Source organism: Acrocarpospora macrocephala, assembly GCF_009687865.1.
In the GTDB taxonomy this organism is placed as follows: Bacteria; Actinomycetota; Actinomycetes; order Streptosporangiales; family Streptosporangiaceae; genus Acrocarpospora; species Acrocarpospora macrocephala.
The window spans coordinates 1-55,361 of record NZ_BLAE01000078.1; the positions used below are offsets into that span (position 1 = coordinate 1).

The 55,361-nt window shown below is 68.9% G+C and carries 50 protein-coding genes and 1 tRNA gene; 38 read left to right on the forward strand and 13 right to left on the reverse strand.

The genetic code is table 11. The features are described from left to right. Positions 1-1,077, reverse strand: a 1,077-nt coding sequence (locus tag Amac_RS45280; RefSeq protein WP_155360633.1) for a DUF222 domain-containing protein, incomplete at its 3' end; no start/stop codon positions are given. A 485-nt stretch (positions 1,078-1,562) separates the two neighbouring features. On the opposite strand from Amac_RS45280, the gene Amac_RS45285 reads away from it, so the two are divergent. Both Amac_RS45285 and Amac_RS45290 read left to right on the forward strand, forming a co-directional pair. Further along, a complete protein-coding gene (locus tag Amac_RS45285) occupies positions 1,563-3,887 on the forward strand; it encodes an AAA family ATPase (protein ID WP_155360634.1) in 2,325 nt (774 codons plus the stop codon). Further along, positions 3,884-4,231, forward strand: a complete 348-nt coding sequence (locus Amac_RS45290) for a hypothetical protein (RefSeq protein WP_155360635.1) — start codon at positions 3,884-3,886, stop codon at positions 4,229-4,231. The genes Amac_RS45285 and Amac_RS45290 overlap by 4 nt, the downstream gene beginning before the upstream one ends. 43 nt (positions 4,232-4,274) lie before the next feature. Here Amac_RS45290 and Amac_RS45295 read toward each other — a convergent pair whose 3' ends face one another. The 4 genes from Amac_RS45295 to Amac_RS45310 are packed head-to-tail and all read right to left on the reverse strand — an operon-like array spanning position 4,275 to position 8,144. Continuing rightward, positions 4,275-5,072, reverse strand: a complete 798-nt coding sequence (locus Amac_RS45295) for an ABC transporter permease (protein WP_155360636.1) — start codon at positions 5,070-5,072, stop codon at positions 4,275-4,277. After that, positions 5,069-5,902, reverse strand: a complete 834-nt coding sequence (locus Amac_RS45300) for an ABC transporter permease (RefSeq protein WP_218041676.1) — start codon at positions 5,900-5,902, stop codon at positions 5,069-5,071. Before Amac_RS45300 ends, Amac_RS45295 begins: the two co-directional genes overlap by 4 nt. A gap of 1 nt (position 5,903) precedes the next feature. Then, positions 5,904-7,109, reverse strand: coding sequence for an ABC transporter substrate-binding protein (locus tag Amac_RS45305; protein ID WP_155360637.1), 1,206 nt, complete (start codon positions 7,107-7,109; stop codon positions 5,904-5,906). 15 nt (positions 7,110-7,124) lie between these two features. After that, on the reverse strand, positions 7,125-8,144 hold the full coding sequence (locus Amac_RS45310; protein WP_155360638.1) for an ABC transporter ATP-binding protein: 1,020 nt from the start codon (positions 8,142-8,144) through the stop codon (positions 7,125-7,127). An 82-nt stretch (positions 8,145-8,226) separates the two neighbouring features. On the opposite strand from Amac_RS45310, the gene Amac_RS45315 reads away from it, so the two are divergent. The 15 genes from Amac_RS45315 to Amac_RS45385 all read left to right on the forward strand — a co-directional run bounded on the left by Amac_RS45315 (position 8,227) and on the right by Amac_RS45385 (position 19,646). Beyond that, on the forward strand, positions 8,227-8,952 hold the full coding sequence (locus Amac_RS45315) for a FadR/GntR family transcriptional regulator (protein WP_155360639.1): 726 nt from the start codon (positions 8,227-8,229) through the stop codon (positions 8,950-8,952). A gap of 4 nt (positions 8,953-8,956) precedes the next feature. Further along, positions 8,957-9,679, forward strand: coding sequence for a cache domain-containing protein (locus Amac_RS45320; protein WP_155360640.1), 723 nt, complete (start codon positions 8,957-8,959; stop codon positions 9,677-9,679). A gap of 57 nt (positions 9,680-9,736) precedes the next feature. Further along, positions 9,737-10,084, forward strand: a complete 348-nt coding sequence (hisI, locus tag Amac_RS45325) for a phosphoribosyl-AMP cyclohydrolase (protein WP_174889783.1) — start codon at positions 9,737-9,739, stop codon at positions 10,082-10,084. Further along, the gene (locus tag Amac_RS45330) at positions 10,081-10,620 is read left to right on the forward strand and encodes a Trp biosynthesis-associated membrane protein (RefSeq protein WP_155360641.1); all 540 of its coding nucleotides are present in this window, start codon (positions 10,081-10,083) and stop codon (positions 10,618-10,620) included. The genes hisI and Amac_RS45330 overlap by 4 nt, the downstream gene beginning before the upstream one ends. 118 nt (positions 10,621-10,738) lie before the next feature. Continuing rightward, complete coding sequence (locus tag Amac_RS45335; RefSeq protein ID WP_155360642.1) at positions 10,739-11,305, forward strand: DUF4190 domain-containing protein; 567 nt, start codon at positions 10,739-10,741, stop codon at positions 11,303-11,305. Positions 11,306-11,349: 44 nt separating this feature from the next. Then, positions 11,350-11,754, forward strand: coding sequence for a DUF2752 domain-containing protein (locus Amac_RS45340; protein WP_155360643.1), 405 nt, complete (start codon positions 11,350-11,352; stop codon positions 11,752-11,754). A gap of 108 nt (positions 11,755-11,862) precedes the next feature. Then, a complete protein-coding gene (gene trpC, locus Amac_RS45345) occupies positions 11,863-12,684 on the forward strand; it encodes an indole-3-glycerol phosphate synthase TrpC (RefSeq protein WP_155360644.1) in 822 nt (273 codons plus the stop codon). After that, positions 12,681-13,910 (forward strand): tryptophan synthase subunit beta, encoded by a 1,230-nt coding sequence (gene trpB / locus Amac_RS45350; protein WP_155360645.1) that lies wholly within the window; start codon positions 12,681-12,683, stop codon positions 13,908-13,910. The genes trpC and trpB overlap by 4 nt, the downstream gene beginning before the upstream one ends. 9 nt (positions 13,911-13,919) lie before the next feature. Then, on the forward strand, positions 13,920-14,717 hold the full coding sequence (gene trpA, locus Amac_RS45355) for a tryptophan synthase subunit alpha (RefSeq protein ID WP_155360646.1): 798 nt from the start codon (positions 13,920-13,922) through the stop codon (positions 14,715-14,717). Positions 14,718-14,952: 235 nt separating this feature from the next. Then, the gene (locus Amac_RS45360; protein ID WP_155360647.1) at positions 14,953-15,438 is read left to right on the forward strand and encodes a MauE/DoxX family redox-associated membrane protein; all 486 of its coding nucleotides are present in this window, start codon (positions 14,953-14,955) and stop codon (positions 15,436-15,438) included. Then, positions 15,435-16,187, forward strand: coding sequence for a DsbA family protein (locus Amac_RS45365; protein WP_155360648.1), 753 nt, complete (start codon positions 15,435-15,437; stop codon positions 16,185-16,187). The genes Amac_RS45360 and Amac_RS45365 overlap by 4 nt, the downstream gene beginning before the upstream one ends. Before the next feature lie 403 nt (positions 16,188-16,590). Beyond that, positions 16,591-17,631 carry a prolipoprotein diacylglyceryl transferase gene (gene lgt / locus Amac_RS45370; protein ID WP_155360649.1) on the forward strand — a complete coding sequence of 347 codons (1,041 nt, stop codon included), beginning with the start codon at positions 16,591-16,593 and terminating at the stop codon, positions 17,629-17,631. Then, the gene (locus Amac_RS45375) at positions 17,628-18,101 is read left to right on the forward strand and encodes a VIT1/CCC1 transporter family protein (protein ID WP_155360650.1); all 474 of its coding nucleotides are present in this window, start codon (positions 17,628-17,630) and stop codon (positions 18,099-18,101) included. Before lgt ends, Amac_RS45375 begins: the two co-directional genes overlap by 4 nt. Continuing rightward, on the forward strand, positions 18,098-18,994 hold the full coding sequence (locus tag Amac_RS45380) for a hypothetical protein (RefSeq protein WP_155360651.1): 897 nt from the start codon (positions 18,098-18,100) through the stop codon (positions 18,992-18,994). Before Amac_RS45375 ends, Amac_RS45380 begins: the two co-directional genes overlap by 4 nt. A gap of 265 nt (positions 18,995-19,259) precedes the next feature. Beyond that, the gene (locus tag Amac_RS45385) at positions 19,260-19,646 is read left to right on the forward strand and encodes a hypothetical protein (protein WP_155360652.1); all 387 of its coding nucleotides are present in this window, start codon (positions 19,260-19,262) and stop codon (positions 19,644-19,646) included. A gap of 72 nt (positions 19,647-19,718) precedes the next feature. Here the strand turns inward: Amac_RS45385 and Amac_RS45390 are convergent, their stop codons facing one another. Continuing rightward, a complete protein-coding gene (locus Amac_RS45390) occupies positions 19,719-21,281 on the reverse strand; it encodes a bis-aminopropyl spermidine synthase family protein (RefSeq protein WP_170322990.1) in 1,563 nt (520 codons plus the stop codon). 159 nt (positions 21,282-21,440) lie between these two features. Here Amac_RS45390 and gltB point away from each other — a divergent pair, with 159 nt between their 5' ends. The 4 genes from gltB (at position 21,441) to Amac_RS45410 (ending at position 29,637) form a co-directional block, all read left to right on the forward strand. Beyond that, positions 21,441-25,949, forward strand: coding sequence for a glutamate synthase large subunit (gene gltB / locus Amac_RS45395; protein ID WP_155360654.1), 4,509 nt, complete (start codon positions 21,441-21,443; stop codon positions 25,947-25,949). A gap of 13 nt (positions 25,950-25,962) precedes the next feature. Next, positions 25,963-27,429, forward strand: coding sequence for a glutamate synthase subunit beta (locus Amac_RS45400; RefSeq protein WP_155360655.1), 1,467 nt, complete (start codon positions 25,963-25,965; stop codon positions 27,427-27,429). Between the two features lie 133 nt (positions 27,430-27,562). Then, a complete protein-coding gene (locus Amac_RS45405; RefSeq protein WP_246269121.1) occupies positions 27,563-29,203 on the forward strand; it encodes a S8 family peptidase in 1,641 nt (546 codons plus the stop codon). A gap of 47 nt (positions 29,204-29,250) precedes the next feature. After that, complete coding sequence (locus Amac_RS45410) at positions 29,251-29,637, forward strand: DUF2784 domain-containing protein (RefSeq protein WP_155360657.1); 387 nt, start codon at positions 29,251-29,253, stop codon at positions 29,635-29,637. On the opposite strand, the gene Amac_RS45415 is transcribed toward Amac_RS45410, so the two are convergent. Beyond that, positions 29,604-30,317, reverse strand: coding sequence for a hypothetical protein (locus tag Amac_RS45415; RefSeq protein WP_155360658.1), 714 nt, complete (start codon positions 30,315-30,317; stop codon positions 29,604-29,606). The genes Amac_RS45410 and Amac_RS45415 overlap by 34 nt on opposite strands. 244 nt (positions 30,318-30,561) lie before the next feature. Here Amac_RS45415 and pyk point away from each other — a divergent pair, with 244 nt between their 5' ends. Then, the gene (pyk, locus tag Amac_RS45420; protein ID WP_155360659.1) at positions 30,562-31,995 is read left to right on the forward strand and encodes a pyruvate kinase; all 1,434 of its coding nucleotides are present in this window, start codon (positions 30,562-30,564) and stop codon (positions 31,993-31,995) included. Between the two features lie 50 nt (positions 31,996-32,045). Here pyk and Amac_RS45425 read toward each other — a convergent pair. Then, positions 32,046-32,118 (reverse strand) — tRNA-Leu (locus Amac_RS45425). Positions 32,119-32,184: 66 nt separating this feature from the next. Between Amac_RS45425 and Amac_RS45430 the strand changes: the two genes are divergently transcribed. The 8 genes from Amac_RS45430 to Amac_RS45465 all read left to right on the forward strand — a co-directional run bounded on the left by Amac_RS45430 (position 32,185) and on the right by Amac_RS45465 (position 39,339). Next, the gene (locus Amac_RS45430; RefSeq protein ID WP_155360660.1) at positions 32,185-32,778 is read left to right on the forward strand and encodes an ANTAR domain-containing response regulator; all 594 of its coding nucleotides are present in this window, start codon (positions 32,185-32,187) and stop codon (positions 32,776-32,778) included. 235 nt (positions 32,779-33,013) lie between these two features. Beyond that, positions 33,014-34,303 carry an ABC transporter substrate-binding protein gene (locus Amac_RS45435; protein ID WP_155360661.1) on the forward strand — a complete coding sequence of 430 codons (1,290 nt, stop codon included), beginning with the start codon at positions 33,014-33,016 and terminating at the stop codon, positions 34,301-34,303. A 228-nt stretch (positions 34,304-34,531) separates the two neighbouring features. Then, positions 34,532-35,821 carry a branched-chain amino acid ABC transporter permease gene (locus Amac_RS45440; RefSeq protein ID WP_246269122.1) on the forward strand — a complete coding sequence of 430 codons (1,290 nt, stop codon included), beginning with the start codon at positions 34,532-34,534 and terminating at the stop codon, positions 35,819-35,821. A 10-nt stretch (positions 35,822-35,831) separates the two neighbouring features. Beyond that, on the forward strand, positions 35,832-36,818 hold the full coding sequence (locus Amac_RS45445) for a branched-chain amino acid ABC transporter permease (protein ID WP_155360663.1): 987 nt from the start codon (positions 35,832-35,834) through the stop codon (positions 36,816-36,818). Continuing rightward, the gene (locus tag Amac_RS45450; RefSeq protein ID WP_155360664.1) at positions 36,808-37,734 is read left to right on the forward strand and encodes an ABC transporter ATP-binding protein; all 927 of its coding nucleotides are present in this window, start codon (positions 36,808-36,810) and stop codon (positions 37,732-37,734) included. Before Amac_RS45445 ends, Amac_RS45450 begins: the two co-directional genes overlap by 11 nt. Then, positions 37,731-38,534 (forward strand): ABC transporter ATP-binding protein, encoded by an 804-nt coding sequence (locus tag Amac_RS45455; RefSeq protein WP_155360665.1) that lies wholly within the window; start codon positions 37,731-37,733, stop codon positions 38,532-38,534. Before Amac_RS45450 ends, Amac_RS45455 begins: the two co-directional genes overlap by 4 nt. A gap of 479 nt (positions 38,535-39,013) precedes the next feature. Beyond that, positions 39,014-39,178 (forward strand): hypothetical protein, encoded by a 165-nt coding sequence (locus Amac_RS45460; protein WP_155360666.1) that lies wholly within the window; start codon positions 39,014-39,016, stop codon positions 39,176-39,178. After that, on the forward strand, positions 39,172-39,339 hold the full coding sequence (locus Amac_RS45465) for a hypothetical protein (protein WP_155360667.1): 168 nt from the start codon (positions 39,172-39,174) through the stop codon (positions 39,337-39,339). Before Amac_RS45460 ends, Amac_RS45465 begins: the two co-directional genes overlap by 7 nt. Positions 39,340-39,488: 149 nt before the next feature. Here Amac_RS45465 and Amac_RS45470 read toward each other — a convergent pair whose 3' ends face one another. After that, positions 39,489-39,869, reverse strand: coding sequence for a hotdog fold thioesterase (locus Amac_RS45470; protein ID WP_155360680.1), 381 nt, complete (start codon positions 39,867-39,869; stop codon positions 39,489-39,491). A 75-nt stretch (positions 39,870-39,944) separates the two neighbouring features. Here Amac_RS45470 and polA point away from each other — a divergent pair, with 75 nt between their 5' ends. The 7 genes from polA to Amac_RS45505 all read left to right on the forward strand — a co-directional run bounded on the left by polA (position 39,945) and on the right by Amac_RS45505 (position 48,836). Further along, positions 39,945-42,626: a DNA polymerase I gene (gene polA / locus Amac_RS45475; RefSeq protein ID WP_155360668.1), complete on the forward strand. Its 2,682-nt coding sequence runs from the start codon at positions 39,945-39,947 to the stop codon at positions 42,624-42,626. A gap of 112 nt (positions 42,627-42,738) precedes the next feature. After that, on the forward strand, positions 42,739-43,806 hold the full coding sequence (locus Amac_RS45480; RefSeq protein ID WP_155360669.1) for a polysaccharide deacetylase family protein: 1,068 nt from the start codon (positions 42,739-42,741) through the stop codon (positions 43,804-43,806). Between the two features lie 187 nt (positions 43,807-43,993). Next, positions 43,994-45,460 carry a 30S ribosomal protein S1 gene (gene rpsA, locus Amac_RS45485; RefSeq protein ID WP_155343006.1) on the forward strand — a complete coding sequence of 489 codons (1,467 nt, stop codon included), beginning with the start codon at positions 43,994-43,996 and terminating at the stop codon, positions 45,458-45,460. A 152-nt stretch (positions 45,461-45,612) separates the two neighbouring features. Beyond that, positions 45,613-46,107 (forward strand): GNAT family N-acetyltransferase, encoded by a 495-nt coding sequence (locus tag Amac_RS45490; protein WP_155343007.1) that lies wholly within the window; start codon positions 45,613-45,615, stop codon positions 46,105-46,107. A 2-nt stretch (positions 46,108-46,109) separates the two neighbouring features. After that, positions 46,110-46,697: a dephospho-CoA kinase gene (gene coaE, locus Amac_RS45495; RefSeq protein WP_218041679.1), complete on the forward strand. Its 588-nt coding sequence runs from the start codon at positions 46,110-46,112 to the stop codon at positions 46,695-46,697. 86 nt (positions 46,698-46,783) lie between these two features. After that, positions 46,784-48,544 carry a hypothetical protein gene (locus tag Amac_RS45500; protein ID WP_155360671.1) on the forward strand — a complete coding sequence of 587 codons (1,761 nt, stop codon included), beginning with the start codon at positions 46,784-46,786 and terminating at the stop codon, positions 48,542-48,544. Between the two features lie 4 nt (positions 48,545-48,548). Beyond that, the gene (locus Amac_RS45505) at positions 48,549-48,836 is read left to right on the forward strand and encodes a hypothetical protein (protein WP_155360672.1); all 288 of its coding nucleotides are present in this window, start codon (positions 48,549-48,551) and stop codon (positions 48,834-48,836) included. 11 nt (positions 48,837-48,847) lie between these two features. Here Amac_RS45505 and Amac_RS45510 read toward each other — a convergent pair whose 3' ends face one another. The 4 genes from Amac_RS45510 to Amac_RS45525 form a co-directional block, all read right to left on the reverse strand. Beyond that, on the reverse strand, positions 48,848-49,174 hold the full coding sequence (locus Amac_RS45510; RefSeq protein WP_155360673.1) for a hypothetical protein: 327 nt from the start codon (positions 49,172-49,174) through the stop codon (positions 48,848-48,850). A 253-nt stretch (positions 49,175-49,427) separates the two neighbouring features. Continuing rightward, positions 49,428-50,201 carry a sporulation protein gene (locus Amac_RS45515; RefSeq protein ID WP_155343012.1) on the reverse strand — a complete coding sequence of 258 codons (774 nt, stop codon included), beginning with the start codon at positions 50,199-50,201 and terminating at the stop codon, positions 49,428-49,430. A 46-nt stretch (positions 50,202-50,247) separates the two neighbouring features. Next, positions 50,248-51,465, reverse strand: coding sequence for an SPFH domain-containing protein (locus Amac_RS45520; RefSeq protein WP_155360674.1), 1,218 nt, complete (start codon positions 51,463-51,465; stop codon positions 50,248-50,250). Continuing rightward, entirely contained in the window at positions 51,462-52,970 is a 1,509-nt protein-coding gene (locus Amac_RS45525) for an SPFH domain-containing protein (protein ID WP_155360675.1), read from the reverse strand. Before Amac_RS45525 ends, Amac_RS45520 begins: the two co-directional genes overlap by 4 nt. A 123-nt stretch (positions 52,971-53,093) precedes the next feature. Between Amac_RS45525 and uvrB the strand changes: the two genes are divergently transcribed. Beyond that, the gene (gene uvrB, locus Amac_RS45530; protein ID WP_155360676.1) at positions 53,094-55,205 is read left to right on the forward strand and encodes an excinuclease ABC subunit UvrB; all 2,112 of its coding nucleotides are present in this window, start codon (positions 53,094-53,096) and stop codon (positions 55,203-55,205) included. Positions 55,206-55,361 lie beyond the last annotated feature (156 nt).

Below are 55,361 nucleotides of genomic sequence, written 5' to 3' on the forward strand. Positions count from 1 at the left end.
GGTGGGGAGGGATTCGGCGCGGACCAGGACCAGCAGTTCGGTGGTGACCTTTTTGCTCAGCAGCGCTGACAGGGCGTCGGCTTGGCGGACCCGGAGTGGGCGGTCGTCGTCTTTGCCTTTCGGCCGGGCGTAGGCGGCCAGGAACTCGCGCAGCCGGGCGCCGGCCTCCCGGGGCAGCCGGAACTCCCCCTCCACGCCGCCGGTGCTGGACGGGCGGACCAGCAGGGAACGGGTGGCGTAGTCGGTTTCGGCGTCATCGTCCAGGGTGCCCGGGTCCAGCAGTTCACGCAGGTATCGCCCGGCCTTGAGGATCTCGGCCGGGGAGGCGCTGTCGGCCAGGTCCAGCAGGATCGGCTCGGCCAGCGCCGCCTGCGCGTCGGTCAGGTGGGTGGTGACCTGGCTGATCGCCTCGGCCGACCCCTCGGCGAGAGTACCGCGCGCCAGCCGGTCCCGGACGACAGGCAGGCGGGCCAGCTGGGTGGCCAGCCGGATCAGACGGGACGCGCCTCCTGCGGTCATGCCCGCCGAGGCACGCAGCCAGGTACCGGTGGAGGCGTGCCCGCCGCTGCCGGCACTCTTGGCCTCCCCGGTGGCGTGGACGCGTCCCACCCGGGCGGCGATCGCCGAGCTCAACCGGTCCTGGGCGAACAGCAGATCTTCCGTCTCGCCCACGCACAACCCGGCATCCTCGGGCAGGTCGGTCGTCGCAATCCGGGAGGCGAGCTGCCGGAACGCGGCCACCAGCACCCCCGAACCCACCGGCTCGCCCGAGGGCTCCGACCCCGCCGAGCGGCCAGGATCGGTGGAGCGACCGGCGTCGGCCGAGCGGCCAGGGTCGGTGGAGGGGCCGGTGTCGGTGGAGCGGCTGTGGAGGAACTGATGCCGTGTGTTCTGCTGCCCTGCGTCGCCGTATGTGTCGCTATGGGCGTCGTCGTGGGCGGAACGCTGGGGCGGGACGTAGTCAGGCGGGACGTAGTCAGGGTCCAGCACGGTGCCCTTCAGGAACGCGGGCAGCTCGCGTCCGCGGACGCCCTTCGCACGGGAGGGATCCCGCACGTCGATCGCAGACCCGAGCATGAAGGCTCCCCCCTTTCTCTCCGGCGGATCCGAACAACCACCCTCACGCTATCGGGCGGCTATGACAAAACCTGGCCTTGATCCGCGACAAAACCGCAGGTCACGCTGCCGGTGAAAAGATCTACCTACCCGCCACGATCCGAAGATCCATTCGCCACGCCCGATCAGGAGCAGCACACCAACCCACAGACCCTCAACCCGCGAAGAACAGGCCTAGCGGGTGGCCTCGCCCGTGATCCGCTGGCAGCCAGATCGGCAGCACTGACGACAGGATCAGTGCTGCCGCGTCCACGTTCACCACCGGTGCCTAGTTGGGTCTGAACAGGTTCTCGAAAATTCAGATCGCCTTGGACAGGCCATCGACGATGGGCAGGACTATCGGCTACGTCATGGACGAATGGGACGAATAACTGTGCAGGTCGGGGCCGGGTAACGCCAAGGGCGGCCTCATTGATATCCCCCTGAAGCTAACTTCGAGGAGCGTCGTGTCCGAGACCTTGCGTGACCTGGTGACGGCCCGGCTCGCCGGCTCCTCGCTCGACCCCGCCGCGCAACGGATCATGTTGGAGGCGCTGGGGGAGGACGAGACGGGCCCAAGCCGTCCCATCCGGCGGGCGTACCTGCAGTCGGTGACGGTCAGTGGGTTTCGCGGCATCGGCCGTACGGCACGCCTCCCGCTCACGCCCCGTCCGGGGTTGACCCTGGTGGTGGGCCGGAACGGCAGCGGCAAATCCAGCTTCGCCGAAGCCGTGGAGATCGCGCTCACTGGTGACAATGCCCGCTGGAGCTCGAGGTCGGATATCTGGCGGCGGAGCTGGCGCAACCTGCACGAGTCTGCGCCTCCGCAGGTTGCGGTGGAGCTGCTGCTGGAGGGCGACACTGAGCCGAGCACGGTATTGCGCGAGTGGACAGGCGAGGACGTGGGCGATTCCCGCGCTGAGGTGGAGCGGCCGGGCAGCGACCCGGTGCCGCTGGCTGAGCTGGGATGGGCGCCGGATCTGGCGCTGTACCGGCCGTTCCTGTCCTACTCTGAGCTCGGCCAGATGATCAGCGGCAAGCCGAGCGAAATGTACGACGCGGTCGCGACGATCCTGGGGCTGGAGCTGCTGGCCACCGCCGACAAGAACCTGCGCGACCGGGCCTCAGACCTGGAGAAGGTGATCAAGCAGGCCGACGCCGAACTGCCCGAGGTGGCGGACCTCGACGACCCGCGGGCCCAGGCGGCACAAGCCGTACTTCAAGCTAAGAAGAGGGACCTGGACCGTTTGGCCGAGCTGGTCGTGGGTGAGCACACCGTCGATGACGGCGAGCTGGCCCGGCTGCGGCGGCTGGCGGACCTGTCCGGACCGGACGTGGCTGTGGTCGAGCAGCGGGTGGCACGACTGCGTGCCGCTCTTGCCGCCGCGGAGCAGGTGCGGGGAACGTCGGCGGAGGACGCGCGGCGGCGGGCCGAGCTGCTGGAGCGAGCGCTGGCGCACTTCTGCGGACAGGCGTGCCCGGTCTGCGGTGGTGAGCAGCTGGATGAGGTGTGGGCTGGGCATGCTCATGACGAGGTGGCCAGACTGCGCGGAGAGGCTGCGGCTGCCGATGACGCGCGCCGGGAGCTGCGGTCCGCGGCACAAGCTGTACAGGACCTGGTGGAGAATCCGCCCGCCGGCGTGTCCTCCGAGGTGGGGGCGGCATGGGCGGCCTGCCGCACGCTCGACGATCCGGTCGCGCTGGCGCGGCAGGCGCCCATGGCAGCCATGGCAATGGCGGCCGCCTGCCGGGACGCGCGGGAGCAGGCGGTCAAGCGCTTGGCGGATCTGGACGGGCGGTGGAAGGAAACCGCGACGGCGCTGGCGGCGTGGCTGACGGTGGCCCGGCGAGCGGAGGCTGGCAGGCCGGAGCTGAAGCAGGTCAAGGCGGCGCGGAAGTGGCTTCGTGATGTCCACGATGAGCTGCGGGCCGAGCGGATGGCGCCGCTGGGAGAGACGTCCCAGCTGATCTGGAACTTGCTGCGGCAGCAGAGCAACGTGACGCTCGGGCCGGTCCAGCTCGCCGGTGCGGCCACCCAGCGGCGGGTGGTGATGGACGTGTCGGTGGACGATATCGAGGCGCCCGCGCTGGGGGTGATGAGCCAGGGTGAGTTGCACGCGCTCGCGCTGACGTTGTTCCTGCCGCGTGCGACGTCACGGCAGAGTCCGTTCAAGTTTTTGGTGATCGACGATCCGGTGCAGTCCATGGATCCGGCCAAGGTGGATGGGCTGGCCCGAGTGCTGACGATGATCGCTGAGACCCGGCAGGTGGTCGTGTTCACCCATGACACACGGCTACCTCAGGCGTTGAAGTATCTGCGGCTGCCGGCGACCGTCGTCGAGGTGGTCCGCAAGGAACGGTCGGTGGTGGAGTTGAAGGAGTCCGACGATCCGGTGGCGCGGGCGCTGCGGGATGCGCGGGCGCTGGCCAAGCCGGGCAAGGTGCCCGCTGACGTGGTGCGGCACGTGTTGCCGGGACTCTGCCGTACCGCGCTGGAAGCGGCGTTCCTGGAGGTGGTGTGGCATCGGTTGCTGACCGCTGGGCGGGACCACGGGCTGGTGGAGCGGCAGATCGGCGACGCGCACAAGCTGACCGAGCTGGCCGCGCTGGCGTTGTTCGGGGACGCCTCGAAGTGGAGTCAGGTGCTGGGGGAGCTGAACCAGCGCTACGGCGGATGGGCGGCGGATCTGGTGGTGTTGTGCAACAAGGCCACTCACCAGGCGGTCCGGTTCGACGATGTCGAGGAGTTGGTGCGTCAGACGGGTCGGCTGGCCAAGCTGGTGAGGGCGTGATGACCGCGCTGGCGCTGCTGAGCTCGGCCGATCAGCTGCTGGGTCAGACGGTGGGCGTGTGGCCGCGGCCTGCGGCTTTGCTGTTGCGGTTGTCGCTCGAGCATGGCTTGCGGGAGTACTTTCAGCGCGTCCGGCCCGAGCTGAACAAGTGCACGATGCTGGAGCAGATGCTCTGCCTGGAGGCGTATGCCGGGTCCGGGGTGGCCCGGCAGTGTGCCATCTTGTGGTCGGGACTGAGCCAGGCGTGTCACTATCACGCCTACGAGTTGTCGCCGACGCCGGGTGAGTTGGGGCGCTGGCGGGAGGAGGTCGCTGCGGTGCTCAGGCTTCTGGGTACATCGTGAACTTCTCCTTTTGCGCTGCTCTCGAGAACCGTCCCGCGGGCGGCTAATAGCGGGTGGCCTCTCCGCTGATCCGCTGGGCCAGCCAGATCGGCAGCACCGACAGCAGGATGAGCGCCGCCGCGACCACGTTCACCACCGGCGCCTGGTTGGGCCGGAACAGGTTCTCGAAGATCCAGATCGGGAGGGTGCGCACCCCCGCCCCGGCCGTGAACGTGGTCACGATGATCTCGTCGAAGGACAGCGCGAACGCCAGCAGCCCGCCCGCCAGCAGCGCCGACCGCATCATCGGGAACGTCACCAGGCGGAACGTGGTGAACGTGTCCGCCCCCAGGTCCGCCGACGCCTCCTCAATGGACACCCCGAGCCGCCGCAGCCGGGCCAGCACGTTGTTGTAGACCGTCACCACGCAGAACGTGGCATGCCCGACGATCACCGTGAACAGCCCGAGCGGCACCCCCAGCACCGAGTGGAAGGTGTTGCTGAGCGCGATCCCAGTCACGATGCCCGGCAGCGCGATCGGCAGCACGATCAGCAGCGACACCGTCTCCCGGCCGAAGAACGTGTGCCGCTGCACCGCGAACGCCGCCAGCGTGCCCAGCAGCAGCGCGATCAGCGTCGCCCCCGAGGCGGCCTGCACCGATGTCCACAGCGCCTCGCGCATGCCGGTGGAACGCCAGGCCGCCGCCCACCAGTCGAAGGTGAAGCCGGGCGGCGGCCAGCCGAACGTGCGGTCGGCGTTGAACGAGTTGAGCACCACCACGGCCAGCGGCACGTAGATCACGGCCAGCCCGGCCGCGAGGGCCGCCCACAGCGCGGCGCGAGCCGTACGAGACAGGTTCACAGGTTCTCCAGCGCTCCGGTCCGGCGCACCGCCGCCAGGTAGACCAGCATGATGACCACCGGCACGGTCGCCACCGCCGCCGCGAACGGCAGGTTGTTGGCCGCGCCGATGTTGTCGTAGACCACGTTGCCGATCAGCTGCGACCGGCCGCCGACGATCTTCACGGTGATGTAGTCGCCCAGCGACAGCGAGAACGTGAAGATCGATCCGGCGGCGACGGCCGGGAAGGTGAGCGGCCACACGACCGTGCGGAAGGTCCGCCAGCCGCGCGCGCCCAGATCCCCGGCCGCGTCCAGCAGCGAGTTCGGCAGCCGCTCCAGGCCCGCGTAGATCGGCAGGATCATGTACGGCAACCACAGGTACGACAACGTGAGCACGGTCGCCCCCAGCCCGTACCCCCAGCCCAGAATGCCGCCGGTGGACAGCAGCACCCGCCACGCGTACGCCTTGACCAGATACGACGCCCACAGCGGCGTGAGCACCGCGATGACCAGCCAGCGCTGGGCCCTGGGCGAGGCCAGCTTGGCCATCGCGAACGCCATCGGGAACGCGACCACCAGATCGATCAGTGTCACCGCCGCCGCGACCCCGAGCGAGCGCAACGCGATCGTCCGATACACCTCACCGGTGACCAGATCCTCGAAGTTCGCCCAGGTGAACGTCCTGACCAGGTTCCCGGTGAAGGTGTCGGTGGACCAGAACGCGGTCACCAGCAGCGCGGCCAGGGCGCCCAGATAGGCCAGCCCCAGCCACGCCATCGGCGCCGACAGCAGCAGCGACAGCCGGACCCCGGCGTGCCGGTGCAGGAAGGTCGCCAGTCGCCGCCTCACATCAGCCCTTGATCTCGGTCCAGGCCCGCGTCCACTCCGCGTAGTCCTTGCAGGTCACGTCGGTGCGCCCGTCCAGGCACTGCGGGATCGGGGTGGTCCAGTAGTAGACCTTCGAGAAGTACTCCTCGTCGGTGGCGTGGAAGGTGTCGCAGTGCTTCGGGTCGGCCGTCTCCGCGCACGACTTGGCGTTCGACGGCGCCTCCCCGAACCACTCGGCCACCTGCGCGTTCGCCTTCGGGGAGATGATCCAGTCCAGCCACTTGTAGGCGCAGTTGGGGTTCTTGGCGGCGGCCGCCACCATCCAGGTGTCCGACCAGCCGGTCGCGCCCTCCTTGGGCAGCGTCACCTCCACCGGGGCCTTGTCGGCCAGCGCCAGGTTGGCGATGACCTGCCAGGTGGTGCCCACCACGGTGTCGCCCGCCTTGAAGGCCTGGATCTCCTTGGTGTAGTCCGACCAGTACTCGCCGATGATGCCGCGCTGCTGCTTCAGCAGGTCCACCGCCGCGGTGAACTGCTTGTCGTCCAGCGCGTACGGATTCTTGATGCCGAGTTCGGGCTTGGTGGCCATCAGGTAGACGGCCGCGTCCGCGATGTAGATCGGCGAGTCGTAGGCGGTCACCGACCCCTTGTACGGCGAGGCGGGGTCGAACACCACCCCCCAGGAGTCGGGCGCCGGGCTGACCTTGTCGGTGCGCCACATCAGCAGGTTCGCGCCCCGGCCGTGCGGCACGCCGTACGAGACGCCGCCGACCGAGTTCCACGGCTTGTCCTTCAGACCGGAGAACACGTCCGCGTAGTTGGGGATCAGCGAGGTGTTCACCGGGGCCACCGTGCCGGCCGCGATCAGGCGGAGCGAGGCGTCGCCGGAGGCGGAGACGGCGTCGTACTCGCCGGTCTTCATCAGGTTGACCATCTCGTCGGAGGTGCCCGCGGTCTTGGTGTTGACCTGGCAGCCGGTGCTGCTCTCGAACTCGCTCACCCAGTCGACCTTGGGGTCGGTGGAGCCGTCCTCCACGTAACCGGCCCAGGCGACCAGGTTGACCTGGCCCTCGCCGGCGCCGAGGGAGGCCAGCGCCTCGATCTTCGGCGGGGTGAAGCCGCTGACGCCGGGGGCGGGGGCGGCGGTGCCGGTGGGTTCGGTGGAACCGCAGGCGGCGGCTAATGCCAGTGCTGCGACGGCTGCGGCGATACGGGGGGTTGATCGCATATGAGCTCCTGATATCTAGACGATCGCGAACTCGTGGCGGCGGTGCCACACGAGCCGGACCCTGGTGCCGCGCAGGCCCATCACGTCCATGGACGAGACCTGCAGGTTCTGCTGGAGGGCGATGAGCCGCCCGCCCGCGTCCAGATCCACCACGAACCGGGTGGCGGGCCCGGCGTAGACGACCTCGGTGACCAGGCCGGTGGCGCTGTGCTCGCCGTCCCCGACGGTTTCGTCCGGCGGCGCGACGCGCAGCTTCTCGGGGCGGACGCTGAACGTGCCGTCCTTGCCGAGCACGGCCTGCGCCGCCTCGCCCGAGATCAGGTTGGAGGTGCCCACGAAACCGGCCACGAACGCGCTGGCCGGTCGCTCGTACACCTCGGCCGGGGTGCCGACCTGTTCGACCCGGCCGTGGTTGAACACCGCGACCCGGTCGCTCATGGTCAGCGCCTCCTCCTGGTCGTGGGTGACGAACAGGAACGTGATGCCTACCTCGCGCTGGATCGCCTTCAGCTCGACCTGCATCTCCTCGCGTAACTTCAGGTCGAGCGCGCCGAGCGGCTCGTCAAGCAGCAGCACCCGGGGGCGGTTGACCAGGGCGCGGGCCAGCGCCACGCGCTGCCGCTGGCCGCCGGAGAGCTCGCCGGGCCGCCGTTTGCCGAAGCCCTCCAGGCGGACCGTGGCGAGAGCTTCGAGGGCTTTCTCGCGGCGGTTGGGGACCTTCTTGACGCGCAGGCCGTACTCGACGTTCTGCAGCACGCTCATGTGCGGGAACAGGGCGTAGTCCTGGAAGACGGTGTTCACGTCCCGCTCGAAGGGCGCCAGCCGGGTGACGTCCCGGCCGCCGAGCTCGACGGTTCCGGCGGTGGGGGTCTCGAAACCGGCGATCATCCGCAGCACGGTGGTCTTGCCGCTGCCCGACGGGCCGAGCATCGCGAAGAACTCGCCGTCCGCGACGCCCAGGTCCACACCCGCGACCGCCTCGACGCTCCCGAAGCTCTTGCGCAGCCCGCGCAGGGCCACCGCTTGGTCTGCCATGAAATTAAACATATGGTGTTAAATGTTTCGCAACAAGACACGATCCGGTATCACAGGTGTTAACCGCGATGGAGGGAGCCAGATGGAATCGGCGCGTCTGGCCGTCTTCGCGCCGGTGGACAGCACCGCCCGGGTCGAGGCGGTGATCCGCCGCCTCACCGACGCGATCGCCCTCGGCCTGCTCGCCGACGGCGAGCAACTCCCCAGCGAGGCCGAGCTCGCCGGACAGCTCGGCGTCTCCACCGTCACCCTGCGGGAGGCCCTGATGGCCCTGCGCCAGCAGGGCATGGTCGAGACCCGCCGGGGCCGCGGCGGCGGCAGCTTCGTCCGCCTCCCCTCCGACCTCGACCTCGGCTCCCTCCTGCGGGGGTACGCGGTGGAGGAGTTGCGCGATCTCGGCGACCACTACGCGGCCATCGCCGGAGCCGCCGCCCGCCTGGCCGCCCAGCGCGCCCTCCCCTCCGACCTCGCCCCGCTGCTGCGCTCCCTGGACGAGATGGCCGGAGCCGACTGGGACGGCCGCCTGCGCCGCCTGGACGGCCGCTTCCACGTGGAGATCGCCGCCGCCTCCCAGTCCGCGCGACTCACTCAGGAGGAGATCCGGTTACAGGCTGACATCGGACCCTTGCTGTGGCTTTCCCGGGACGAGCACCATGAGATGGCCAAACGCAATCTGTTCGACCAGCATCGGGCCATCGTCGAGGCCATCAGGGCGGGAGAGGGAGACCAGGCCAGGGAGCTCGCCGAACGCCACGTGCTGGACGCGGTTGACCACCTCATCGAGCTTCGGCTGCGGCTCCAGGAGTAGCGAAATGACCCAACTTCAGGCTGGTCGCCCCGCCGACGTCGTCAACGCGGCCGTCACCCGCGTCACCGAGGTCGCCGACGAGGTCTTCACCACCCTTCGCGAAGTCCGCACCGCCACCGCCGCCTCCGTGCGCTCGGTCCGGGGCCGTACGCCTGTCGCCGCTGACCTGGCCACGCTCCGCCCCCTGCTGTGGAGCCGCCTAGACCCGGGCCGCCTGGGCGCGCTGATCGCCGGAATCGGCTTCATCGCCGCCCCCGGCCTGCTCGCGGACGCCCCCTGGTATCTGGAGTGGTGGCAGGAGAACCCGTCAGGCCGCCCGGTCCAGCTGTTACGCGACCTCGACCCGTCCAGCAGCGCCTTCTACGACTACACGCACTGGGACTGGTACACCGGCCCGCTCGCCGGCGCAGAACACACCATCTGCGGACCCTACGTCGACTACCTGTGCACCGACGAGTACAGCCTCACCCTGTCGGTCCCCGTGACCGTGGCAGGCGCCTTCATCGGCGTCGCCGCCGCCGACGTGTTCGTCCGCCGCTTCGAGGCCGCCGTCGACCCCGCCCTCCGCGAGATCCCGGCCCCCGCCCTGCTCACCAACGCCGAAGGCCGCGTGGTGGCCTCCAACACCGCCCGCTGGATCACCGGCTCGGCCTACCGCGGCGCGCCCGGCTTCACCGCCCACCCGATCGCCGATCTGCCGTTCGCCCTGGTCGCCGCCGACGGCTGACCACGCCCGAGGGGACGAACACGCTGGTCGGGGCCCCAGATGAGGCAGAATTACGACATGCCCTTGGACCCGAAGATCGCCGGTAGGTTGAAACGCACCCGGGACGGCCTGGTGGCCGTGGTCGTGCAGCAGCATGACAGCGGGGAGGTGCTCATGCTGGCCTGGATGGACGACGAGGCACTGCACCGCACGCTGAGCACGGGCCGGGCGACGTACTGGTCCCGGAGCCGGGGCGAATACTGGGTGAAGGGCGACACGTCGGGACACGTGCAGTGGGTCAAGCACGCCGCGCTCGATTGCGACGGTGACACGATCCTGCTTCAGGTGGACCAGGTGGGGGCCGCCTGCCACACCGGTGATCGGACCTGCTTCGACGCCACACCCCTGGAAGTGACGATCACATGAATCCCGCCCGGCGCGTGATCTCGCTCTGGCTGGCCGTCTGCGCCGCCGGATCGGGGCTCACGCTGCTCGCCGCGAGCCGGGACTGGGCGGTGCTGACCTTCGACGTCACCGCCCCCAACCTGCCCACCCTGACCCTCACCGGCGGCGAAGTCGCGGCCTCACTCACGCCGGTGGCCCTCGCCGCCCTGGCCGGATCCGTCGCCGTGCTCGCCGCCCGCGGCGTCTGGCGCTCCGTCCTGGCGGGACTGATCGCCCTGTGCGGCGCGGCGATCGTGCTGGCGTCCCTGCGCGCCTGGGGCGACCTCGCCCCCGAGGGCAGCGCCGCGGCCACCACCGAGCTCACCCCGTGGCCTCTGGTCGCCGTCGCCGGAGGAGGGCTCCTGATCCTTTCCGGCCTGTACGCGACCCTCCGCGCCACCCGATGGGCGAGCCCGGCACGCGGAAGCCGTACCCCGATGAGGCCATCGGGAGAGCGAGAGTTGTGGGACGCTCTGGACGCGGGACTAGACCCGACCGAATCCGACGAGCATCGTTGACAAGCGGGCCACGCCTGGTCACAAATTGTCCACACCTTGAGCGTATTTCCCAAGTAATCAGAGCAAATCGCTAGGCTGCGCCCCGCACCTCTCACGATGACCGCTAGGAGTCATTCACATGAGTTACGGGAACCAGCCGGGCGACACCGGGGAGCACGGGGGCCAGCCCGGCTACGGGCAGCAGCCCGGTTACGGCCAGCAGCCCGGCTACGGGGATCAGGGATACGGTCAGCAGCCGGGCTACGGGCAGCAGCCCGGCTATGGGGCGCAGCAGCCCGGCTACGACCAGTACGGCCAGCCGCAGCCCGGCTACACCCAGCCCAGCGGCTACGACCAGTCCTACCAGCAGCAGGCTTACCAGCAGCCCGGCTACCAGTACCAGCAGCCGGGCTACGGCTACCCGCCGTCCAGGCCGACCAACGGGCTCGCGGTCGCGTCCCTGGTGATGGGCATCGTCGGCCTGCTGCTGTGCGGCGTCACCAGCATCCTCGGCGCGATCTTCGGGCACATCGCGATGGCGCGGATCAAGGAGAGCGGCGAGGAGGGGCGCGGCATGGCCGTGGCCGGCCTGGTCACCTCCTACATCACGATCGCCCTGTGGGTCATCCTGTGGCTGGCGTTCGGCGCCGCCATCCTGGCCCTGATCGGCATCGCCGAGACCGCGGACACCAGCTTCAACTACTAGATGTCGAGGGCCCGCACGGGGGCGGGCCTGGTTAAGCTGTCCGGATGAAGACGGCGACGCGGCGTTTCGCCGTGCCCGCGGGGGTGGCGGCGATCACGATCGCGGCCACCGGATACGTCGCCGCCGTCGACCCGAACGCGGCCGGGCACTACCCGGCCTGCCCGTTCCTCGCGGTCAGCGGGTTCTTCTGCCCCGGCTGCGGCAGCCTGCGCGCCGTGCACGCGCTCGCTCACGGCGACCCGCTCGCGGCCCTGGGCCTCAACCCGCTGTTCACGCTGACCGCGCCCGTGCTGCTCTACCTGTGGGCCCGCTGGGCGTACGCGGCCTGGACCGGTCGCCGGATGACCACCGTCCTGGCCAGGCCAGTCATCGCGCGCGGTTTCGTCGCGGTGGCGCTGATCTTCTGGGTCGTACGGAACCTCCCGTTCGGCCGCTATCTCGCGCCGTGACACGCCCCGGTGGCCGGGCAGGGGCGGCAGGGCCGATACCATCGGCAGGGCAAGGCGGGTGCGATGCGACGCCCCGCGAGCGCAGTCAATCGGAGGGACCCGGAGTTCGTGAGCGTTCTCGACGAGATCATCGAAGGGGTCCGGGAGGACCTCGCCGAGCGGCAGAAGACCGTGTCGATCGACGAGCTCAAGCAGCGCGCCGGACGTGCGCCCGCCCCCCGTGACGTGCGCGCGGCGCTGGGCGGAGACCGGGTCTCGGTGATCGCCGAGGTGAAGCGGTCCAGCCCGTCCAAGGGCGCGCTCGCCGCCATCGCCGACCCGGCCGGTCTGGCCGCCGACTACGAGGCCGGGGGCGCGCACGTGATCAGCGTGCTCACCGAGCGCCGCCGGTTCGGCGGCAGCCTCGACGACCTGGCCGCCGTGCGGGCCAGGGTGGACGTGCCGATCCTGCGCAAGGACTTCATCGTCAGCGCCTACCAGCTCTGGGAGGCCCGGGCCTATGGCGCGGACCTGGCGCTGCTGATGGTCGTCTCGCTGGAGCAGGAGGCGCTGGTCTCGCTGATCGAGCGGGCCGAGTCCATCGGGCTGACGCCGCTGGTCGAGGTGCACACCGAGGACGAGCTGGAGCGGGCCGTCGCCGCGGGCGCTAAGATCATCGGGGTGAACGCGCGCGACCTCAGGACGCTCCAGGTGGACCGGGACGTCTTCGCCAAGCTGGCCCCGAAGATCCCGGACGGCATCCTCAAGATCGCCGAATCCGGCGTGCGCGGGCCGCACGACCTGCTCGCCTACGCCCGCGCGGGCGCCGACGCGGTGCTGGTGGGGGAGAGCCTGGTCACCGGCAAGGACCCGAGGGCCGCGGTCAACGACCTGGTGACCGCGGGCGCGCACCCGTCATCCCGACAGGAACGGCAGCAGGAGAAGCCATGACATCCTCCGAGGACACGGTCCTCCAGCCGGGCGACCTGGTCGGCGGTGACGCCGGGACCGGCGGCAAGTTCGGCGTGTTCGGCGGCCGTTACGTGCCGGAGGCGCTCATCCCGGCGCTGGACGAGGTCGCCGCCGTCTACGAGAAGGCCAGGACCGACGTCGCGTTCATCCGCGAGTTCGACCACCTGCTGCGGACCTACGCCGGGCGGCCCACCACCCTCACCGACGTGCCCAAGTTCGGCGCGCAGGCGGGCGGGGCCCGGATCGTGCTCAAGCGCGAGGATCTCACCCACACCGGCGCCCACAAGATCAACAACGTGCTCGGCCAGGCGCTGCTGACCAAGCGGCTCGGCAAGACCCGGGTCATCGCCGAGACCGGCGCGGGCCAGCACGGCGTCGCCACCGCCACCGCCGCCGCGCTGATGGGCCTGGAGTGCGTCATCTACATGGGCGCGGTCGACTGCGAGCGGCAGTCCCTCAACGTGGCCAGGATGAAGCTGCTCGGCGCGACCGTGGTGCCGGTCACCAACGGCAGCCAGACCCTCAAGGACGCCATCAACGAGGCGTTCCGCGACTGGGTCACCAACGTGGACAGCACCCACTACCTGTTCGGCACCGTCGCCGGGCCCTACCCGTTCCCCGGCATCGTCCGGGACTTCGCCCGGATCATCGGCGTCGAGGCGCGCCGCCAGATCCTGGCGCTCACCGGCAAGCTGCCGGACGCCATCTGCGCGGCCGTGGGCGGCGGCTCCAACGCGATCGGCATCTTCCACGCCTTCCTCGGCGACGAGGGCGTCGCCCTGCACGGCTACGAGGCCGGCGGCCGGGGCCTGGAGACGGGCGAGCACGCGCTCACCCTCACCGCGGGGACCATCGGCGTGCTGCACGGCTCCCGCACCTACGTGCTGCAGGACGAGGAGGGCCAGACGATCGAGTCGCACTCGATCTCGGCCGGTCTGGACTACCCGGGCGTCGGGCCCGAGCACGCCTGGCTCAAGGACAGCGGCCGGGCCACCTACCACGGCATCACCGACGCCGAGGCGATGGACGCGTTCGCGCTGCTGGCCCGCACCGAGGGCATCATCCCGGCGATCGAGTCCGCGCACGCGCTGGCCGGGGCGCTCAAGCTGGGCCGCGAGCTGGGCCCGGACGCCACGATCCTGGTGAACCTCTCCGGCCGGGGCGACAAGGACATGGGCACCGCGATGACGTACTTCAACCTCTAGGGCGCCGATATGACATCTCTTGCCGCGGTCTTCGAGAAGGCCCGATCCGAGGACCGCGCCGCGCTGGTGGGCTACCTGCCCGCCGGGTTCCCGACCAAGGACGGGGCCGTCGCCGCCGCCTCCGCCATGGTGGACGCGGGCTGCGACGTGATCGAGATCGGCTTGCCGTACTCGGATCCGCTGATGGACGGGCCGACCATCCAGGACGCGGTGCACCGGTCGCTGAGCAACGGCACCCGGATCGCCGACGTCATGCGCACCGTCGAGGGTGTGGCCAGGACCGGGGCGGCGACCCTGGTCATGACGTACTGGAACCCCATCGACCAGTACGGCGCGGAGCGTTTCGCGCGGGACCTGGCCAACGCGGGCGGGGTGGGCACGATCACGCCCGACCTGACGCCGGAAGAGGCCGGGCCGTGGCGGGAGGCCAGCCGGGAGGCGGGCATCGAGACCGTGTTCCTGGTCGCGCCCAGCTCCACCGAGGAGCGCATCGGCATCGTCGCCGACTGCTGCACCGGCTTCGTCTACGCGGCCTCGCTGATGGGCGTGACCGGCGCCCGCGAGTCGGTCGGGCTGGCGGCCGAGGGCCTGGTCAAGCGGACCCGCGCGCACACCACGCTGCCGGTCTGCGTCGGCCTCGGGGTCGGCACCGGCGCCCAGGCCGCCGAAGTGGCCGCGTACGCGGACGGCGTCATCGTCGGCTCGGCGTTCATCCGGCGGCTGCTCGACGCGCCCGACGAGTCCGCGGGGCTCTTCGCGGTGCGCGAACTCGCGGCCGAACTCGCGGCGGGATGCCGCCGCCGCTGAACCTGCTTCCGGTACGGCCGATCTCCCTCAGGAGATCGGCCGTTTTGGTGTGATATGCAGGCAATATTCGGCGATCGCTCGCGGTTTACCGGGCTCTTATCCAGGTCATGGTGAGCTGTCTCTATTAAGTTCGGGACCGGTGACCGCCCACGCGGTCAGGTTAAGGAGTTCTCACGTGGCAGCGGATATTCCCGCTTCGCGATGGCCACTCTCCGCACAGGGAGCGGTACCCTGGGTGACGACCATCGCCCGGCTCGTGCTCGGTGGCGTGCTCATCGCCGCGGGCTGGCTCAAGATCGGCACGCCCGCCCTGTCGGTGCAGGCGGTCAAGGCCTACGAGCTCCTGCCGGGCGGGGTCGCCACGGCCGTGGGTTACGGCCTGCCCATCCTGGAGATCGTGGTCGGAGCGTTGCTTGTCCTGGGCCTGCTCACGCGCGCCTCGGCCGTCGTGGCCGGGCTGCTCATGCTCGCCTTCGTGGCCGGCATCGCCTCGGCCTGGGCGCGCGGGCTGCGCATCGACTGCGGCTGCTTCGGCGGCGACGGCACGCTCGCGGCCGGGCAGGAGCCCGCCTACCTCAGCGAGCTGCTCCGCGACGCCGGGCTCGTGCTCTGCGCGGCCTGGGCCGCCTGGTTCCCGCCGGGCCGGTTGGCGCTCGACTCCGCGCTGGGCCTGAGCGACCCGCCCGATCACCACGACGACAACGAGGAGAACGTTTCATGAGCAAGGGTGCGCGGGAAGCGTCAGCGCGCGATCGCATCGCGGCGCAGCGGGCCGCCGAACGCAAGCGGGAGCGGCGCAAGCGCCTGATGGTCATCTCGGCCGTGGGAGTGGTCGCGGTGGCGGCCATCGGTCTCGGCTCCTGGTACGCGGCCTCCCAGGACACCGCGGAGACACCCGCGCTCGCCCAGGCCCCGGCCACCGTGAACTCCGACGGCACCGTCACGCTGGCCAAGGCGGGCGTGACCGGGCCGGTGGTGGATGTGTACGAGGACTTCCAGTGCCCGGCCTGCAAGGCCCTGGAGACCAGCAGCGGATCGACGATCAAGAACCTGGCCGCCGAGGGCAAGGCCAAGGTGGTCTACCACCCGGTCTCGATCTTCTCGGCCGAGCCGACCAAGTCCAACTCGATCAGGGCGGGAGCGGCGGCCCGCTGCATCAGCGACGGCAAGCAGTGGCTGGCCTTCCACGACAAGCTCTTCCAGAACCAGCCGAGCGAGACCGTCGAGGGGTTCGCCCTCAACGACCTGGTGTCCTGGGGCGAGGAGGCCGGTGTCACCGATCCCGCCTTCCCCGAGTGCGTGACCACGCAGAAGCACGCGGCCGACCAGGAGAGCCAGTCGGCCAGGGTCATGCGCGAGGCGAAGATCACCGGCACCCCAACGGTGAAGCTGGACGGCAAGGACCTGCCCAACGAGGTCGCCTTCGTCCCCGCCAAACTGCGCGAAGCGGTGCTCGCGGCCGGTCAGTAAGCCACGTCGTTGGTGAAGCTGGACGGGATGGACCTGGCCAACGAGGTCGCGTTCGTGCCCGCCAAGTTGCGTGAAGTCGTGGTCGCGGCCGGTCGGTGAGTCACGTCGTTGGTGAAGCTGGACGGGATGGACCTGGCCAACGAGGTCGCGTTCGTGCCCGCCAAGTTGCGTGAAGTCGTGGTCGCGGCCGGTCGGTGAGTCACGTCGTTGGTGAAGCTGGACGGGATGGACCTGGCCAACGAGGTCGTCTTCGTGCCCGCCAAGTTGCGTGAAGCGGTACTCGCGGGCGGTCGGCGATCCACGCGTGAGAACCTCGCCCGCGAGGGTCGCGGGTTAGCTTGTGACAGGTCCTTTACGATCGTCCGTACCCGAGCGCGTCGCGGAGGCGGTAGCGTCCTGTGACATGCCCCTCGCCTACATCCCCAGCCCGTCTCAGGGGGTCTGGAATCTCGGACCGATCCCCATCCGGGCTTACGCTTTGTGCATCGTGCTCGGCGTCGTCGTCGCCGTCTGGATCGGCGAGCGCCGCTGGCGGGCCCGTGGCGGCCAGCCCGGCACCATCACCGACCTGGCCGTCTGGGCCGTGCCCTTCGGCCTGGTCGGCGGCCGGCTCTACCACGTCATCACCGACTGGCAGCTGTATTTCGGGGCGGACGCCCCCAACCAGCCGATCGACGCGCTCTACATCTGGAAGGGCGGTCTCGGTATCTGGGGTGCCATCGCCCTCGGTGGCGTCGGCGTCTGGATCGCCTGCCGGCGGCGCGGCATCTCGCTGACGGCGGTCGCGGACGCGCTCGCGCCCGGCATCGCCGTCGCCCAGGGCATCGGGCGCTGGGGCAACTATTTCAACCAGGAGCTGTTCGGCAGCCCGTGCGACTACGCCTGGTGCCTGGAGATCGACCCTGGCCGTCCCGGCACGGTCCCCGGAGCGGCCACCTACCACCCGACCTTCCTGTACGAGTCGCTCTGGGACTTCGCGCTCGCGGGCGTGCTGATCCTCCTCGGCTCACGCCTCGCGCTCCGCCACGGCCGCCTCTTCGCGCTGTACGTCGCGGGTTACACGATCGGCCGGTTCTGGATCGAAGGGCTGCGGGTCGACCCGGCGCACGAGATCCTGGGCCTGCGGCTGAACCAGTGGACCTCGGTCGTCATCTTCATCGGCGCGATCGCGTACTTCTGGCTGACCAGGAACAAGACCACCGAGGAGATCATCGTCGCGGGCGACGGCGGGGACGATCCCGCGCATGACCCCGCCCACGGCCCGGAACAGGCGGAAGCCGCCGAACTCGCCACCACCGACGAGGAAGCCAAGGCCACTGCGAACGCGGAGGCCGCGGAGGACTCCGCGGATCCCCCCAGCTCCTCCGATTCCTCCGATTCTTCGGATATCGATCCCGACAAAGCCACCTCCGGAGTGTCGGGGGAGGAGGCAGGCGGGCGATGACGCGCTCGGCCGCCTCCATGGCCGGGGGTGCGTACGTGTCGTTGGCCGGCCGGCGTGAGCCGGCCCAGGCCGAGATCGGGGTCGAGCGCCATGAGCTCGAACGGCATCCGAAGGACGAGCAGGACGAATTGGCTCAGGTTCACGTAAGCCGCAGCGTCGATCCCACACTCGCGCGGAGGATTTCGCGCAGTACGGAGAATCCCGCGCTCGTGTGGCAGGTGTCGCGTGGTGCGGAGAATCCCGCGTTCGTGTGGCAGGTGTCGCGTGGTGCGGAGAATCCCGCGTTCGTGTGGCAGGTGTCGCGTGGTGCGGAGAATCCCGCGCTCGTGCGGAGGGCCTCGTGCGGTGCGGAGAATCCCGCGCTCGTGCGGAGGATCTCCCGCAATCCGGAAAAGGTGCTCCTGGTCGGCGGGGTCGCCACTGCGCTCACCGGGGGACTCGGCTCGATCATCGGAGTCGGCGGCGTATGACTCCCCGCAAACGACGCCCGGCGGTCCGGCAGGACCGCTGGAGCGATTCTCGCCTGGCCGAACTCGGCCTTACTCCCGTCCAGCAGAAGATCCTGCTCGGCCTCGGCGGCGTCGCGGCGCTCCTGGTCGTCGGTCTGCTCCTCACCCTCGTCGTCCAGGGCGTCAACGGCACCGCGGCCGGGCCCAGCCAGCTCTCTGCCGGATCCTCCATCGGCCAGGCCCGCCCGTCCGAATACCAGTCCTGGCCGTCGCTGAAACAGTTCGCCCCCATCGCCGACCGCAACGCCGACGCGAAACCCCTCACCGCCGAGGAAGTCTTCGCCACCCGCACCCTGAAATCCGGCAAGCAGACGCTGAAGCTCGCCCAGCGCCAGCTGGACAACTCCTGCGCCTCGGTCCTGTGGGGCGACGAGCTGATCGAACAGGTAGCCGCCGCAGGCTGCACCCAAGCCGTCCGCGGCCTCTACACCACCACGGTCACCACCAGCGCCAACCCCACCGCCACACCGAGCGGCACCACCACCGAGCCCACCGAAACCACCGGGTCACCCAGGGCGACCACCCGCACCACCTACATCGCCCAGTACACCCTGCTCAACCTCCGCGACGCCGAAGCCGCCAACACCCTGGTCACCACCCTGGAAGCCCTCCACCGCGGCGGCTGGACCCTCCCCCTCAAACCCGACCAGGCCCCCTTCCAGGGCTACTCCGAATCCAGCGGCCACGCCATGGGCCACTACGTCGGCCTCGTCTGGGTGGCCCGCTCCGACGGCGCCGACCCCGAATCCACCGACGACTTCGTCACTCTAAGCCTCACCCTCCGAGAAGCAGAGAAGGCCATCTACCGCAGAGTCGTCACAGCAACCGGCGGAACCCCTCCAGCCACTCCGTAAGTGATCGTCGCGTCACCGAGGCCGATCCCAGAGTAACTGTCGGGGCGCTTGAGTAGGATCTGGCGTCATGAGGTGGGCCGGGGTGGTCGTGGCAGGGGCGTTTCTCGGGGTGGCGTGTTCGGTGGTGGTAGGGGATCCTCGGCCGCAGGTGTTTCGGGCGGAGTCGTCTTCGGCGATCTATGAGGCGATTGTGTCGAGAGAGGTGGATCCGGAGCCGTTGGCTGTTGGGGAGGTCTTCGGGAAGGACACGTTGAGCTTTGGGGCCGTGCAGATGAAGCGGGGGCAGTCGTTCGTTTCGGGGAACTGTGCGGAGGCGGTGTGGGGGAGTCCGCCGTTGCAGGGGTGCACGCAGGTGTTGCGGGCCGTCTACAGCGCGGACGGGGTTTCGGGGCTGTTTGCGATCTTCAATCTGGCCGATTCCGGGGCGGCGGATCGGCTGGTGCAGGCGTTCAAGAAGGATGCGTTCCTGAAGCTCGCGCCAGGGCAGCCCGTGATCGCCGGGGGTTCGGCGCAGGGCAGGGCGCTGGGGCATTACGCCGTGGTGAGCTGGGTGGCTGCGGTGGGCGACGAGAAGCCGGACCTCACCGATCCGCTGCTGGCCGTGGACTCGGTCAGCCAGTTCCTGCAGACCCGTCTCCTGAAGGCCGGGTAGCGGCAGTCAGCGAGTCCGCCCGCCACTCTCCGAGGCCAGGCGGCAACCGTCAGGGAGTCCGCCGCCGCTCTGTTAAGGGCGGGTAGTGGTCGGCACGGAATCCTCCGCCGCTCCTGAGGGCTGGGACGCGGCAGTCAGGGAGTCCTCCGCCGCGTGTGGGAGGGCGGCCAGGCGGTGGGCCGGGAGTTCCAGGGTGGTGGCGTCGGCCCAGTCGGGGACCAGGGTTCGGGCCTGTTTCTTGGTGAGGTTCCGGGCGGAGATGAGGGCTTCGCGCCAGGAGTTGGTGGCTTTGCCGTGGGCGTTGTCGAGGATGCGGCGCGCGATCCTGGCGGGGTCGTGGTCGGGGAGCGGACGTCGTACCGCGTCGAGGATGGAACCCTCGGCGGTGAGGTCGTAGACGGGGGAGAGCAGGTCGGTGAGGTCGGGGGGTGGGGTGGCGAGGAGGACGCGCACGTGGCGGGCGCGGGAGGCGAGGAGGACGCGGGGTAGCGCGGCCTCCAGGCCCGGTGGTACGGCGATCGCCACCCGGTCGGGATCGGCGGCGTAGGGCTTGGCCAGCCAGGTCGACAGGCGGACCCGGGGGAGCTTCGGCAGCAGGTCGCGCGGCCACTCCCCGACCAGCAGCCCGGGAGCGAAGGCCTCGATTCCGGCAAGGCCCGGCAAATCTTCCTTGGATTGCGCGGACTCCACCGACTGCGGGCCCTGCGTGTAGATCGCGGTGGCCAGCTTGTCCACCCGGGACGCCACCGAGGGCCAAGTCTTCGTGGTCGGCCGCAACACGTAGAGATCCGCCGCGCTGCCGATCGCCTCCGCCCCGTGATACCTATTGAAATCCGGAAATATCGCCTCAGTCAGAAGATTGAGATCAGAAAGCGCACCCTGCACCTTCAACGCCAGCATCGGCGTCCGCTCAGAAGCCCCATACGCCAGCAGAATCCGCCCCTGATCACGATCCCGCAGCCCTTCGGCCGCACGCGCCACGAACAACCCCACCCCCTCCGGCGTGTACGGCGGATCGGTGACCGCCAGATCCGCCCACCCCCGCGCCGACGGCGGCAACCCCAGCCGCAGATCAGCCCAGAATGTTCGAACCCCCAGCCCCTGGGCATCCACATACTCAAGGATCCGCTCGTCGATGTCGGCCACCGCCACCTCGACCTCCGGATGGATCATCCGCACCGCCAGCGAGGTCAGATCGTGATCTCCGACACACAGCACCCGCGCTCCGGGCAGCCAGAACCGCTCCCCGAGCAGCAACGCCCGCCGCACCACCGTGTCCGCCGTGGCCGCCACATGATCGAGCGTGTGCCGCCCCCGGGGCGCCTTGGCGATCAGCTCCCCGATTCGGGCCACCGTATCCCCATATATGTCCATAAGGTGAGACACAGGGTCCGAAATATTGGATTCAGTGCCAGTGTTGTAGTGTTTAGCCTGATCAGCTGGGATTCGGACGCGTTCGCCGCGATGCTCAAGGGGGAGCTCGCGGAGCAGCGCCTCGATGGTCCGCCGCGACGTGGCGGTCTCCCGGACCAGATCGGCGAGTGACCACCAGCGCCCATCCGCGAGGAGGGCGACCGCCCTACGGAGCCGCCTGCCATCCACTCCGGCCTGTGCGAACAGCTCGTCGATAGCCATAACTGAAACCCTATCGGCGCGCCACCGCCCGAACTCGTCCCCTGAACGCCCAGGCGGGACCATTCGCACACGGTGGGGTAATCTCTACACACCACAACTGCAGCAGGGCCAGCGTCGTCCCTCTGTCTCCACGCAGAAGATGACGACGGGAGTGATTACATGCCTGCTGCCCGCCTTGGCCGCCCTGGGGGCTTTCCCGAGCCTCAGGGCCTTTACGACCCTGCGAACGAGCACGACGCCTGTGGCGTCGCGATGGTTGCCGACGTGAACGGCCGCCGCAGCTATGACATTGTCGCGAAGGCCCTGACCGCGCTCATCAACCTCGATCACCGGGGTGCGCGGGGGAGCGAACCGGAGACCGGAGACGGCGCCGGCATCCTGACGCAGATCCCGGACGCGCTCTACCGGGCCGTCACCCCGTTCGCGCTGCCCGAAGCGGGGGCGTACGCGGCCGGGATCGCCTTCCTGCCGCACGACGAGCAGGCCCGCGCGGTCGCCATGGGCATGATCGAGGAGATCGCGGCCGAGGAGAACATCACCGTGCTCGGCTGGCGCGAGGTCCCGGTGGGCACCACGCACGCCGGGCCGAGCGCCCGCGCCGTGATGCCGTCGTTCCGCCAGCTGTTCGTCAGCTCCGGCGACCTGTCCGGGATCGATCTGGACCGGGCCGCGTTCGCGTTCCGCAAGCGGGCCGAGCACGAGGTGGACGTCTACTTCGCCTCGCTCTCCTGCCGGACCGTGGTCTACAAGGGCATGCTCACCCCGCAGCAGGTCGAGCCGTTCTTCCCCGACCTGTCCGACGAGCGCTACGTCACCGCGATCGCGCTGGTGCACTCCCGGTTCTCCACCAACACCTTCCCGTCCTGGCCGCTGTCCCACCCGTACCGCTACATCGCGCACAACGGGGAGATCAACACGGTCAAGGGCAACCGCAACTGGATGCGGGCGCGGGAGGCCATGCTCGGCACCGGGCTCATCCCCGGCGACCTGGAGCGGCTGTTCCCGATCTGCGACCCGGACGCCTCCGACACCGCCTCCTTCGACGAGACGCTGGAGCTGCTGCACCTGGGCGGCCGGTCGCTGCCGCACGCGGTGCTGATGATGATCCCGGAGGCGTGGGAGAACCACACCGAGATGGACCCGGCGCGGCGCGCCTTCTACGAGTTCCACTCCACCCTCATGGAGGCCTGGGACGGCCCCGCCTCGATCTCCTTCTCCGACGGCACCCTGGTCGGGGCGGTCCTGGACCGCAACGGCCTGCGCCCGGGCCGGTTCTACGTCACCGACGACGGCCTGGTCGTGCTCGCCTCCGAGGCGGGCGTGCTCGCCGACATCGAGCCGGAGCGGGTGATCCGCAAGGGCCGCCTGCAGCCGGGCAAGATGTTCCTGGTCGACACCGCGCGCGGCCGGATCATCGAGGACGACGAGATCAAGGCCGAGCTGGCCGCCGCCGAGCCGTACGGGGAGTGGCTGCACGCCGGTCTGGTGCGTTTCGAGGAGCTGCCCGAGCGCGAGCACGAGCACCCCACCCACGAGGCGCTGGTGAAGCGGCAGCAGACCTTCGGCTACACCGAGGAAGAGCTGCGGATCATCCTCACCCCGATGGCGGTCACCGGGGGCGAGCCGCTCGGCTCGATGGGCACCGACTCGCCGGTCGCGGTGCTGAGCGAGAAGCCGCGGCTGCTGTTCGACTACTTCAGCCAGCTGTTCGCCCAGGTCACCAACCCGCCGCTGGACGCCATCCGGGAGGAGCTGGTCACCTCCCTGCAGTCCACGATCGGTCCTGAGGGCAATCTGCTGGAGCCGGGGGCCGCGTCCTGCCGCCGCCTGGTCCTGCCGTACCCGGTGATCGACAACGACGAGCTGGCCAAGATCGTCCACATCAACGACGAGGGCGCGCTGCCCGGCTTCCAGCCGTACGTGGTCTCCGGCCTGTTCCACGTGGGCGGCGGCGGGGACGCGCTGCTGCGGCGGCTGCGGGAGATCCGCGAGGAGGTCTCCCGGGCGATCGCGGACGGGGCCAGGATCATCGTCCTGTCCGACCGCGGCTCCTCGGCCGAGAAGGCGCCGATCCCGTCGCTGCTGCTCACCGGCGCGGTGCATCACCACCTGATCAGGGAGAAGTCCCGCACCCGGGTGGGCCTGGTGATCGAGACCGGCGAGGCCCGCGAGTGCCACCACATGGCCCTCCTGGTCGGGTACGGCGCGAGCGCCATCAACCCTTACCTCGCCATCGAGACCGTCGAGGACATGACCGCCACGGGGATGCTCTCGATCGACCCGCGCAAGGCCGTCCGCAACCTGATCAAGGCGTACGGCAAGGGCGTGCTCAAGGTCATGTCCAAGATGGGCGTCTCCACGGTCGCCTCCTACACCGGCGCGCAGATCTTCGAAGCCCTCGGCCTCGGCCCCGACGTGATCGCCGAGTGTTTCACCGGCACCACCTCCCGGCTAGGCGGCGTCGGCTTCGACGTGCTGGCCAGGGAGGCCCAGCAGCGGCACCTGAAGGCGTACCCGAGGGCGGAGAACGCGCACCGGCGGCTGGAGGTCGGCGGCGAGTACCAGTGGCGGCGCGAGGGCGAGCCGCACCTGTTCAACCCGACCACGGTCTTCAAGCTGCAGCACGCCACCAGGACCAAGCGCTACGAGATCTTCAAGGAGTACACCTCCCTGGTCGACGGCCAGGCCGAGACCTTGATGACGCTGCGCGGCCTGTTCAAGCTGCGTCCCGGCACGCCCGTGCCGATCGAGGAGGTCGAGTCGGTCGAGAGCATCGTGCGGCGGTTCTCCACCGGCGCGATGTCGTACGGCTCGATCTCGATGGAGGCGCACGAGACGCTCGCCATCGCCATGAACCGGCTCGGCGCCAAGTCCAACACCGGCGAGGGCGGCGAGGACCCGGAGCGGCTGCGCGACCCGGCCCGCCGGTCGGCGATCAAGCAGGTGGCCTCCGGCCGGTTCGGCGTGACTAGCGAATACCTGGTCAACGCCGACGACCTGCAGATCAAGATGGCGCAGGGCGCCAAGCCCGGCGAGGGCGGCCAGCTGCCCGGCCACAAGGTCTACCCGTGGATCGCCAAGACCCGGCACTCCACCCCCGGCGTCGGCCTCATCTCGCCGCCGCCGCACCACGACATCTACTCCATCGAGGACCTGGCCCAGCTCATCCACGACCTGAAGAACTCCAACCCGCTGGCCCGCGTGCACGTCAAGCTGGTCTCCGAGGTCGGCGTCGGCACGGTCGCGGCGGGCGTCTCCAAGGCGCACGCCGACGTGGTGCTCATCTCCGGCCACGACGGCGGCACCGGCGCCTCCCCGCTCACCTCGCTCAAGCACGCGGGCGCGCCCTGGGAGCTCGGCCTGGCCGAGACCCAGCAGACGCTGCTGCTCAACGGCCTGCGGGACCGGATCGTGGTGCAGGCCGACGGCCAGCTCAAGACCGGCAGGGACGTCATCGTCGCCGCCCTGCTCGGCGCCGAGGAGTACGGCTTCGCCACCGCCCCCCTGGTCGTCTCCGGCTGCGTCATGATGCGCGTCTGCCACCTGGACACCTGCCCGGTCGGCGTGGCCACCCAGAACCCGGAGCTGCGCAAGCGCTTCACCGGCAAGCCCGAGTTCGTGGTCAACTTCTTCGAGTTCATCGCCCAGGAGGTCCGCGAGTACCTGGCCGAGCTGGGCTACCGCTCGCTGGACGAGATCATCGGCCACGCCGAGCTGCTCGACACCGACGCGGCCGTGGACCACTGGAAGGCGGCCGGGCTGGACCTGACCCCGATCCTCTACCAGCCGGAGCTGCCCGCGGGCACCCCGCTGCACCAGGTCGTCGGCCAGGACCACGGCCTGGACCGGGCGCTGGACAACACGCTGATCCAGCTGGCCGAGGGCGCGCTGGAGTTCGGCGAGCGGGTCACCCTGGAGCTCCCGATCCGGAACGTGAACCGGACCGTCGGCACCATGCTCGGCCACCACGTCACCCGCAGGTGGGGCGGCGCGGGCCTGCCGGACAACACCATCGACGTGTCGTTCACCGGCTCGGCCGGCAACTCCTTCGGCGCGTTCGTGCCGCGCGGCATCACCCTGCGGCTCACCGGCGACGCCAACGACTACCTGGGCAAGGGCCTGTCCGGCGGCCGGATCGCGGTCCGCCCGGCCAACGACCTGGACGGCCACATCGTCTCCGGCAACGTCGGCCTCTACGGCGCGACCTCCGGCGAGGCGTTCATCCGGGGCGTGGTCGGGGAGCGCTTCTGCGTCCGCAACTCCGGCGCCACCGCCGTGGTGGAGGGCGTCGGCGACCACGGCTGCGAGTACATGACCGGCGGGCGGGCGGTCGTGCTCGGGCCGACCGGGCGCAACTTCGCGGCGGGCATGTCGGGCGGCATCGCGTACGTGCTGGATCTCAACCCGGTCCGGGTCAACCGGGAGATGGTGGAGATCGAGGCGCTCACCGACGAGGACTCCGACTTCCTCCGAGAGACCGTCGAGAAGCACCTGGCCGAGACCGGCTCGCCGGTGGCCAAGGCGCTGCTCACCGACTGGGACGCCGCGCTGGCCCGGTTCGGCAAGATCATGCCCATCGACTACAAGCGGGTGCTGCGCGCCCGCGCGGAGGCCGAAGCCGAGGGCCGGGACATCGACGAGGCCGTCATGGCCGCTTCGCACGGATAAGGGGGGACACTCGATGGCTGACCCGAAGGGGTTTCTCACGCATGACCGGGAGCTGCCGCAGCGCAGGCCGGTGGACGTCCGGATCCGCGACTGGCGGGAGGTCTACGACGCCTTCCCGGCCGAGAAGCTGACCAGGCAGGCCGCCCGCTGCATGGACTGCGGCATCCCGTTCTGCCACAACGGCTGCCCGCTCGGGAACCTCATCCCGGAGTGGAACGACCTGGTCTACCGGGACGACTGGCGGGAGGCGATCGAGCGGCTGCACGCCACCAACAACTTCCCCGAGTTCACCGGGCGGCTCTGCCCGGCGCCCTGCGAGATGGCCTGCGTGCTGGGCATCAACGCCGACCCGGTCGCGATCAAGCGGGTCGAGGTGGAGATCATCGACCGGGCGTTCGCGGAGGGCTGGGTCACGCCGCAGCCGCCGCTGGCCCGTACGGGCAAGAAGGTGGCCGTGGTCGGCTCGGGCCCGGCCGGGCTCGCGGCCGCCCAGCAGCTCACCCGCGCCGGGCACGACGTGGTGGTGTTCGAGCGCGCCGACGCGATCGGCGGCCTGCTCAGGTACGGCATCCCCGAGTTCAAGATGGAGAAGCGCAACATCGACCGCCGGATCGAGCAGATGGCGGCCGAGGGCACCGAGTTCCGCACCGGCGTCAACGTCGGCGTGGACGTCACGGCCGCCCAGCTGCGGGCCGAGTTCGACGCGATCGTGCTGGCCGGCGGCGCGACCGCGTGGCGCGACCTGCCGGTGCCAGGCCGGGACGCCGAGGGCGTCTACCAGGCGATGGAATACCTGCCGCCCGCCAACAAGGGCTTCGGGGACTCCAGCATCTCGGCGCGCGGCAAGCACGTCGTGGTGATCGGCGGCGGCGACACCGGCGCCGACTGCATCGGCACCGCGGTCCGGCAGGGCGCGGCCTCCATCACCCAGCTGGAGATCATGCCGAAGCCGCCCGCCGACCGGCCGGGCTCGCAGCCGTGGCCGACGTTCCCGATGCTGTTCAAGATGGAGAGCGCCCACGAGGAGCTCGCCGAACTGGGCGGCGACCGGGTGTACGCGGTGTCCACCACCGAGTTCGTCAAGGACGCCGAGGGCCGGCTGGCCGCACTGCGGCTGATCGACGTGGAGGGCCCCGCCGCCGGGTTCAAGCCGGTGCCGGGGACCGAGCGGGAGATCCCGGCCCAGCTGGTCACGCTGGCGATGGGCTTCCTCGGCCCGGAGAAGGGCGGCCTGCTGACCGAGCTGGCCGAACTGTCGGCCGGGGAGTTCTTCGACCCGCGCGGCAACGTGGCGCGCAACAGGTCCTACCAGACCGGGGTGGACGGGGTGTTCGCCGCCGGGGACATGGGACGCGGGCAGTCCCTGATCGTCTGGGCGATCGCGGAGGGCCGCTCGGCCGCCGCCGCCGTGGACGAGTACCTGACCGGCCAGACCGCCCTGCCGGTAGCCATCCCACCGACAGCCCGGCCGCTAGTCTAATATTCCGATATATACGGCGTCCTGCCTTAAGGCAGGACGCCGTATGCATTTTTGCACATATCGTAAATATGCTGATCGGCTTGTAATTATCCGCGACGGGAAGAATGATCATATTCCTGTGCGAGGAGGATCGTTGAGCAAGCAGCGGCGGGCGGCCCGGTTTCTGGCGCTCGGGATATCAGCGGCACTGCTGGGTACGGCTTTCGCCGGAGCATCGGCGACAGCGGACCCGCCGGGGGAGTACCTCGTCTTCTACCTGCCCGGCCAGCGGGACGCCGCCGCCCGGGCGGTGACCGCCAGCGGCGGGTCGGTGACCGGCGAGGAACCCAGGCTCGGCTACCTACTCGCCACGACCGCCGCGCCCGCCCGCGTGGGCGCCAGCCCGGCCGTCGCCGCCGTCGCCAGGGACCGCAAGATCGGCGCGACCACCCGGGCCCGCTGGGACGGCGACCCGCCGCCCGCGACCGCCAAGCAGCCCCCGGCCGTCAAGAAGGCCGCCGGGGAACCCCTGGCCTCCCGCCAGTGGGACATGCGGATGATCGGCGCCACCCCCACCGGGTCGTACGCCAAGCAGCGCGGCAGCCACAAGGTCCTGGTCGGCGTGATAGACACCGGCATCGACGGCAAGCACCCCGACATCGCCCCCAACTTCAACCGCGAGCTCAGCCGCAACTTCGTCATCGACCGCCCCAAGGACCCCAACGGCAAGACCTTCGACGGCCCCTGCGAGTACAAGAGCTGCAAGGACCCCGCCGACGTGGACGACGACGGCCACGGCACGCACGTGGCCAGCACGATCGGCTCCCCGCTGAACGGCGTGGGCATCGGCGGCGTCGCCCCCGGCGTGTCCCTGGTCAACCTGCGAGCTGGCCACGACGCCGGCTTCTTCTTTCTCAAGCCCACCATGGACGCCCTCACCTACGCGGGCGACAAGGGCATCGACGTGGTCAACATGTCCTTCTACGTCGACCCGTGGATGTTCAACTGCCCCGCCAACCCCCAGGACAGCCCGGCCGAGCAGAAGGAGCAGCGGGGCATCCTGGAGGGCATGAAGCGGGCGATCGCCTACGCCCGCGGGCGCGGCGTGACGCTGGTCTCGGCGATCGGCAACAGCGCCCTCGACCTGGGCAAGATCACGGTGGACGGGACCAGCCCCGACTACCCGATCGGCGCCGAGCGCGAGCGCAAGGTGGACAACTCCTGCCTGAACGTCCCCGCCGAGCTGGACGGCGTCATCTCGGTCACCGCGGTCGGCCCGAGCGGGCGCAAGGCGATCTACTCCGACTACGGCGTCGAGCAGGCCGACGTGTCCGCGCCCGGCGGCGACCTCGCCGACCCTGTCACCAGGCTCAAGGGCGTGGCCCGCGAGATCCTGGCCGCCGCGCCCGCCAAGGCGCTGCGCGCCCAGGAGCTGATCGACAAGCAGGGGCGGCCGATGACCTCCTCGGTGATCAAGAGCTGCGCGGGCGGGAAGTGCGCGTACTACCAGTATCTGGAGGGCACGTCGATGGCGGCGCCGCACGCCACCGGCGTGGTGGCGCTGCTGGTCGCCCGGTTCGGGAAGCCCGGCAAGGGCGGGCTTCAGCTGAATCCGGCGACCGCCGAACGGCTGCTGTACTCGACCGCGTCCGCGAAGCCGTGCCCGACGCCCAGGGCGTACCGGTATTCGGCGAAGAACGTGCAGGTCTGTGAGGGGCTCAAGGCCAAGAACGGGTTCTTCGGGCATGGGGTTGTCAACGCGTTCCGGGCGGTCACGCTACCTAAGGACGCCTGAGTAGCAGGGCGGATCCCCCCGGGATCCGCCAGGCTTACCGTGGAAGCATGATGTATCGGGCTGTCTGGGAAGTCACGATGGTCGTGCATTTCATCGCGATCGGCTACATCGCCCTGGGGGGATTCCTCGCCTGGCGCTGGCCACGCCTGATCTGGCCCCATCTGGCCTTCGCCGGCTGGGGCCTGATCCAGCTCACCGGCCTGGTGGAATGCCCGCTCACCGCGCTGGAGAACTGGGGCCGGCACCACGCCGGAGCCAGCGGCCTGAAACCGGGCGGCTTCATCGACACCTACATCGAAGGGGTCGTCTACCCGGCCCAGTATGTCTGGCTGGTCCGCTGGGTCGTCATCGCCGCCATCCTGATCTCCTGGGCCGGCGTCGCGCTGCGCCACCGCCGCGCTCAGCGCGGCATGTCGCACACGTCCACCGCGTAGTCCAGGAACTTCACCTGCACCGCCTCCGGCGGCACCACGACCATGGTGTACGACTCCCCGCCCGGCGTGGCCGTGCCCTGCACCGAGAACAGATACGCCTGCTTCGCCTCCGCGAACGCGTGCGGATCGCACCGGGTCGGGGTGACCAGCACCGGAATCTCCAGGCTCGCCCCGGTGAGCAGGTCCACCGGCTTACGTTTCCCCGACACCGGTTCCAGCCGGTAGTGCGTGGTCCCCAGCAGGTCGTCCACGCTCACCGGCGAGGAGCCGCGCTTGCGGGTCACGGTGAGCGTGCCGCGCAGGCGGTCGCCGTCCCTGGTCCAAGCCGTCCCGAACGACACGTCCACCGTCTGGGCCAGGATGAACTGGGCGCATTCGGTGCGCACCAGGCGGGCCAGCAGCGGGTCGGTGGCCGGGATCGGGAACCTGACCTCGCGCGCCGGCTCGTTCCCTGCCCGCAGCCTCGCCACCACCACGGCGGGCTTCGGCGCCGGGATCGTGGTCGGGTCACAGCGGGCGGGGCCGTACGGGATGGGCAGATCGGTCCGCGGCGTGCGGCCCAGCGGCATGTCCACCCGGCGGGGTGGCACCGTCTCGAAGGACTCCGACTGGAGCTGCAACTCCTCGAAGAAGAGCGGGAGCGTCCCGGTGTTGGTGACCGCCACCTGCATGCGGTGCACCGGCACATCGGAACGCCATTGCTGTAACGAGACCGAAACACCGGTTGGGGGCTCGGTTGATTGGGTAGCCTGTCCACCGCACGCGATGACGCTCAACAGCGTTGAGACGGCAGCTAACCTCCAGAAACGCCCCATAGCGGGTAAGGCTAGGACACCTTAGCGATCGCGTGAAGTCACTGACAATTAGGCCACAGCAATGGAAGCCGTCACTATCAAGTGGTCTGGACCAATTAGGCTAGGACTCGTGAGTCGTCGAGCAAAGATCGTCTGTACCCTCGGTCCCGCCACCTCCTCTCCGGAGCGCCTCCGCGAACTGATCGCGGCGGGCATGGACGTGGCGCGATTCAACCTCTCCCACGGCAGTCATGAACTGCACCAGGAGATCCTCGACCGGGTGCGTGAAGCGGCCGCCGACTGCGGCCGCGCCGTCGGCGTCCTCGCCGACCTGCAGGGACCAAAGATCCGCGTGGGCAAGTTCGCCTCCGGGCCGGTGCGGCTCGGCGTCGGCGACGTGCTGACGATCACCACCGAGGACGTGCCGGGTGATCGCGACATGGTCTCCACGACCTACCAGGGCCTGCCCGGAGACGTCAGCCCAGGGGACACCATCCTGGTCGACGACGGCCGCCTCAACCTGGAGGTGACGGCGGTCGAAGGGCCGCGGGTCACCACCCGGGTGGTGGTCGGCGGCATGATCTCCGACAACAAGGGCCTCAACCTGCCCGGCGTCGCGGTCAGCGCCCCCGCGCTCACCGAGAAGGACGAGACGGACCTGCGCTGGGCCCTGCGCACCGGCTTCGACATGATCGCCCTGTCCTTCGTGCGCTCCGCCGAGGACGCCATGATCGTGCACAAGATCATGGACGAGGAGGGGGTCCGCCTCCCGCTGCTCGCCAAGGTGGAGAAGCCGCAGGCGGTGGACTGCCTGGAGGAGATCATCGACGCCTTCGACGGCGTCATGGTGGCCCGCGGCGACCTCGGTGTGGAACTGCCGCTAGAGCAGGTGCCCATCGTGCAGCGCCGGATCATCGAGCTGTGCCGGGAGAAGGCGCACCCGGTGATCGTGGCCACCCAGATGCTTGACTCGATGATGAACGCCCCCCGCCCCACCCGCGCCGAGGCCTCCGACGTGGCCTACGCGGTGATGGACGGCGCGGACGCGGTCATGCTCTCCGGCGAGACCTCGGTCGGCAGCTACCCGATCGACTCGGTGGCCACCATGGCGAAGATCGCCACCGCCGCCGAGGGCGCCACCCTGCACGCCACCCACAACCTGGACCGCCGCCCCGAGACCACCGGCGGCGCCATCGCCCGCGCGGCCGCCGAGGTGGGCGCCATCGTCGGCGCGAAGGCCCTGGTCGCCTTCACCATGTCCGGCGAGACCGCCCGCCGGCTGGCCCGCTATCGGTCCCCGATCCCGCTGATCGCCTTCACCTCCAACCCCCAGATCCGCGGCCAGCTGGCCCTGACCTGGGGGGTGCAGACCTTCCAGGTCCCGTTCGTGCACCACACCGACGACATGGTCCGCCAGGTGGAGGCCTCGCTGCTCGCCCTGGGCGAGTTCGAAAAGGGTGACAAGATCGTTATCGTGGCGGGCTCCCCGCCCGGGAGCCACGGCTCCACCAACGCGCTCCGGGTCCACACCATCGGCTCCGCGGTGGCCCACCCGCAAGCCTGACCCCGGAAACGCCGACGGCCCGCCAGGCAGCGCCAGGCGGGCCGTTTCCGTGCCCTGAGTGGGATTCGAACCCACACTAGATGGTGTTTGAGACCATTTCCTCTGCCGTTGGGATATCAGGGCAGACCGCCGTCCGGGATCATGTCGGCCCCCGGGCGTGTTCCTAATGTAGCGGACGTCGGTAACCTCTTGTGCGTGACTGGAACGCAGCGGCGAGTGGTGATCGCGGAAGATGAGGCACTGATCCGCCTCGACCTGAAGGAGATGCTGGAAGAGGACGGCTACGCGGTCGTGGGCGAGGCGGGCGACGGCGAGACGGCCGTCAAGCTCGCCACCGAGCTCCGCCCCGACCTGGTCATCCTGGATGTGAAGATGCCGGTCCTGGACGGGATCTCGGCGGCCGAGCAGATCGTGTCCGAGCGGATCGCGCCGTGCCTGATCCTGACCGCGTTCTCCCAGCGCGACCTGGTCGAGCGGGCCAGGGACGCGGGCGCGATGGCCTATCTGGTGAAGCCGTTCACCAAGGGCGACCTGGTTCCGGCGATCGAGATGGCGGTCAGCAGGCACGAGGAGATCGCGGCCCTGGAGAAGGAGGTCACCACCCTCTCCGAGCGGCTGGAGACCCGCAAGCTGGTCGAGCGGGCCAAGGGCCTGCTGATGGCGCAGCACGGCTGGACCGAGCCGCAGGCGTTCCGGTGGATCCAGAAGGCCTCCATGGACCGGCGGCTGAGCATGCGCCAGGTGGCCCAGGCGGTCGTGACGGACGCGGCGGGGCCGTCCTGACCTGGATGGTCATGAAACAGGGCTCATGGGCGATCTTGCGGCTTTCGCCGCTTTCGTCCGCGACGACCCAGGTCAACGGCATCGCAGGGCTAGGTTGAGGACTTATTACGACTCCGCATCCAAGTGCCGTCAGTTCTGATGCATTCCTGGTCAGAGCAGTGTGGTGTTATGTACGTTTCCACCATTCGATCGGGCTCGCGTCGGCGTGTCCGGGCATGGATGAAGGAGACACTTCATGATCCGCATTGCCCCCTTTGGGCGCGTGCTGGCGGTCGCCGCGGCGGCCAGTCTCGCGCTCACGGCCTGTGGTGGCGGCGAGGAAACCGCTACGCCGGCGTCTTCCGCGCCAGCGGCACCGGCTTCCTCCGCGCCCGCCGCAGCCGCTGGCGACGGCGTGCTCACGATTGGCGCACTGCTGCCGCAGACCGGTGACCTGGCCTTCCTTGGCCCGCCGGAGTTCGCGGGCGTGAAGCTGGCGGTCAAGGAGATCAACGAGGCCGGTGGCGTCCTCGGCAAGCCGGTCGTGGAGATCGACACCGACTCCGGCGACACGAAGACCGACATTGCCTCGCAGTCGGTGGACAAGCTGCTGCAGCAGAACACCGACGTGGTGATCGGCGCCGCCTCCTCCGGTGTGTCCAAGACGGTTATCGACAAGATCACGAACGCCGGTGTGGTGCACTTCTCCCCGGCGAACACCTCGCCTGAGTTCACGACGTACGCGGACAAGGGTCTCTATTTCCGGACCGCTCCGTCTGACGTGCTCCAGGGCCGGGTCCTCGGCGACCTCATCGTCCAGGACGGCAGCGACACCGTGGCCATCCTGAACCGCCAGGACTCCTACGGCAACGGCCTCGCCGACGAGGTCGAGAAGTCGGTGAGCGGCGGTGGCGGCGAGGTCGTGGTCAAGACCGCGTACGACCCGGCCGCGGCCGACTTCTCGGCGGACGTCGCGAAGCTCAAGGAGGCCAACCCCAAGGCCATCGCCCTGATCGCGTTCAACGAGACCACGAAGATCATTCCTGAGCTCAAGAAGCAGGGTCTGGGCCCGGACAAGGTCAAGATCTACTTCGTCGACGGCAACCTCGCCGACTACTCCAAGGACTTCCCGAAGGGCACCCTGGAGGGCATCAAGGGCACCCTGCCCGGCGCCAAGTCGCCCGACGACTTCCGCCAGAAGCTGCTCGGCGTCGACCCGGCGCTGACGGACTGGAGCTACGCCCCCGAGTCGTACGACGCCACGATCCTGTCGGCGCTCGCCGCCGAGGCCGCCAAGTCCGACGCCGGCACCGCTGTCGCGAGCAAGCTGATCGACGTCAGCAAGGGCGGCGAGAAGTGCACCGACTTCGCCGGGTGCCTGGCCCTGCTCAAGGAGGGCAAGGACATCGACTACGACGGCCTGAGCGGCCCGGTCGAGTTCAGCGACGCCGGTGACCCGTCCGAGGCCACCATCGGCATCTACCAGTACGACGGCGAGAACAAGTACTCCAACATCACCTATCTGTCCGGCAAGGTCGCCGGCTGATCCCAGTTCGGCTCGCACAGCCGTGAAGAGCCCTGGTCGCAAGGCCGGGGCTCTTCGTTTGGGAGGGTGGGGAGCGGCTAACACGCTCTGGTCACCGATTGGTGACGAACGGTCCATAATCGGACCCTGGAGAATATGCTCCGGCCACAACGGCAACAGATACTTGCCGTGTCGCTTTTTCGGGCTGGCTGGGCACAACCCGGCCATGACCTAAGTGAGGGAACAGCTTTGCGCAGAGCCGTGATCGCGTTCACGGCCTTCCTGGGTGCGCTCTTCATCCTGCTCGCCTCCCCCGCCTGGGCGGAAGGGGAGTCGCTGAGGGGCACACTCCAAAACCAAGGCCAGCCGGTGAACGGCGTGAAAATCAGCGTGACCTCGGGAGACGGCCAACCCGTCGGCGAGGCCACCTCCGACGCCGAAGGAAAGTGGGAAGTCCCGGTTCCCGCCGCGGGCAGTTACAAGGTCACCCTGGACCAGGCCACCCTCCCCGCCGGGACGGTGCTGAAGTTCAAGGACCGCGCGACGCTGACCGTGCAGGTGTTCGAAGGCAACTATCGCAACGTCCTGTTCGCCCTGGCCAGCGGGGACGCCGCCGGTGGCGCGACTGAGCCGGACAGCGGCGGTAGTCGCAGCGCCTTCTGGACCAGGGTGGCGCAGCTCGCCTTCGAGGGCCTCAGTCTCGGACTGATCATCGCGCTGGGCGCGCTGGGGATCTCGTTGATCTTCGGCACCACCGGCCTCACCAACTTCGCCCACGGCGAGTTGCTCACGGTCGGCGCTTTCATCGCGTTCGTCCTGAACACGACCGTCGGCCTGCACCTGCTGATCGCGACACCACTCGCGGTGATCATCGCGGCCGGGTTCGGCTACGGCCAGGAACGTTTCTTCTGGGGCCCGCTGCGCAACCGCAAGACCGGCCTGGTGTCGATGATGATCATTTCCATCGGCGTGGCCATGTTCCTGCGCTACCTCCTGCTCTTCCTGTTCGGCGGCGAGAACGTCCCCTACGAGCAGTACGTGGCCCAGGACGGCATCGAACTCGGCCCCATCTTCACCACGCCCAAGAGCCTGATCGCGATGGGCATCGAGATCGCGGTCCTGATCGCCGTCGGCCTGGCCCTCACGTTCACGCGGCTGGGCAAGGCCACCCGGGCGGTGTCCGACAACCCCGCGCTGGCCGCCTCCTCGGGCATCAACGTCGACCGGATCGTCAGGATCGTCTGGGCCATGGGCGCCGCGGTCGCGGGCCTCGCCGGGATCATGCTCGGCACCACCCAGATCCTCAACTTCCAGATGGGCCAGCAGATCCTGCTGCTGATGTTCGCCGGGGTGACCCTGGGCGGCCTCGGCACCGCCTTCGGCGCGCTGGTCGGCTCGCTGGTGGTGGGGATGTTCGTCCAGATCTCCACGATCTGGATCGCCCCGGAGCTCAAGACCGTCGGCGCGCTCGCCGTGCTCATCCTCGTGCTCCTTGTCAGGCCGCAGGGCATTCTCGGCCGCCGCGAGCGGATCGGTTAGGACGAAAGTCATGGACTGGACTCTCATCTTCATCCGGGCCGTCGAAGCCGGAATCGGCACAGAAGCCGTCATCTACGGGCTCGCCGCGATCGGCCTGAACATCCACTTCGGCTACACCGGGCTCCTCAACTTCGGCCAGGCGGGGTTCCTCGCCGTCGGCGCGTACGGCGTCGCGACCACCGTCGCCACCTTCGGGCTGCCGTTCTGGCTGGGCATCGCGGTGGGGCTGGCCGCGGCCGTCCTGTTCGCGCTCCTGCTGGGCATCCCCACCCTGCGCCTGCGCGCCGACTACCTGGCCATCGTCACCATCGCGGCGGCCGAGATCGTCCGCCTGGTGGTGCGGTCGGTGGCGCTGCAGGACACGTTCGGCGGCACCGACGGCCTGGAAGCGTTCTCCGATGACTTCTACGGGATGAACATCTACGCTCCCGGGTCGTACGACATCGGCCCGATCGGCTTCGACCACCGCACCATGTGGGTGCTCACCGTGGGCTGGGTCCTGGTGGCGATCGCGTGCACGGTCGTCTACCTGGTCATGAAGAGCCCGTGGGGCCGGGTGCTGAAGGCCATCCGCGAGGACGAGGACGCGGTGCGCAGCCTCGGCAAGAACGTCTTCTCGTACAAGATGCAGGCCCTGGTCTTCGGCGGCGTCATCGGCGCGCTGGCCGGGTTCCTGTTCGCGCTCAGCCGGGCCGCCACCCAGCCCGACCTGTTCAGCACCGAGCTGACCTTCTTCGCCTACACCGTGCTCATCCTCGGCGGCGCAGCCCGGGTGCTCGGCCCGGTGCTCGGCGCGGTGGTCTTCTGGTGCCTGCTGATCCTGGTCAAGACGGGTATGGAAGAGGCCGTCAACCACCAGGTGATCACCTTCATCACGGTGAACCAGGTGGGCTCGATCAACTACATGCTGGTCGGCCTCGGCCTGATACTCCTGCTGATCTACCGTCCGCAGGGCATCCTCGGCGACAAGAGAGAGATCGCGCTCGATGCACGCTGAAACTGTGAACCGCAAGGCGGAGGCGCTCGCCGCGCTCGCGAGCGTGCCCTCCGAGCCGGGCGCGCCCAAGCCCGACCCCATTCTCGTGGTGGACAACGTGGTCCGGCGCTTCGGCGGCCTGACCGCCGTCGAGGTCGAGCACGTGGAGGTCCAGCGCGGGTCCATCACGGCGCTGATCGGGCCCAACGGCGCCGGCAAGACCACCTTCTTCAACCAGCTCACCGGCTTCGACACCGCCGACTCCGGCACCTGGACGTTCAACGGCAAGCCGATGAACGGCGTCTCCGCGCACCAGGTCGCCCGCCAGGGCATGGTCCGCACGTTCCAGCTCACCAAGGCGCTGTCCAAGCTGACGGTGATGGAGAACATGCGGCTCGGCGCGCAGAAGCAGCGCGGCGAGAACTTCTTCCGCGCCCTCGTCGCCTCGCTCTGGCAGCCCCAGGAAGACGAGATCACGATTCGGGCCGAGGAACTTCTCGAACGCTTCAAACTGGCCGCCAAGCGCGACGACTTCGCCGGCTCGCTCTCCGGCGGGCAGCGCAAGCTGCTGGAGATGGCCAGGGCCCTCATGGTCGGCCCGGAACTCGTCATGCTCGACGAGCCCATGGCGGGCGTCAACCCGGCCCTGACCCAGTCCCTGCTGGGCCACGTCAAGGATCTGCGCGAGCAGGGCATGACCGTGCTGTTCGTCGAGCACGACATGGACATGGTCCGCGACATCAGCGACTGGGTCATCGTGATGGCCCAGGGCGCGGTGATCGCCGAAGGCCCGCCCGACACGATCATGGCCGACGCCCGGGTGATCGACGCCTACCTGGGCGCCCACCACGACGCCCCGCTGACCACGGCCGAGGCCGAGGAACAGCTGCACCAGGCCGAGGCGGAGCTAGAGGCGGAAATCGAGGAGAAGGCATGAGCAGCGAAGACCCCGCGGCCGCCGGGCAGGAGTCCAGCGCCGCCGTCATCGACCGGTCGGAGCACCTGGCCGGCGCGGCAGAGGCCGTGCTCAGAGCCGACGAGCTGTTCGCCGGGTACGTCCCGGGGGTCAACATCCTCAACGGCTGCGACCTGTATGTCAGCAAGGGCGAACTGATCGGCATCATCGGCCCCAACGGCGCCGGCAAGTCGACCTTGCTGAAGTCCCTGTTCGGCCTGGTCAACGTGCGCAGCGGCGAGGTCACCCTGAACGGTGAGAACATCACCAACCTGAAGGCCCACTCGCTGGTGGCCCGTGGCGTCGGTTATGTGCCGCAGACCAACAACGTCTTCCCGAGCCTCACCATCGAGGAGAACCTCGAAATGGGCGCCTTCCAGGTGCCAAAGAAGTTCAGGGAGCGGTTCGACTTCGTCTGCGAGATCTTCCCCGCGCTGCGGGAACGCCGCAAGCAGCGGGCCGGATCGTTGTCCGGCGGCGAGCGCCAGATGGTGGCGATGGGCCGGGCGCTCATGACCGAGCCGTCGGTGCTGCTGCTGGACGAGCCGTCGGCCGGCCTGTCGCCCAAGCTGCAGGACCTGGTGTTCATCCAGGCCCAGCAGATCAACCAGGCCGGGGTCACCGTGATCATGGTCGAGCAGAACGCGCGGCGCTGCCTGCAGATCTGTCATCGCGGGTACGTCCTGGACCAGGGGCGCAACGCGTACATGGCGAAGGGCAGTGAACTGATCAACGACCCGAAGGTCATCGAACTGTACCTGGGCACGCTCGCCCGGGCCTGATCCGTTGTGAGATAACGCCGACCGCGCCCGTGTGCGCATGTCATATCACGCCCGCGTCATATCCGAGCGGCCCCGCCCGCGGCATCGTCCGCGGCCGGGGCCGCTCGCTTGTTTCAGCTCGAAATTGGATCGGCACCGGCAATGATTGTCCAGATTATCGACCTTCATTTAGCCGCTCGTTTAGCGGATGAACTGATTGCGGCGCTTCTCCCGCGAACCCGGGCGGGGGCCTGCTCGCTCGTGGGCAGCTGGTGCGAACGGTGCGGGGCGGGCACGATTTCCAGGCTGGTCAAGATGTACGTCTGCGTGGGCGCGCCACCCCTCTACGTGTACGGCAGTTGCGGCTCCTGCTAGGGAATTCCCGCCGGCCGTCTGAGTGCACCAAGAACTAGCCGACAATTTCCGGGCGCACCGGAAATCGAGCTGCCGGTGCGTCCGGATCCGAAAATTCGTCGATTGATTCAGAGGAGCTCGGTGCCATGATGGTTTTCGTAGTGACACTGCTCGCCCTTGTTCTCTGCGTGACGATCATCAACCTGCTGCTCACGGTGGACGTCATCCGCCAGCTCAGACTGGGCGGCGGAACGGCCTGGACCGGCATCGAATCCCCCCGTACCAGCCTGCCGGCCGGTTCTCCGTGCTGATCGCCACCGGCCTGTGGGCGCGACCGATGATCACGGCGGCCGGCTTCCTGCTTGCGATCGTGTTGCCGGTGGTCTTCTCCCAGGTCATCGTCGTGACCCTGGCTCGCGGCCGGGCGGCGGACGGCGGGTATGCCCTTCAGCTCTCCGGTTACATGGAATGAGCCCGTGGTCGGACCTTTGGGACCATGCAACGCTTCCCCGGCGGTGCACGTTGTCTACTCGGTCTCCCCACGGGCTCTGAGGGGACCACGCTAGCGACCTCTGGGGCTGGTGCGCAAAGAGAGCCGTGAGATTGTTCAGATCATTCAGCTCAGGCGTCGCGGAGCATGCAGGTGAGGCGGGAGGTGCAGACGCGGCGGTCCTGGTCGTCGGTGATGACGATCTCGTAGGTGGCGATGGTGCGCCCGCCGTGCAGCTGGGTGGCGACGCCGGTGACGTGGCCGGTGGTGGCCGAGCGGTGGTGGGTGGCGCTGATCTCGATGCCGACCGCGATCCGGCCGGTCCCGGCGTGCATGGCGGCGGCGGTGGACCCGATCGTCTCGGCCAGCACCACCGAGGCGCCGCCGTGCAGCAGCCCGTACGGCTGGGTGTTGCCCCGCACGGGCATCCGCGCCACCACGCGCTCCGCGGTCGCCTCCACGAACTCGATGCCCATGCGCTCGGGCAGGTGCCCGGTCCCGGCCTCGTTCATCAGTCCGACGAGCTCTTGGGTCAAGGCTCTTCCTTCCGCAGGTTTTCTGTCGTAGGGGCAGACTAGGCTGCGGGTGTGCCGAAGAACGAAGCCACCCCCACGCGTCCCCGCCTCCTGCTCCTCGACGGGCACTCGCTGGCCTACCGGGCGTTCTACGCGCTGAAGGACGCCAACCTCATGACGACCGACGGCCAGCACACCGAGGCGGTGTATGGCTTCACGTCCATGCTGACCAACATCCTGCGCGACGAGACGCCGACGCACATCGTGGTCTGCTTCGACCGCAGCGAGCCCACGTTCCGGCACGAGGCGTTCGCCGACTACAAGGCGAATCGCTCCGAGACCCCCGAGGACTTCCGCGGCCAGGTCCAGCTGATCTTCGAACTGCTCGACGCGCTGCGCGTCCCGCGCCTGTCGCTGCCCGGCTTCGAGGCCGACGACCTGATCGCCACGCTGGCCACCCAGGCCGACGCCGAAGGCATGGACGTGCTCATCGTCACCGGCGACCGGGACGCGCTCCAGCTGGTCAACGACCGGATCACGGTGCTGATGACCCGCCGCGGCATCAGCGACATGACCCGCTTCACCCCCGAGGCCGTCCGGGAGAAGTATGGGCTGAGCCCGCAGCAGTATCCGGACTTCGCGGCCCTGCGCGGCGACCCCAGCGACAACCTGCCCAACATCCCCGGCGTGGGCGAGAAGACCGCGATCAAGTGGATCGTCGACTACGGCTCGCTGGAGGAGCTGGTCAGGCGGGCCGACGAGGTCAAGGGCAAGGTCGGCGGCATGCTCAGGGAACACCTCGGCCAGGTGATCCACAACAGGATGCTGACCGAGCTCAAACGCGACGTGGCCCTGGACGTGCGGCCCGCCGAGCTCACCATGGGCCAGTGGGACCGCGAGAAGATCAACGAGCTGCTCGACTCGCTGCAGATCCGCGGTGAGCTGCGCGAGCGCCTGTTCAAGACCCTGGGCACCGCCGAGCCGGAGATCGAGGGCGCGGTCCACGTCGAGGTCACCACGCTCGCCCCCGGCGAGATCGCCGCCTGGCTGGCCGCCCTCCCCGAGGGCCGCGCCGGCCTCGCCTTCCGCGGCGCCTATGGCAGCGGCACCGGCCGCCTCGACGGCATCGCGATCGCCTCCCCGGACGACTCGGCCGCCTACCTCGACCCCACCCAGCTCACCCCCGAGGACGAGAAGGCCCTGGGCGCCTGGCTGGCCGACGACACCAAGCCCAAGACCGTGCACGACGCCAAGGGGCCGCTGCTGGCCCTGTGGGCGCACGGGCTGGACCTGCGCGGCCTGACCTGCGACACGGCGCTGGCCGCCTACCTGGCGCTGCCCGGCCAGCGGAGCTTCCCGCTGGACGACCTGGTCCTGCGCTACCTGCACCGCGAGCTGAAGGCGGAGGCCGACGGCAACGGCCAGACCAGCCTGTTCGAGGAGGACGACACCGCTGCCCAGGAGCTGGGCATGCGCGCGCTGGCCGTCCGCGACCTGGCCATCGCGCTGGAGAGCTTCCTGTCCGAGCGCGGTGGCACCCGCCTGGTGACCGACGTGGAGCTGCCGCTGGTCCGGGTGCTGGCCGAGGTGGAGCAGGCCGGCATCGCCGCCGACCGGGAATACTTCGCGGCGCTGGAAGCCGAGTTCGCCGCCGCCGTCAAGCAGGCCACCGAGGCCGCGCACGACTCGGTGGGGGAGCAGTTCAACCTGGGCTCACCCAAGCAGCTCCAGGAGATCCTGTTCGTCAAGCTCAACCTGCCGAAGACGAAGAAGACCAAGACCGGTTACACCACCGACGCCGACGCGCTGGTCTGGCTGGCCGGGCAGACCGAGCACGAGCTGCCGACGATCATGCTCAGGCACCGGGACCAGCAGAAGCTGCGCACCACGGTGGAGGGCCTGATCAAGGAGATCGGCGACGACAGCCGCATCCACACCACCTTCAACCAGATCGTGGCCGCCACCGGGCGGCTGTCCAGCGAGAAGCCCAACCTGCAGAACATCCCGATCAGGACCGCCGAGGGCCGCCGGATCCGCAAGGGCTTCGTCGTCGGCGCGGGCTACGAGACGCTGCTCACCGCCGACTACAGCCAGATCGAGCTGCGCATCATGGCCGACATGTCCGGCGACGCGTCGCTGATCGAGGCGTTCGAGTCCGGCCACGACTTCCACATGGCCACCGCCGCCAAGGTCTTCGACGTCGGCCCGGAGCTGGTCACCGGCGAGATGCGCGCCAAGATCAAGGCGATGAACTACGGCCTGGCCTACGGGCTGTCCGACTTCGGGCTGTCCGGCCAGCTGAACATCCCGGTCGCCGAGGCTCGCGCGCTCAAGGACGGCTACTTCGAGGAGTTCGGCGGCATCCGGGACTACCTGGAGGCCATCGTCGCCCAGGCCCGCAAGGACGGTTACACCCAGACCATCCTCGGCCGCCGCCGCTACCTGCCCGACCTGACCAGCGACAACCGCCAGCGCCGGGAGATGGCCGAGCGGATGGCGCTCAACGCCCCGATCCAGGGCTCCGCGGCCGACATCATCAAGGTCGCGATGCTCAACGTGCAGCGCGCCATCGCGGGCATGCGCTCCCGCATGTTGCTCCAGGTCCACGACGAGCTCGTGTTCGAGGTCGCGCCGGGCGAGCTGGAGGCCCTGCGGGAGGTCGTGGTCGACCAGATGCGCGGGGCGTATGAGCTGCGCGTGCCGCTGGAGGTCTCGGTCGGGGTCGGCACCACCTGGGAGGACGCCGGCCATTGACCGGGGGATCGGCCCGTTCACCGTGGGATCGCCCGTGTGATTCCGGGCTATCGCGGGTGATGGCCGGGATTGATACCGCGCGCCCCGTGACGGGCGCTAAGGTCGTCTGACTGTGCGCAAGCTTGCTGGGGTGACCGCCGTCGCCAACGTGCTCGTCGTGGCGACCGCTCTGGTCGTCCTCGCGGTGCTGCCCTCGGCCGACGACGAGCAGACGGGCCGGGGCAAGGTCCAGGCGGCGCCCCGATTACCGCAGCCGACGCTGCCGGCCCCCGTGGCGGCGACCGTCGAGTCGGCCAGGAAGGTCAAGGCCAACGAGCTCGGCAAGGTGCCGGTGCTCATGTATCACCGAATTCTGAAGAAACGTTTGGCGTCCATTGACCGAACTCCCGCGCAGCTCAAGAGCGAGCTCGAAAAGCTCGCCACCCGCGGGTTCGTGCCGATCACCGCGGCCGAGTTCGTGGCGGGCGCCATCGACATCCCGGCGGGAACCCATCCGGTGGTGCTGACCTTCGATGATGGCAATCCCACACATTTCGCGCTGGACGCGGCGGGTCTGCCGAAAAAGGACACCGCGGTCGGGATCATCTTCGAGGTGGCGGCCAAGTACCCGGCCTTCCGGCCGGTCGCCACGCTCTGGGTCAACCGCGAGCCGTTCGGGCTGAAGGACGAGGCCGGGCAGGCGGCGGCGGTGCGCTGGCTGCTGGAGCACGGCTTCGAGGTGGCCAACCACACCTACGGCCACCCGGACCTGCGCCGGCTCACGAACAAGCAGGTCAGCGAGCAGATCGTCCGGGAGGAGCGGCTGCTCAAGAAGCTCGGCGTGACCTCCTCGACCACCTTCGCGCTGCCGTTCGGGTCCCAGCCGAGGAAGCGGAGCCTGGCGGTGAAGGGGAGCTGGGACGGGACGTCGTACCAGTTCCAAGGGGTTTTCCTGGCGGGTGCCGAGCCGTCGGTGTCGCCGTTCGACGAGCGCTTCGACCGGCGGGCCATCCAGCGCATCCAGTCCAACGGGACGGCGGGGGACTGCCGCAAGTGGTGCTCGACGTACTGGCTGGAATGGTTCAAGAAGCACCCCGGCGAGCTATACACGGCCGACGGAGATCCCGATAGCCTCTCTCTTCCAAAGCAACGCCATGGTGATATAGGTTCAAAGCGGCCTAAAAGGGTCATCGAGTACTAAGGGACTCGTGTGCCCCTCCGATTGACCAGAACCGTCAGGTCTCATATGCTGATCGCTGCGCTGTGGGCTCGCGCGCGCCTCAAGGGAGCGGGCTCGCGCTCGCTCATCCCTTCCTCGGTTTGAACGAAACAGGGCCTGCCGCGCTTCGGTCACAACGACATCTGTCCGGTTCGGAGCAATTCCACACATGACGAGCAGCACTGAGGCCACCTCGAGCACCCCGCAGGTAGCGGTCAACGACATCGGTTCCGAGGAGGCCTTCCTCGCCGCGATCGACGAGACCATCAAGTACTTCAACGACGGAGACATCGTTGAAGGCACCGTCGTCAAGGTCGATCGAGACGAGGTCTTGCTCGACATCGGTTACAAGACCGAGGGTGTCATTCCCTCGCGTGAGCTCTCCATCAAGCACGACGTCGACCCCGCCGACGTCGTCGCCGTGGGTGAGCACGTCGAGGCCCTGGTCCTCCAGAAGGAGGACAAGGAAGGCCGTCTGATCCTGTCCAAGAAGCGCGCCCAGTACGAGCGCGCCTGGGGCACGATCGAGAAGATCAAGGACGAGGACGGCATCGTCACGGGCACGGTCATCGAGGTCGTCAAGGGTGGTCTCATCCTCGACATCGGCCTGCGCGGCTTCCTCCCGGCGTCGCTGGTGGAGATGCGCCGCGTGCGCGACCTCCAGCCGTATGTGGGACGCGAGCTCGAAGCGAAGATCATAGAGCTGGACAAGAACCGCAACAACGTGGTTCTCTCCCGCCGCGCCTGGCTCGAGCAGACCCAGTCCGAGGTGCGCCAGACCTTCCTCAACACCCTGCAGAAGGGTCAGGTCCGCAAGGGCGTCGTCTCCTCGATCGTCAACTTCGGCGCCTTCGTGGACCTCGGCGGCGTCGACGGACTCGTGCACGTCTCCGAGCTGTCCTGGAAGCACATCGACCACCCGTCCGAGGTCGTCGAGGTCGGCCAGGAGGTCACCGTCGAGGTGCTCGACGTGGACATGGAGCGCGAGCGCGTCTCCCTCTCGCTCAAGGCGACGCAGGAAGACCCGTGGCAGCAGTTCGCGCGCACCCACCAGATCGGGCAGGTCGTGCCCGGCCGGGTCACCAAGCTGGTGCCGTTCGGCGCGTTCGTCCGCGTCGAGGAGGGCATCGAGGGCCTGGTCCACATCTCCGAGCTGGCCGAGCGCCACGTCGAGATCCCCGAGCAGGTCGTCCAGGTCGGCGACGAGATCTTCGTGAAGATCATCGACATCGACCTCGACCGTCGCCGCATCAGCCTGTCGCTCAAGCAGGCCAACGAGGGCGCCGGTGTGGACGTCGAGTTCGACCCCACGCTGTACGGCATGGCGGCGACCTACGACGACCAGGGCAACTACATCTACCCCGAGGGCTTCGACGCCGAGACCGGCGAGTGGCTGGAAGGCTTCGACAAGCAGCGCGAGGAGTGGGAGCGGCAGTATGCCGAGGCCCAGGCTCGCTTCGAGGCCCACAAGACCCAGGTCGAGAAGGCCCGCGCCGAAGAGGCCGAGGCGAGCGAAGCCGCTCCCTCCAGCTACTCCGGCGAGACCCCGGCTCCGGCCGCTTCGACCGGCGGCGCTCTCGCCTCCGACGAGGCTCTCGCCGCCCTGCGCGAGAAGCTCGCCGGCGGCCAGAGCTGATCACCGCTTCACCTACGAAAAGCCCCGCTTCGGCGGGGCTTTTCTGTTTCCTCGGACGCTCATAGCGTTGCTGGGGTTGATCTACTTTGTAAAGCCGCCAGCATCTGTTCCGGTGGGACAGCCGCGCCAGGCTTGCCGATAGGGTGGCGCGCGTGCCGGACATTCAGCGGGCCTCGCCCGGGGACGCGGGGGAGATCCTCACCCTGCAGCGTGCCGCCTACGTGAGCGAGGCCCAGCTCTATGGGGATCCGTTCATCGCCCCGCTAGTGGAGTCCCTGGAACAGCTCCGCAAGGTGGTGGAGACCTCCGTCGTCCTCGCCGCACGGGACGGCGGCCGGATCGTCGGCGCGGTGCGCGGCCGGGTGGCCGAGCCGGGGGAGCAGGGGCGCACCTGCGTCGTCGGGCGGCTGGTCGTCGCCCCCGACCGCCAGGGCCAGGGCATCGGCACGGCACTCCTGTCCGCCGTCCACGACGCCGTCCTGGCCGAACACCCCGACGTGCACGCCTTCGACCTGTTCACCGGCCACCTCTCCGGCGGCAACCTGCGCCTCTACCGGCGGCAGGGCTACCGGGAGACGCACCGCGAGCGCCTCCAGGACCACCTGACCCTGGTGCATCTACGCCGCCCGGCTAAGCTGCCGTCGTGAAGATCGGACTAACCGGCGGCATCGGCTCAGGCAAGAGCGAAGTGGCCCGACGCCTGGCCGCCAGAGGCGCCCTCGTCATCGACGCCGACCTCATCGCTCGCGAGGTCGTCGAACCAGGCACCCTCGGCCTGGCCGAGATCACCGCCACCTTCGGCGACGCCGTCCTCCGCCCCGACGGCACCCTGGACCGCGAGTCCCTCGGCAAAATCGTCTTCACCGACCCCGCCCAGCTCAAAGCCCTCAACGCCATCGTCCACCCCAAGGTCGGCGCCCGCGTCACCGAACTCCAGCAGGCCGCCCCCGCCGACGCCATCGTCGTCTACGACGTCCCCCTCCTCGCCGAGAACGACCTGGCCTCCCTATACGACAAGGTCATCGTCGTGGACGCCGACGATGATGTCCGCCTCACCCGCCTGACCCACCTCCGCGGCATGTCCCCCGAGGACGCCCAGGCCAGAATCGCCGCCCAGGCCACCCGCGAGGCCCGCCTGTCCATCGCCGACATCGTCATCGACAACAACGGCCCCCTCTCCGCTCTCGACGCCCAGGTCGCCGAACTCTGGCACGAACTCACCGATGTAGCCACGTAGCAACTCTTTGTACACCCGAGGCTCCATGTTGGTGGTCTCGCGTACCACCACGGTCCAACTGGCTAGGCTCTGGACCAGGAGGCGCTGTGGCCGAGTTCATGGGGATGGACCCAGCTGGGGTGCAAGACTTGATCCGGCGGCTGGAAACAGGCAAGAGCGTACTGGCGGGGGTGCGCCCAGGCCTTGAGTCCGCCATCGCCGAAGCTGGTCCGGATTGGGCCGGTGTGGGCGGTGCCACGGCGATGCATCGGACTTGGGCGTTCTTCCACGATTCGCAGGCGGATCTACGCTGGCGGCTGGAGGTCCTTCAGCAGGTGCTGCCTGATCGCCCCTTTGGCCCGACCAAGGTGGACATGCCGTTCGCCAACCAGGCGGAGGCCGCAGCAGCGGGGAAGCGGGCAGGCGCGGAACTGGCCGGCGCGCTGGCCGTGCATCAGCGGGAGGACACGCTCCATTCGTGGGCGAAGGTGGAGGCGGCGCTGGCCGCCGCCGGAGGCAAGGCTCGTGATCCCGCCTACGCGGCGGCCTTCCTCGGTGCGCTGGACGGAGCCGACACCATCCACACGATCTTCAATACCTGGATGGACATTCACGCCGCGGGTCAGCGCGGCCTGCCGCCGGAGATCTGGGAGACGGCGGAGGAGTCGCTGGGAGCGCTGGCCGCAGCCTTCGCCGCCGCCGAGGGCACAGGCAACCTTCCGGCGGGCTGGCGTGAGGACATACTCCGCGCCGATCCCGCCACCCTGTCGGCCATGGTGGGGCTGGCTCGCACCTCAACCGCCTTTCTCAACGAGGTCGGCCGCCGCCAGTTCAGTTCCCCGGGCACGGGTTCTGCGCCTCTCCTGATGGGGCCGGACTGGAACAGCGTCCTGGTGGCTCGCGCCTTCACCGCGAATCCCGCGGCCCTGCAGAGGCTCCTGGCCGAGCACAAGGAGATCGCCGGGAGACTGCTGCGACCGCAACTGGTCAACGGCGCGGGCACCACCGAGTTCTCCCGGCTGCTGGCCGCGGCTCTGGATCGGGCACTGGCCCTGGACACGGGTTCGGCGGCTCTGCGCGAGCAGGCCTTGATCAATCTGATCAAGGGGGTTGGTTACCAGGGGACAGAAGAGGTTTCAGGTCATTTCGCGACGTTCGAGGACTCCCCGCTCTCCCCAGTGCTGGCCAAGCGTCTGATCCCATATCTGGGTGAGCTGGCACGGGGTCAGGCATCCGTTGATCCGGACAATCTGGTAAAGCCACCGACCGGGAGGTGGCGGGACCTGGACGTGGACACGGCCGCCCGTTTCGTCGGCGCCCTCATGCAGAATCCCGACACTACGGACACGCTGCGCGCGGCTTTCCGGGCGTACGCCCAGGATTTGAACATCGGGCAGGCGCATCCCTACAGCCCCGATCCGGCCGAGCGTGCCACGTTCACGCGGTTGAGCGCGGAGGCGTCGGGGCTGGCCAACCTCCTGCTGGGCGGCTCCGCGTACGCGGAGTTCAACGACGACGAGTTCATCGACGCCGTCGCCGACGCGGCACTGCTCCCCGTCAATTACGGCATCGCCAAAGCGTCGGTGAACGCCACCCCGCTGACCAGCGCCACAGTTGACCATGAAAGCTCCGGATACAAGGACGGCATGGTCGAGATCATCAAGAATCGGCTCGACGTGAAGACTCCGGAAACGGCCCGCGTCATGACCGATGACCTGGTCGACGCGCAGATGGCGATATTGATCAACTCCTTGGAGGCGAACAAGCAGGAACCACTCACCGCGGCGGACGCCAGCCAGGTCAAAAGCGCGTTCCGGGGGAGACTCTTTTCCGCTCTGACAAAAGCTCTTGAGGTCAGAGGAGGTTAGGGCCGTGGATGAGGTTCGCCGGGTTCTTCAACAGGCCGCCGAGGTGGAGGCGCTCGCCGTGGTCTTTGACAGATACGCGGCCCAGCTTGCGGAGACGTTCCAGAGAATTCCCACCGCCAGAGGGGAGAGCATGCGCTATTGGACGGGTCCGGCCGCGCTGAGATTCGCCGACCAGAGCCGGGTGCTCGATAACGGTATCGGCGAACTCGTTCACGCGTGCCAGACCACGGCCCGGAATCTTCGCCGCCGCGCCGGACAGTTACGCGACAGCGCCATAAGAGTTCCGTCCTGACCGGGGCCCATTCATTCCCCGGCTTCGAAGCAGTCGGTTTTTCCCACGATACGAATATTCGGCTCCGGGGAGGTCCGGGCCGAGACGATGAAAGTGACCGCGGCTTCGGCGTTGCGTACCACGACCACGGACAGTTCGTCGTCGAAGAGGTCGAGGGGAGCGACGACCTCCTCGTATTCCAGCGCGGCGAGACCGCTGCGGATCAATCCGGCGGCGGCGCCGGGCGACTGCTGGCCGGGCCGCGCGAAGTTGCCCTGGGCGCGGAAGAAGCGCTGTCTGGATCCGGGCGCACATTCGCTGTCGGAATCCTTTTCGGCCTTCTCGGTGACCTGAAACACGCCGGCGTCCCTGACGAAAGCTGACGCGAGTAGTTTGCCGGCGTCGCCGACCAGGCTGTGACTCGCCGATGAGATAGTTGGTTCAGCTGACCCGGAACACCCCGCCAGGGTGACGAAACAAACTCCGGCCGCGGCGATTTTGGAAGCCAGCTTCACGCTTCGGACACTACCCGAATCGCCGTGAACCTCAGCCGGATTCGATAAATGAGTACGGCTCCCGCGAAAACACGCGGGAGCCGTACCGGAGAAAGGGTTAGAACCAGCCGCGGCGTTGGGCCATGGACTGGAGGCCGGCGGCGAGGGCCTGTTCGGCGGCGGCGGGGTTGCCGTTCAGGGGGACGGTGAAGCGGTTGTAGACGTCGTGGCCGGAGGAGATGAAGCCGCCGCGCTTGTCGGCTTCGAGGATGACGTCCATGGAGTGCGGGCCGGTGATGAAGGTCAGTTCCAGGGCCTGGAAGTGGCGGCTCCACTGCGGTCCGGCGTAGTACTCGATCTCCTGGTAGAACGGCATGTGCGAGCCCTGCAGGGTGCCGCGCTCCAGGTCGGCCTTGCTGAACCGGAAGCCCATCCGGTCCAGCGCGGTGATCAGATGTTCCTGGATCGGCAGCGGGTTCACGAACAGCGGGTCCAGGTCGCCCTTGTCGAGGGCGCCGGCCAGCGAGAGCTCGGTCGCGACGCCGAGCGTCATGCCGCGCAGCGGATGCCCGCCGATGGCGCTGATCGGCGTCTCCCACGGCACCGGGATCTGGAACGGCTGCGCGTGCGCCGCGTTCGGCTGGAGGTGGAAGGGGCCGGCGACCTGCTGGCGGAGGAAGCTGTGGGTCTGCTTGTATTCGCTGTCGCCGCTCTCGACCTCGACCACCGCGGTGAAGTCGATGAAGATGCCTTCGACCTTGTAGTCGCTGGCGCCGCCGCGGAAGTTGACGGTGCCGACGAGGGTCTCACCCGGCCGGACGGTGGAGGACTGCAGGACGGTGTCGACCTCGACACCGGCGCCGAACGCGGCCATGAGCTTGCGGAAGACCATTTTCTGTGGCTCCTTGAAGGGGGACGTCGGATTTCTCAACGGCCGGTCAGGCCGGGGGGTTCCCCAGCCCGAGCCGGGGAAGCAGTTGGGCGAGCAGGAGTGCCGACGCCGGGTCGCCGCCTTCCGAGGTGCGGATGACGAGCGGCGTCGGCGCGTTCTCCGCCAGTTTGGCACCGACGTCGAGCCGCCGCCGGGCGAGTTCGTACCGCAGGACGGCCCGGTTGTCCCGATAGGAGGCGGCCAGCCGCCGGAGCGCCGTGGCCTCGTTCTCGGCGGCGGTCAGCTCGGCCCGCCCGCGCGCCTCGATCTCCCAGCGCACCCGCTGGGCCTCGGTCTCCTGCTCTTCGAGCATCCGGGCGACATCCTTGCGCGCGGTGTTCTGCGCCGCTTTGACCTCGACGAGCCGGGCGTCGCGGGTCTTCTTGGCCCGTTCGATCTCCATCAGCAGCGTGTCGATCCGCCGCTTCCTGGTGAGTTCCCATTCCCGCTCGTACGCCGAGAGTTCCTTGGCGACCTTCTCCCGCGTGGCCAGATGCTGCTGGTAGGTGTCGGGAAGTTGCACGTCGGGGATGTTCGCCCCGGTGACGCGCACGCCGTACCGGCCGAGCTGGCGGTTGAGGGACTCCTGCACGTCGCCCACGTCGGACCCGCGCAGGTCGTAGGCGCGCTCGGTGGTGACCCGCCGGGACCGCTGCCGGATCGCGTCCTGTACGGCGCTGCTGAGCACCAGGTCGAAGTTGCCCGCCCCGATCGTCCGGACGAACGCCACCGGATCGACGATCCGGAACTTGAGGAAGAACTCTATCGACTTCAGCGGCACGTTCTCGGCCGTCGGGCAGGCGATGATGGGCGCCGTGTACGGGATCTCGGTGGAGGTGTCCACGACCGCGTCGACCCGGTCCCACGGCAGCCACAGGTAGTGGCGTCCCGGCGGGAGGTTGCCGGAGATCGCGCCCCAGCGGCTGCGCACGCCGGTGGTGCCTTCCTCGATCTCGATGATGGCCCGCCGCCACAGCCACACCACGGCGGCCAGCAGGACCGCGAGCGCGGCGCCCGCGGCCAGGGGGCGCAGGGTCTCGCCGCTCATGGCGGCCGTGCCGGCCAGATACAGGGCGAGCAGGAGCAGCCCCACCCAGGCGTACCCGCGCCGGTCCTTCGGGATCACCACGGGCACCAGCTGCCCGCGCTCGCCGCCGCGCAGCAGTTGCCGGATGTCCGACCAGGACGCCAGCGATTCCTTGATCTTGGAGGATTCGCGGCTCATCGCTTCAGCCCTTCGATCTCGGCCTGCCGGCCGTCCACGCGTGCCTGGATGGCGCCGAGCCTGGCCTGGATGTCGGCCATGTCGGCGTCGGTGAACAGGGGGGCCTCGCCGGTGCCGACCAGCTCCCCGGCGAGCGCCAGGAAGTTGATCTCCTGGGCGTCGCCGACCTGCACGACCTGCGGCAGCCGCGCGGCCACCGACTCCAGCTTGTCCAGCACGTCCTGCTGGTAGCGGTAGTCGAGGATCTCGGGGGCCTCGGCGCTGCTCAGCGCCCGGATGTCGAGCGCCTGCGCCTCCAGCAGGGCCGCGGTGGCCTTGGCGGTGCTCTCCGCCTCGATCAGGCGCTGCCGCGCCTGCGCCGTCGCCCGGTGCGACTCGCGTTCCAGCGCGGTGTCCATCTGGGCCTGGTACGTGGCGATCTCGGCCTGGATTCCGGACAAAGTCTCGTGGAGCGCGGCCAGTTCCCTGGTGAGGTCGCCCTCGTTCTGTTCCTTGCGCAGCTGGAGTTCGTACTCGTAGGTGTAGGCCTCCTTGGCCACCCGGACCATCTCGGGGGCGGCCAGGTCCATGCGGTATTCCTGGCTGGACGGCTCGGCGTGGGTGATGTTGACGTCGGTCATCCGTACGGCGGGCAGGAACTGCTGGTTGAGGTTGTCCAGCATGCCCTGGGTGCTCTCGCCGACCAGGTCGTAGATGTCCTCGGCCCGCTGGGAGTAGATGAGGCTGCGGGTGACCTCGCTGATCGCGTTCTGCAGCTTGGACTGGAAGCCGCCGACCGAGCCGAGCACGAAGATGAACTCGGCCGGGTCCTCGATCCGGAACTGCAGGAACAGATCTACCGAAGCTTTGACACCCTGCTGGGTGGGCGCTTCCCTGATGGGCGCGTTGAAGGGGTATTCCCTGGTCGTGTTGACGATGTAGCTGACCCGCTTCCACGGGCTGAACAGGGTCACCCGGCCGGGTTCCGCGACCTGGACGAGCTTGCCGAACTTGGTGATCAGCGCCCGGCAGCCCTCCGGGACCATGACCACGCTGCGCCGCCACCACAGGAACAGCGCCGCCAGCGCGAGCACGGCCCAGTAGTGCGGGCCGAACAGGCCGTCCAGGTCGAGGCCGAGCCCGGACAGGCCGACCCCGCCGAGACCGATCGCGGCCAGCCCGGCCAGCCCGAATAGCTGGAACACCAGCCAGCCGGTGCCGGACTTGGGAATGACGACGGGGGAGATCACGTGCGTCGCGCCGCCGCCGGGGGCCTGGCCCTCGAAGCTGCGGTTGACGATCTCGTTGGCCTCGGTCAGCTGGGCGCTGCGGGCTTCAAGGGAGGTGCCCGCGGCGACGTTCTCCAGGCGGGCGTCGAGGAAGTCGCGCGGATCGAGGCGGAACGCGGTCGATTCGGCGTAGTCGCCGACGGCCGCCAGCACGGTCTGGCGCGGATCACCGCCCGCCGCGACCGTCTGTGCCACCTCCATGACCTTCTGGGCGGCGCCCTGATAGGGACTCGACATCACGCTCCTCAATTTTTACCCCGACCTGGAATTCAGATGATTCCGGACCGTATCGGGGCGGACTTGATGATCGCTTGCAAGCGGCTGCGGAAATGTCGGTGGGGGCGCGTAGGTTATGGAAGCGTGAGGCCGGTTACAGATTTGCAGCGCAAGGTGGCGCCTTTCGAGGTGATCACGGAGATGAAGCCGTCCGGTGACCAGCCGACCGCGATCGCGGAGCTGGAGCGCCGGGTTAGGGCTGAGGCCAAGGACAATGTGTTGCTGGGCGCCACCGGCACGGGCAAGACGGCGACGGTCGCCTGGCTGATCGAGCGCCTGCAGCGGCCCGCCCTGGTCATGCAGCCCAACAAGACGCTGGCCGCCCAGTTCGCCAACGAGCTGCGCGAGATGCTGCCCAACAACGCGGTCGAATACTTCGTCTCCTACTACGACTACTACCAGCCTGAGGCTTACGTCCCGCAGAGCGACACCTACATCGAGAAGGACTCCTCGGTCAACGAGGAGGTCGAGCGGCTGCGCCACTCGGCCACCAACTCGCTGCTGACCCGCCGCGACACGGTCGTGGTGGCCTCGGTGTCCTGCATCTACGGTCTTGGCACGCCGCAGGAATATGTGGACCGGATGCTCCGCCTGAAAGTGGGGCAGGAGATCGAGCGCGACCGGCTGCTGCGGCGCCTGGTCGACATGCAGTACGCGCGGAACGATCTCGCCTTCACCCGGGGAACCTTCCGCGTGCGCGGCGACACCATCGAGATCATCCCGATGTATGAGGAACTCGCCGTCCGGATCGAGATGTTCGGCGACGAGATCGAGAAGCTGGCCACCCTGCATCCGCTGACCGGCGAGGTGGTGACCGAGGATCAGGAGCTCTACATCTTCCCGGCGTCGCACTACGTGGCGGGCCCGGAGCGGATGGAGCGGGCGATCAACGGGATCGAGGCGGAGCTGGCCGAATGCCTGGCCACGCTGGAGCAGCAGGGCAAGCTGCTGGAGGCGCAGCGGCTGCGGATGCGCACGACGTATGACATCGAGATGATGCGCCAGGTCGGCACCTGCGCCGGGATCGAGAACTACTCGCTGCACATCGACGGCCGGGAGCGCGGGTCCGCGCCGAACACGCTGCTGGACTACTTCCCCGAGGATTTCCTGCTCGTGCTGGACGAGTCCCACCAGACCGTGCCCCAGATCGGGGCCATGTACGAGGGGGACGCGTCCCGCAAACGCACGCTGGTCGAGCACGGGTTCCGGCTGCCGTCGGCGATGGACAACCGGCCGCTCAAGTGGGAGGAATTCCTGGAGCGGATCGGGCAGACCGTCTACCTGTCGGCCACCCCCGGCCCGTTCGAGCTCGGCCGGTCCGGCGGCGACGTGGTCGAGCAGGTCATCCGGCCCACCGGCCTGGTCGACCCGGAGATCGTCATCAAGCCCACCAAGGGCCAGATCGACGACCTGATGGAGGAGATCAGGACCAGGGCCGACAAGGACGAGCGGGTTCTGGTCACCACGCTGACCAAGAAGATGTCCGAGGACCTGACCGACTACCTGCTGGAGAACGGCATCCGGGTGCGTTACCTGCACAGCGAGGTCGACACCCTGCGCCGGATCGAGCTCCTGCGCGAGCTGCGCTCCGGCGAGTTCGACGTGCTCGTCGGCATCAACCTGCTCCGGGAGGGCCTCGACCTGCCCGAGGTGTCCCTGGTGGCGATCCTGGACGCCGACAAGGAGGGCTTCCTGCGCTCCGGCACCTCGCTCATCCAGACCATCGGCCGCGCCGCCCGGAACGTCTCCGGCCAGGTGCACATGTATGCCGACCGGATCACCCCGAGCATGGAATCGGCCATCGACGAGACCAACCGCCGCCGGGCCAAGCAGGTCGCCTACAACGAGGCCAACGGCATCGACCCGACCCCGCTCCGCAAGAAGATCGCCGACATCCTGGACTCGCTCAACCGCGAGGACGCCGACACCGCCGAACTCCTCGGTGGCGGCGGCCGCCAGCAGTCCCGCGGCAAGGCCCCCGTCCCCGGCCTCTCCTCCCGCCAGACCGGCCAGCACGCCAAGGCCATCGTCGGCGAAATGCCCCGCGCCCAACTGGAGTCCCTGGTCGAATCCCTGACCGCCCAAATGCACTCCGCCGCCGCCGACCTCCAGTTCGAGGTAGCCGCCCGCCTCCGCGACGAAATCAAGGAACTCAAACGCGAAGTCCGCGACATGCGCACAGCAGGCGTCAGTTAGAGACGTTCTCGTTCACGTGTTCGACAGGCGCGTGGATTAGGGGCGTTCTAGTTCGCGTGCCTCAGTTCGACAGGCGCGTGGATGGGGTGATCGATCGCAGAACCCTCCCGAGGAGTTCCGGCTGATCCCGCCAGGCACTGGCAATGCGGCGAACAG

Excerpts from the sequence above, each read along its gene's own strand:
- Amac_RS45305 (WP_155360637.1), bottom strand. The coding sequence starts at position 7,109 with ATGCGATCAACCCCCCGTATCGCCGCAGCCGTCGCAGCACTGGCATTA.
- Amac_RS45310 (WP_155360638.1), bottom strand. The coding sequence starts at position 8,144 with ATGGCAGACCAAGCGGTGGCCCTGCGCGGGCTGCGCAAGAGCTTCGGG.
- Amac_RS45315 (WP_155360639.1), top strand. The coding sequence starts at position 8,227 with ATGGAATCGGCGCGTCTGGCCGTCTTCGCGCCGGTGGACAGCACCGCC.
- Amac_RS45320 (WP_155360640.1), top strand. The coding sequence starts at position 8,957 with ATGACCCAACTTCAGGCTGGTCGCCCCGCCGACGTCGTCAACGCGGCC.
- hisI (WP_174889783.1), top strand. The coding sequence starts at position 9,737 with ATGCCCTTGGACCCGAAGATCGCCGGTAGGTTGAAACGCACCCGGGAC.
- Amac_RS45330 (WP_155360641.1), top strand. The coding sequence starts at position 10,081 with ATGAATCCCGCCCGGCGCGTGATCTCGCTCTGGCTGGCCGTCTGCGCC.
- Amac_RS45335 (WP_155360642.1), top strand. The coding sequence starts at position 10,739 with ATGAGTTACGGGAACCAGCCGGGCGACACCGGGGAGCACGGGGGCCAG.
- Amac_RS45340 (WP_155360643.1), top strand. The coding sequence starts at position 11,350 with ATGAAGACGGCGACGCGGCGTTTCGCCGTGCCCGCGGGGGTGGCGGCG.
- trpB (WP_155360645.1), top strand. The coding sequence starts at position 12,681 with ATGACATCCTCCGAGGACACGGTCCTCCAGCCGGGCGACCTGGTCGGC.
- trpA (WP_155360646.1), top strand. The coding sequence starts at position 13,920 with ATGACATCTCTTGCCGCGGTCTTCGAGAAGGCCCGATCCGAGGACCGC.
- Amac_RS45365 (WP_155360648.1), top strand. The coding sequence starts at position 15,435 with ATGAGCAAGGGTGCGCGGGAAGCGTCAGCGCGCGATCGCATCGCGGCG.
- lgt (WP_155360649.1), top strand. The coding sequence starts at position 16,591 with ATGCCCCTCGCCTACATCCCCAGCCCGTCTCAGGGGGTCTGGAATCTC.
- Amac_RS45375 (WP_155360650.1), top strand. The coding sequence starts at position 17,628 with ATGACGCGCTCGGCCGCCTCCATGGCCGGGGGTGCGTACGTGTCGTTG.
- Amac_RS45380 (WP_155360651.1), top strand. The coding sequence starts at position 18,098 with ATGACTCCCCGCAAACGACGCCCGGCGGTCCGGCAGGACCGCTGGAGC.
- Amac_RS45390 (WP_170322990.1), bottom strand. The coding sequence starts at position 21,281 with ATGGCTATCGACGAGCTGTTCGCACAGGCCGGAGTGGATGGCAGGCGG.
- gltB (WP_155360654.1), top strand. The coding sequence starts at position 21,441 with ATGCCTGCTGCCCGCCTTGGCCGCCCTGGGGGCTTTCCCGAGCCTCAG.
- Amac_RS45400 (WP_155360655.1), top strand. The coding sequence starts at position 25,963 with ATGGCTGACCCGAAGGGGTTTCTCACGCATGACCGGGAGCTGCCGCAG.
- Amac_RS45410 (WP_155360657.1), top strand. The coding sequence starts at position 29,251 with ATGATGTATCGGGCTGTCTGGGAAGTCACGATGGTCGTGCATTTCATC.
- Amac_RS45435 (WP_155360661.1), top strand. The coding sequence starts at position 33,014 with ATGATCCGCATTGCCCCCTTTGGGCGCGTGCTGGCGGTCGCCGCGGCG.
- Amac_RS45445 (WP_155360663.1), top strand. The coding sequence starts at position 35,832 with ATGGACTGGACTCTCATCTTCATCCGGGCCGTCGAAGCCGGAATCGGC.
- Amac_RS45450 (WP_155360664.1), top strand. The coding sequence starts at position 36,808 with ATGCACGCTGAAACTGTGAACCGCAAGGCGGAGGCGCTCGCCGCGCTC.
- Amac_RS45455 (WP_155360665.1), top strand. The coding sequence starts at position 37,731 with ATGAGCAGCGAAGACCCCGCGGCCGCCGGGCAGGAGTCCAGCGCCGCC.
- Amac_RS45460 (WP_155360666.1), top strand. The coding sequence starts at position 39,014 with ATGATGGTTTTCGTAGTGACACTGCTCGCCCTTGTTCTCTGCGTGACG.
- Amac_RS45470 (WP_155360680.1), bottom strand. The coding sequence starts at position 39,869 with ATGAACGAGGCCGGGACCGGGCACCTGCCCGAGCGCATGGGCATCGAG.
- rpsA (WP_155343006.1), top strand. The coding sequence starts at position 43,994 with ATGACGAGCAGCACTGAGGCCACCTCGAGCACCCCGCAGGTAGCGGTC.
- Amac_RS45515 (WP_155343012.1), bottom strand. The coding sequence starts at position 50,201 with ATGGTCTTCCGCAAGCTCATGGCCGCGTTCGGCGCCGGTGTCGAGGTC.
- Amac_RS45520 (WP_155360674.1), bottom strand. The coding sequence starts at position 51,465 with ATGAGCCGCGAATCCTCCAAGATCAAGGAATCGCTGGCGTCCTGGTCG.
- Amac_RS45525 (WP_155360675.1), bottom strand. The coding sequence starts at position 52,970 with ATGTCGAGTCCCTATCAGGGCGCCGCCCAGAAGGTCATGGAGGTGGCA.